This is a genomic window from Marinomonas sp. S3726 (assembly GCF_000967665.1).
GTDB lineage: Bacteria > Pseudomonadota > Gammaproteobacteria > Pseudomonadales > Marinomonadaceae > Marinomonas.
In genome coordinates this window covers 57,672-115,342 of the sequence record NZ_JXYC01000003.1, presented here as the reverse complement: position 1 = coordinate 115,342, position 57,671 = coordinate 57,672, and the positions used below count along the sequence as shown (strand labels likewise).

Annotated in this window: 54 protein-coding genes and 1 riboswitch (2 of these 55 cut by a window edge); of the genes, 5 read left to right on the top strand and 49 right to left on the bottom strand. The window is 40.2% G+C overall.

Translation table 11 applies throughout. The features are described 5' to 3' along the window. The 36 genes from TW85_RS00800 to bioB all read right to left on the bottom strand — a co-directional run. Positions 1-1,609, bottom strand: the 5' portion of a protein-coding gene (locus TW85_RS00800; RefSeq protein WP_046015177.1) for a chemotaxis protein CheA. It extends 716 nt beyond the left edge of the window; 1,609 of the gene's 2,325 nt are visible here — the first part of the coding sequence; it begins with the start codon at positions 1,607-1,609; its stop codon lies beyond the left edge, outside the window. A gap of 11 nt (positions 1,610-1,620) precedes the next feature. Beyond that, positions 1,621-2,403 carry a protein phosphatase CheZ gene (locus tag TW85_RS00795; protein WP_046015176.1) on the bottom strand — a complete coding sequence of 261 codons (783 nt, stop codon included), beginning with the start codon at positions 2,401-2,403 and terminating at the stop codon, positions 1,621-1,623. A 9-nt stretch (positions 2,404-2,412) separates the two neighbouring features. After that, a complete protein-coding gene (cheY, locus tag TW85_RS00790; protein ID WP_046015175.1) occupies positions 2,413-2,805 on the bottom strand; it encodes a chemotaxis response regulator CheY in 393 nt (130 codons plus the stop codon). A 42-nt stretch (positions 2,806-2,847) separates the two neighbouring features. Then, positions 2,848-3,582, bottom strand: coding sequence for an RNA polymerase sigma factor FliA (locus tag TW85_RS00785; protein WP_046015174.1), 735 nt, complete (start codon positions 3,580-3,582; stop codon positions 2,848-2,850). Between the two features lie 100 nt (positions 3,583-3,682). Continuing rightward, complete coding sequence (flhF, locus tag TW85_RS00780) at positions 3,683-4,969, bottom strand: flagellar biosynthesis protein FlhF (protein WP_046015173.1); 1,287 nt, start codon at positions 4,967-4,969, stop codon at positions 3,683-3,685. Positions 4,970-5,068: 99 nt separating this feature from the next. Continuing rightward, positions 5,069-7,192 (bottom strand): flagellar biosynthesis protein FlhA, encoded by a 2,124-nt coding sequence (flhA, locus tag TW85_RS00775; RefSeq protein WP_046015172.1) that lies wholly within the window; start codon positions 7,190-7,192, stop codon positions 5,069-5,071. A gap of 51 nt (positions 7,193-7,243) precedes the next feature. Further along, the gene (gene flhB / locus TW85_RS00770) at positions 7,244-8,386 is read right to left on the bottom strand and encodes a flagellar biosynthesis protein FlhB (protein WP_046015171.1); all 1,143 of its coding nucleotides are present in this window, start codon (positions 8,384-8,386) and stop codon (positions 7,244-7,246) included. Continuing rightward, complete coding sequence (gene fliR / locus TW85_RS00765) at positions 8,379-9,161, bottom strand: flagellar biosynthetic protein FliR (protein ID WP_046015170.1); 783 nt, start codon at positions 9,159-9,161, stop codon at positions 8,379-8,381. Before fliR ends, flhB begins: the two co-directional genes overlap by 8 nt. Further along, the gene (gene fliQ, locus TW85_RS00760) at positions 9,161-9,430 is read right to left on the bottom strand and encodes a flagellar biosynthesis protein FliQ (protein WP_046015169.1); all 270 of its coding nucleotides are present in this window, start codon (positions 9,428-9,430) and stop codon (positions 9,161-9,163) included. Before fliQ ends, fliR begins: the two co-directional genes overlap by 1 nt. A 1-nt stretch (position 9,431) precedes the next feature. Beyond that, positions 9,432-10,181 (bottom strand): flagellar type III secretion system pore protein FliP, encoded by a 750-nt coding sequence (gene fliP / locus TW85_RS00755; protein ID WP_046015168.1) that lies wholly within the window; start codon positions 10,179-10,181, stop codon positions 9,432-9,434. Then, positions 10,178-10,582, bottom strand: coding sequence for a flagellar biosynthetic protein FliO (gene fliO / locus TW85_RS00750; protein ID WP_052701754.1), 405 nt, complete (start codon positions 10,580-10,582; stop codon positions 10,178-10,180). Before fliO ends, fliP begins: the two co-directional genes overlap by 4 nt. Further along, the gene (fliN, locus tag TW85_RS00745; protein WP_046015167.1) at positions 10,579-11,031 is read right to left on the bottom strand and encodes a flagellar motor switch protein FliN; all 453 of its coding nucleotides are present in this window, start codon (positions 11,029-11,031) and stop codon (positions 10,579-10,581) included. The genes fliO and fliN overlap by 4 nt, the downstream gene beginning before the upstream one ends. A gap of 13 nt (positions 11,032-11,044) precedes the next feature. Further along, complete coding sequence (fliM, locus tag TW85_RS00740) at positions 11,045-12,013, bottom strand: flagellar motor switch protein FliM (RefSeq protein ID WP_046015166.1); 969 nt, start codon at positions 12,011-12,013, stop codon at positions 11,045-11,047. Positions 12,014-12,019: 6 nt separating this feature from the next. Next, a complete protein-coding gene (locus tag TW85_RS00735) occupies positions 12,020-12,544 on the bottom strand; it encodes a flagellar basal body-associated FliL family protein (protein ID WP_046015165.1) in 525 nt (174 codons plus the stop codon). Between the two features lie 124 nt (positions 12,545-12,668). After that, positions 12,669-14,735 carry a flagellar hook-length control protein FliK gene (locus TW85_RS00730; RefSeq protein ID WP_046015164.1) on the bottom strand — a complete coding sequence of 689 codons (2,067 nt, stop codon included), beginning with the start codon at positions 14,733-14,735 and terminating at the stop codon, positions 12,669-12,671. Between the two features lie 55 nt (positions 14,736-14,790). Further along, complete coding sequence (locus TW85_RS00725) at positions 14,791-16,491, bottom strand: fused response regulator/phosphatase (protein ID WP_046015163.1); 1,701 nt, start codon at positions 16,489-16,491, stop codon at positions 14,791-14,793. 3 nt (positions 16,492-16,494) lie between these two features. Beyond that, on the bottom strand, positions 16,495-16,797 hold the full coding sequence (locus TW85_RS00720) for an STAS domain-containing protein (RefSeq protein WP_046015162.1): 303 nt from the start codon (positions 16,795-16,797) through the stop codon (positions 16,495-16,497). A 165-nt stretch (positions 16,798-16,962) separates the two neighbouring features. Then, positions 16,963-18,930, bottom strand: coding sequence for a hypothetical protein (locus tag TW85_RS00715; protein WP_046015161.1), 1,968 nt, complete (start codon positions 18,928-18,930; stop codon positions 16,963-16,965). A 67-nt stretch (positions 18,931-18,997) separates the two neighbouring features. Next, complete coding sequence (locus tag TW85_RS00710) at positions 18,998-20,932, bottom strand: hypothetical protein (protein WP_157196868.1); 1,935 nt, start codon at positions 20,930-20,932, stop codon at positions 18,998-19,000. 35 nt (positions 20,933-20,967) lie between these two features. Next, on the bottom strand, positions 20,968-21,402 hold the full coding sequence (gene fliJ, locus TW85_RS00705) for a flagellar export protein FliJ (RefSeq protein ID WP_046015159.1): 435 nt from the start codon (positions 21,400-21,402) through the stop codon (positions 20,968-20,970). A gap of 55 nt (positions 21,403-21,457) precedes the next feature. Beyond that, positions 21,458-22,783: a flagellar protein export ATPase FliI gene (fliI, locus tag TW85_RS00700; RefSeq protein ID WP_046015158.1), complete on the bottom strand. Its 1,326-nt coding sequence runs from the start codon at positions 22,781-22,783 to the stop codon at positions 21,458-21,460. After that, complete coding sequence (locus tag TW85_RS00695; protein WP_046015157.1) at positions 22,773-23,591, bottom strand: FliH/SctL family protein; 819 nt, start codon at positions 23,589-23,591, stop codon at positions 22,773-22,775. Before TW85_RS00695 ends, fliI begins: the two co-directional genes overlap by 11 nt. 3 nt (positions 23,592-23,594) lie before the next feature. Continuing rightward, positions 23,595-24,611, bottom strand: coding sequence for a flagellar motor switch protein FliG (gene fliG / locus TW85_RS00690; RefSeq protein WP_046015156.1), 1,017 nt, complete (start codon positions 24,609-24,611; stop codon positions 23,595-23,597). Beyond that, positions 24,612-26,267 (bottom strand): flagellar basal-body MS-ring/collar protein FliF, encoded by a 1,656-nt coding sequence (gene fliF, locus TW85_RS00685; protein WP_046015155.1) that lies wholly within the window; start codon positions 26,265-26,267, stop codon positions 24,612-24,614. 30 nt (positions 26,268-26,297) lie between these two features. Further along, positions 26,298-26,657 (bottom strand): flagellar hook-basal body complex protein FliE, encoded by a 360-nt coding sequence (gene fliE, locus TW85_RS00680; RefSeq protein WP_046015154.1) that lies wholly within the window; start codon positions 26,655-26,657, stop codon positions 26,298-26,300. A gap of 68 nt (positions 26,658-26,725) precedes the next feature. Next, the gene (locus TW85_RS00675) at positions 26,726-28,072 is read right to left on the bottom strand and encodes a sigma-54 dependent transcriptional regulator (protein ID WP_046015153.1); all 1,347 of its coding nucleotides are present in this window, start codon (positions 28,070-28,072) and stop codon (positions 26,726-26,728) included. Between the two features lies 1 nt (position 28,073). Continuing rightward, positions 28,074-29,225, bottom strand: a complete 1,152-nt coding sequence (locus TW85_RS00670; protein ID WP_046015152.1) for an ATP-binding protein — start codon at positions 29,223-29,225, stop codon at positions 28,074-28,076. Continuing rightward, on the bottom strand, positions 29,225-29,695 hold the full coding sequence (locus tag TW85_RS26420) for a helix-turn-helix domain-containing protein (RefSeq protein ID WP_046015151.1): 471 nt from the start codon (positions 29,693-29,695) through the stop codon (positions 29,225-29,227). The genes TW85_RS00670 and TW85_RS26420 overlap by 1 nt, the downstream gene beginning before the upstream one ends. 19 nt (positions 29,696-29,714) lie before the next feature. Further along, a complete protein-coding gene (locus TW85_RS00660) occupies positions 29,715-31,397 on the bottom strand; it encodes an EAL domain-containing protein (RefSeq protein WP_046015150.1) in 1,683 nt (560 codons plus the stop codon). Positions 31,398-31,405: 8 nt separating this feature from the next. Further along, complete coding sequence (locus tag TW85_RS00655) at positions 31,406-31,765, bottom strand: response regulator (protein ID WP_046015149.1); 360 nt, start codon at positions 31,763-31,765, stop codon at positions 31,406-31,408. A gap of 2 nt (positions 31,766-31,767) precedes the next feature. Beyond that, a complete protein-coding gene (locus tag TW85_RS25265; protein WP_052701752.1) occupies positions 31,768-34,503 on the bottom strand; it encodes a response regulator in 2,736 nt (911 codons plus the stop codon). 193 nt (positions 34,504-34,696) lie between these two features. Then, on the bottom strand, positions 34,697-35,377 hold the full coding sequence (gene bioD, locus TW85_RS00645) for a dethiobiotin synthase (RefSeq protein WP_046015148.1): 681 nt from the start codon (positions 35,375-35,377) through the stop codon (positions 34,697-34,699). Further along, positions 35,378-36,175 (bottom strand): methyltransferase domain-containing protein, encoded by a 798-nt coding sequence (locus TW85_RS00640; RefSeq protein WP_046015147.1) that lies wholly within the window; start codon positions 36,173-36,175, stop codon positions 35,378-35,380. Then, a complete protein-coding gene (locus tag TW85_RS00635) occupies positions 36,165-36,962 on the bottom strand; it encodes an alpha/beta fold hydrolase (protein ID WP_046015146.1) in 798 nt (265 codons plus the stop codon). The genes TW85_RS00640 and TW85_RS00635 overlap by 11 nt, the downstream gene beginning before the upstream one ends. A 6-nt stretch (positions 36,963-36,968) precedes the next feature. Continuing rightward, positions 36,969-38,156 (bottom strand): 8-amino-7-oxononanoate synthase, encoded by a 1,188-nt coding sequence (gene bioF / locus TW85_RS00630; protein ID WP_046015145.1) that lies wholly within the window; start codon positions 38,154-38,156, stop codon positions 36,969-36,971. 9 nt (positions 38,157-38,165) lie between these two features. Continuing rightward, positions 38,166-39,221 (bottom strand): biotin synthase BioB, encoded by a 1,056-nt coding sequence (bioB, locus tag TW85_RS00625; RefSeq protein WP_046015144.1) that lies wholly within the window; start codon positions 39,219-39,221, stop codon positions 38,166-38,168. 474 nt (positions 39,222-39,695) lie between these two features. Between bioB and TW85_RS26115 the strand changes: the two genes are divergently transcribed. Both TW85_RS26115 and bioA read left to right on the top strand, forming a co-directional pair. After that, positions 39,696-40,004, top strand: a complete 309-nt coding sequence (locus TW85_RS26115) for a hypothetical protein (protein ID WP_157196867.1) — start codon at positions 39,696-39,698, stop codon at positions 40,002-40,004. A 79-nt stretch (positions 40,005-40,083) separates the two neighbouring features. Further along, positions 40,084-41,397, top strand: coding sequence for an adenosylmethionine--8-amino-7-oxononanoate transaminase (gene bioA, locus TW85_RS00615; RefSeq protein ID WP_202904816.1), 1,314 nt, complete (start codon positions 40,084-40,086; stop codon positions 41,395-41,397). Between the two features lie 98 nt (positions 41,398-41,495). Here bioA and TW85_RS00610 read toward each other — a convergent pair whose 3' ends face one another. The 6 genes from TW85_RS00610 to rpsF form a co-directional block, all read right to left on the bottom strand. Continuing rightward, positions 41,496-43,058, bottom strand: coding sequence for a PAS domain-containing methyl-accepting chemotaxis protein (locus TW85_RS00610; RefSeq protein WP_046015251.1), 1,563 nt, complete (start codon positions 43,056-43,058; stop codon positions 41,496-41,498). Positions 43,059-43,204: 146 nt separating this feature from the next. Beyond that, positions 43,205-44,581 carry a replicative DNA helicase gene (gene dnaB / locus TW85_RS00605; RefSeq protein ID WP_046015141.1) on the bottom strand — a complete coding sequence of 459 codons (1,377 nt, stop codon included), beginning with the start codon at positions 44,579-44,581 and terminating at the stop codon, positions 43,205-43,207. Between the two features lie 153 nt (positions 44,582-44,734). Then, on the bottom strand, positions 44,735-45,178 hold the full coding sequence (rplI, locus tag TW85_RS00600) for a 50S ribosomal protein L9 (protein WP_046015140.1): 444 nt from the start codon (positions 45,176-45,178) through the stop codon (positions 44,735-44,737). Between the two features lie 28 nt (positions 45,179-45,206). Next, positions 45,207-46,061, bottom strand: a complete 855-nt coding sequence (locus TW85_RS00595; protein WP_046015139.1) for a hypothetical protein — start codon at positions 46,059-46,061, stop codon at positions 45,207-45,209. A gap of 21 nt (positions 46,062-46,082) precedes the next feature. After that, entirely contained in the window at positions 46,083-46,313 is a 231-nt protein-coding gene (rpsR, locus tag TW85_RS00590; protein WP_009835471.1) for a 30S ribosomal protein S18, read from the bottom strand. Positions 46,314-46,335: 22 nt separating this feature from the next. Continuing rightward, positions 46,336-46,743, bottom strand: coding sequence for a 30S ribosomal protein S6 (gene rpsF, locus TW85_RS00585; protein ID WP_046015138.1), 408 nt, complete (start codon positions 46,741-46,743; stop codon positions 46,336-46,338). A gap of 275 nt (positions 46,744-47,018) precedes the next feature. Between rpsF and TW85_RS00580 the strand changes: the two genes are divergently transcribed. Beyond that, positions 47,019-47,759 (top strand): MipA/OmpV family protein, encoded by a 741-nt coding sequence (locus TW85_RS00580; RefSeq protein WP_046015137.1) that lies wholly within the window; start codon positions 47,019-47,021, stop codon positions 47,757-47,759. 42 nt (positions 47,760-47,801) lie between these two features. Next, complete coding sequence (locus TW85_RS00575) at positions 47,802-48,701, top strand: DMT family transporter (protein ID WP_046015136.1); 900 nt, start codon at positions 47,802-47,804, stop codon at positions 48,699-48,701. A gap of 13 nt (positions 48,702-48,714) precedes the next feature. Here the strand turns inward: TW85_RS00575 and TW85_RS00570 are convergent, their stop codons facing one another. The 4 genes from TW85_RS00570 to thiB are packed head-to-tail and all read right to left on the bottom strand — an operon-like array spanning position 48,715 to position 52,951. Then, positions 48,715-49,575, bottom strand: coding sequence for a DMT family transporter (locus tag TW85_RS00570; RefSeq protein WP_046015135.1), 861 nt, complete (start codon positions 49,573-49,575; stop codon positions 48,715-48,717). Positions 49,576-49,615: 40 nt separating this feature from the next. Beyond that, complete coding sequence (locus TW85_RS00565) at positions 49,616-50,344, bottom strand: ATP-binding cassette domain-containing protein (RefSeq protein WP_046015134.1); 729 nt, start codon at positions 50,342-50,344, stop codon at positions 49,616-49,618. Continuing rightward, the gene (gene thiP, locus TW85_RS00560; protein ID WP_238326148.1) at positions 50,337-51,959 is read right to left on the bottom strand and encodes a thiamine/thiamine pyrophosphate ABC transporter permease; all 1,623 of its coding nucleotides are present in this window, start codon (positions 51,957-51,959) and stop codon (positions 50,337-50,339) included. The genes TW85_RS00565 and thiP overlap by 8 nt, the downstream gene beginning before the upstream one ends. After that, entirely contained in the window at positions 51,935-52,951 is a 1,017-nt protein-coding gene (thiB, locus tag TW85_RS00555) for a thiamine ABC transporter substrate binding subunit (RefSeq protein WP_046015133.1), read from the bottom strand. The genes thiP and thiB overlap by 25 nt, the downstream gene beginning before the upstream one ends. A 99-nt stretch (positions 52,952-53,050) precedes the next feature. Next, positions 53,051-53,162: riboswitch (TPP riboswitch) on the bottom strand. A 107-nt stretch (positions 53,163-53,269) separates the two neighbouring features. Between thiB and TW85_RS00550 the strand changes: the two genes are divergently transcribed. After that, positions 53,270-53,935, top strand: coding sequence for an HAD family phosphatase (locus tag TW85_RS00550; protein WP_046015132.1), 666 nt, complete (start codon positions 53,270-53,272; stop codon positions 53,933-53,935). 84 nt (positions 53,936-54,019) lie between these two features. On the opposite strand, the gene TW85_RS00545 is transcribed toward TW85_RS00550, so the two are convergent. The 3 genes in view from TW85_RS00545 to hldE are tightly spaced (at most 56 nt apart) and all read right to left on the bottom strand, a layout consistent with a single transcriptional unit that may run on beyond the window. Beyond that, positions 54,020-55,252 carry a 3-deoxy-D-manno-octulosonic acid transferase gene (locus tag TW85_RS00545; protein ID WP_046015131.1) on the bottom strand — a complete coding sequence of 411 codons (1,233 nt, stop codon included), beginning with the start codon at positions 55,250-55,252 and terminating at the stop codon, positions 54,020-54,022. Continuing rightward, entirely contained in the window at positions 55,252-57,039 is a 1,788-nt protein-coding gene (msbA, locus tag TW85_RS00540) for a lipid A export permease/ATP-binding protein MsbA (RefSeq protein WP_046015130.1), read from the bottom strand. Before msbA ends, TW85_RS00545 begins: the two co-directional genes overlap by 1 nt. 56 nt (positions 57,040-57,095) lie before the next feature. Next, positions 57,096-57,671: the 3' end of a bifunctional D-glycero-beta-D-manno-heptose-7-phosphate kinase/D-glycero-beta-D-manno-heptose 1-phosphate adenylyltransferase HldE gene (hldE, locus tag TW85_RS00535; RefSeq protein ID WP_046015129.1), read on the bottom strand. It continues 852 nt past the right edge of the window; 576 of the gene's 1,428 nt are visible here — the last part of the coding sequence; the start codon falls outside the window, past its right edge — the gene reads right to left on this strand; it ends in the stop codon at positions 57,096-57,098.

Genomic DNA, 57,671 nt, shown 5'->3' with positions numbered 1-57,671 from the left:
GATCACCTTCTTGCTCAGCTGACAGTATTACCTTACCACCACGAGGCTTACCATTTGCCTCACGAACATCTGGTGCTTCAACACCATGGTCTACAGAGTTTCTCACTAAGTGAACAAGAGGATCTGCAAGCGCTTCAACCAAGTTTTTATCTAAATCGGTTTCTTCACCTCTAAGCTCTAAATTAACTTCTTTCTTAAGGTTTCTAGCTAGGTCACGAACAACTCGAGGAAAACGTCCAAATACTTTCTTAATTGGCTGCATTCGAGTTTTCATAACAGCATTCTGAAGATCGCCAGTAACAACATCAAGGTTAGCTACAGCTTTCCCCATTGACTCATCTTCACTTTGTAAACCCAGACGAACTAGACGGTTTCGAACTAAAACTAGCTCTCCCACCATATTCATAATATCGTCTAAACGCTTTGTATCTACCCTTACTGTCGTTTCCTGAACAACTGGCGCATTCGGCTTATCATCTTTAGATTTCGCAGGTTCTTTCGCTACAACCTCAGCTTTTTTCGGTTTGGGCTTAGCCTCTGCTTTTGGCTTGGGTTTAGCTTTCGCCTCTGCTTTAGGTTTAGCTTTCGCCTCTGCCTTTGGTTTATTTTCAGGCGCTGATGCTTGAGGAGCTTGTTGCTTCTCAGCATGCAAGGTATCTAATAAAGATTCAAACTCATCTTCTGTAATTAAATCAGAATCTGGACCAGCAGCATTTGCCACTTTATCGTCTTTCTTATCTGTTACCTTTTCTGCTTCTGGTTGCTCACTTTCTTTAGCTGAATCCTGTCCAGGAGCACCTTCACCGTGAAGTTGATTTAATAATTTCTCAAACTCATCTTCAGTAATTTCATCAGAAGCTGTGTCAGCTGCTTGAGTTTCTGTTGCTGGTTCAGCTTGCTCTGGAGCCGCATCATTTGTTGCACCAGGCACCCCTTCACCGTGCAGTTGATCTAGAAGGGCATCAAACTCACTCTCAGTAATATCATCGCTATTAGCCGGAGCAGCATTGTCAGACTGAGAAGTCTCTGCTTGAACTGCAGCTGGGGTACTTTCATCATCACCCAGAGCATTTAAAAGCGACTCAAACTCATCATCTGAGATATCAACATTCTCTTCTTGAGCAGCAGAGTCAACTTCTTCAACCTGAGTCTCTTCTACTTCTTCTACTGTCTCTTCAACTTCTGCTTCAGACTCATCTTCTCCCTCTTCATCTTCAGAGGCAGGACAAGCGTACTTACTTAAAGCTTCAATTATCTCAGGGTCAGCAGGCTCTGGCTCCCCGCCAGAACGAACCACCTCAAACATCTCATTAACGGCATCAAGAGCTTGTAAAACGACATCCATAAGCTCTGCGGTAACGTTTCTTTGACCGTTACGCAAAATATCAAAGACGTTTTCAGCATAATGGCAACAGTTAACCAATGCATTTAACTGTAAAAATCCGGCGCCGCCTTTAACTGTATGGAAACCTCTAAAGATTGCATTCAATAAGGCAATATCGTTTGGGTTTTGTTCTAAATCAACCAGTTGTTCAGATAGCTGTTCAAGGATTTCACCTGCTTCAACTAAAAAATCCTGTAGGATCTCTTCATCAACTTCGAAACTCATCCTCAGCTCCTCTAGAAACCAAGACTGGATAGCAAGTCATCAACTTCGTCTTGGCTATTCAATACTTCAGGGTTGTTATCACTATTGATGGCTGGACCATGACCTTTTGTGTCATCAACTTCATTTTCTACGTCTTCATGTTCCATACCAGAAATGCTATCAACACGCCCAGCAACAGCAACAAGGTGAACAAGTTTTTCTTCAACATCACGAATTAGTTCTGTTACGCGTGTAATAACTTGTCCAGTTAAATCTTGATAACCTTGTTCCAAAAGAATGGCATTCAGATTTGAATGCAGAGTTGTTGCACTTTCATCTGCTGTTTGCAGAAATACATCAATTCGTTTGTAAAGCTCACGGAATTCAGCTGGAGTTAAATCACGCTGAATAAGTCGGCCCCAATCTTTTCTTAGGTCTCTTGCTTGATCTTGTAGTTGGCTAGCAACTGGAACGCTACTATCGACCATATCCATAGTAGTGTTTGCAGCGCTGTTGGTCATATCAATGACATAGTTCAAGCGGTCAGTCGCATCTGTAATTTTTGATGCACCATCAACTTGATCAACAATTTGATCAACAGAATCAACTTTGAAATCTCGGATAGCATCGTGAAGGCTACGAGTCAGATAGCCAACTTCGTTATAGAAGTTGTTATGACGCGCTTCACTAAGATCTTGAATAATTTTAATCGCACCAGCGAAGTCGCCAGTTTCAATACGATTAATTAAATCTACTGCACCATCTTTCACCTGAGTCTCAAATTCACCAAGCCGCAACTTAGAATTATCAGACATTCTCAGCCCCTATTTTCCGGCATCAATTCGTTCAAAAATCTTCTCGATTTTTTCTTTTAACGCCACTGCAGTAAATGGTTTTACAACATAACCATTAACCCCTGCTTGTGCAGCGGCAATAATTTGGTCTCGCTTAGCCTCAGCAGTAACCATCAAAACTGGAATCGTTTTGAGTTTTTCATCAGCCCTCACAGAGCGAAGCAACTCAATTCCAGTCATACCTGGCATATTCCAGTCAGTTACCAAGAAATCTATGGTTCCTGTCTGCAATATAGGTAATGCAGTTGTCCCATCATCAGCTTCAACTGTATTGGTAAATCCCAAATCCCTTAGTAAATTTTTGATGATACGCCTCATTGTTGAGAAATCATCAACGATTAGGATCTTCATGTTTTTATCCAATGCAACCTCCACAACCCAAAGGTAGTCTATCAAAGCTCATATTTAATCTCGCCAATCACTTAATCTAGCTTTAAGACGCATAGCTGCTTGACTATGTATCTGACTCACTCGCGATTCACTCACACCTAACACAGAACCGATTTCTTTAAGGTTAAGTTCATCATTGTAATACAAGGATAGAACTAACTTTTCTCGTTCTGGTAAAGAATCTATTTCTTGCGCCAATTGTTTTTGAAAACCTAAGTCTTCAACAAAAGAGTATGGCGCACTATCCTCTTCATTATCTGTCTCAATATTTAACCCTTCCGAGTCAAGCAACTCTTCAAAACTAAATAACTGAGTAGACATACTTGATTGCAACATCTCATGATATTCATTTAGCCCAATATCCATTGCTTGAGATATTTCAAAATCACTAGCTTCACGACCAAGCTTAGCTTCTAATTCTTTAATCGCACTAGCTATTGCTCGCCCATTTCGACGTACTGACCTAGGAGCCCAGTCACTTTTACGGACCTCATCCATGATAGAGCCACGAATACGGATTCCGGCATAAGTTTCAAAACTAGCACCTTTTGTTGACTCAAAGCGTTTAAACGCCTCAATCAATCCCATCATCCCCGCTTGAATTAAATCATCCAGCTCAACACTGCTTGGTAACCTCGCAAGCAGATGATAGGCAATTTTTTTAACCAAGAAACCGTATTCATCAATAATTTGATTAACTGATGGTGCCGGTTTTTGATTATAGGCATTTAGACCTGTTCTGGACTGCATAATCAAAGATGAACGTAACCTTATATTTGTTAAACCAATACTCTTGAAATAACTGTACTATATTGTTCTATAACTTACTGGTTGAAATAACATAAAGTTACTAACTACCGTATTTCAATGAGCTGTATATATGACTATATTGCTCCGCAGTATAAACTGCTCGGCTTATTATATTATGTGCTCTTGCAGGTTGAATATCATCTGGAATGCGCTGCCCATCTGCGATGTAGACGACTGGCAACCTCTCTTCAATAACAACACTAACCGCCTCACCTAGTGAAGCAGATTCATCTAGCTTACTTAACACACAACCATCTAATTGCACCTGAGCATACACATCAACAACAGTTTTTAATACTTGTCTTTGACTTGTACAGGGTAATACTAGCAATTTTTTTAAATCTGAATGAGCCCTTTTCATCATAAGCAATTGACGTTCTAGGTTTCTATCCCTTGGATTCATACCTGCAGTATCAACTAAAACGAGTGAAAAGTTAGAATATTTATCAAGTACTTCATTCAAATCTGAATATTCATTAACAACAACAACAGGAACATTCAATATGCGACCAAATGTACGAAGTTGTTCATGCGCTGCAATTCTATATGTATCAGTTGTCACTAAAACAACACTGTCTGAGCCATGCTTTAAAACATGTTGCGCAGCAATCTTGCCAATTGTTGTTGTTTTACCAACGCCTGTTGGCCCCATAAACGCATAACAACCATGCATTTCAGAACCTTGTTTCTTAACTGGTATATGTTCAGCCAAATGAGATAGCACTCGGTTCCAATCGTCTTCACGTCCCAGTAACTCGACATCATCCAGAATACCAGAGACAATACTTGACGATAATCCGAGGGAGGTCAATCTCTCTTTTACTTTTGCTTGTGCAGGGTCAAGGTCATTTTTCTTGGTATCACCCAACTTACGCTGCTGCTCAAGCAACTCCTTTACCTTTTGCAGTTCAGCTTCCATCTCTTTTAATTGAGCACTTTCCTCTGGCTGCTTAATAGATAAAGACTCTTCGATAACAGGATCTTCATCTGCCATGGAAACATATTTATTAGCAGGTACAGACGACATTTTCTGAGCAAGATCAGCTTGATGATTTACTTGTGAAATTTCAGGTTGCTTAGCTTGTTCAATTCGCTCTTGATAGCTTTGTTGAGGCGCTGTTTTAGGAGTAACAGGAGGAGGCTCAGGTTTAGGCTGACTTGAGTAATTTGAAGGCATGCTACCGTCATAATCTAGAGCGGCAACTATTTCGATCTCTCCACTTGCAAGGCGTTGATTAGACAGAATTACGGCATCAGGGCCTACAGCGTCGCGTACTTTGCGAATCGCTTGGCGCATATCTGCTGCTCGAAACCGCCTTATCTGCATTAAAGACCTATCCTTTAAAGTTAATTTCTCTTACAAATCCATAGCTTACCCGAAAGAATTTGATAAATATAGAAAGATATCAGGGCAAGTACAGCAATTTTACTGACCAATAACGCCTACGACTGTAATTCGCTTATGATCTGGCACCTCTTGGTACGACAAAACAGCCATATTTATACCACCATAACGCATAAATCTTGCCAACATAGGCCTAATAGGTGCAGATACAATCAATATAGGTGTATTACCGTTACTTTCTTGCTGTTCAGAAGACTGCCTTAATGAAGTTTGTAGCTGCTCAGCCATTGAAGGCTCTAAGATCAAAGCCTCCTCATTCTTAACACCCGCTTGTTGACTTTGCTGAACCGTTTGCATCAGCATTTTTTCTAGCTCAGGGTCTAAGGTTAATACAGGAATTTCATCAACCCCTTCAGCTAGAGTTTGTACGATTAAACGTGACAAAGAGGTCCTCACTGCAGCAGTAAGCACCATAGGGTCTTGAGACTTAGGAACAACTCCCATAATAGCTTCTGCAATTGTTCTCATATCACGTAAAGGCACACCTTCAACTAAAAGATTTTGCAGTATTTTCAACAACACACTTACAGGTACAGTGTTAGGTACCAATTCTTCTGCCAACTTAGGATTATGCTGCTTTAATAACTCTAGCAGTTGCTGCACTTCATCATGACCAATCAACTCATGAGCATGCTTATGCATAATCTGATTAATATGTGTTGCAACAACGGTACTTACATCAACAACGGTATAGCCATAAGTTTGTGCTTGATCTCTTTTTTTAGGATCAATCCATACAGCATCTAGGCCAAAAGAAGGGTCTTTATCAGGTATTCCATCTAATTTTCCAAATACTTGTCCAGGGTCGATTGCCAGTTCTTTGTCCGAATGAACCTCGGCATCCGCTAAACTAACACCCATGAGCGTCACTCTATAGGCATTAGGCAGAAGGTCTAAGTTATCCCTAATATGAACACTGGGCACCAAAAAGCCTAAATCTTGAGATAATTTACGCCTTACACCCTTAATCCTTGCTAACAATTCACCACCTTGAGACTTATCAACAAGAGGAATAAGTCGGTAGCCCACTTCAAGACCTAAGATATCAACCGGAGCAACATCATCCCAGCTTAAGTCTTTTGACTCTGGCGTCTGAGGAGCATCTGAACCATCAGCTGATGTAGCACGTGTTTTTGTCTTAGCTTGGCTTTTCTGTTTTTCTCTATATTCAAAGAAATAAGCTAAACCAGCCATCAAAGCAGCAAGCGACAAGAAGGATAAGTGTGGCATACCTGGCACTATCCCCATGATCCCCATCACAGCCGCCGCAACATAAAGCGCTTTAGAGCTGGAGAACATCTGTCTGACAACCTGACTCCCCATGTCACCTGACTCATTTACTCGGGTAACCATAATGGCAGCAGATGTAGACAACATTAGAGAAGGTATTTGTGCAACTAAACCATCACCGATTGTAAGCAATGAATATTTAGTAATAGCATCGTTAAAAGTCAGTCCATGCTGCGCCATACCAATAGCAAAGCCACCTATGATGTTGATACCCAAAATCATTAAACCGGCAACAGCATCACCCTTAACAAACTTACTCGCACCATCCATGGAGCCATAAAACTCAGCTTCAGAGGCAATTTCTGCTCGTCGTATTTTTGCTTCATCAGGGTTTATCATGCCCGCATTCAAGTCTGCATCGATTGCCATTTGCTTACCAGGCATAGCGTCAAGCGTAAAGCGAGCACTTACTTCAGATATTCGTCCAGCACCCTTTGTGATTACAGCAAAGTTAATTATCATTAAGATGGCGAAGACAACAAAACCAACAACATAATTACCACCGACTACCACTTCGCCAAAAGCCTCAATAACCTTACCGGCAGCATCTCCTCCTTCGTGGCCATACAAAAGTACAACCCTAGTGGAAGCAACATTTAGCGCTAATCGTAATAAGGTGGCAACTAAGAGAACAGTGGGGAATACAGCAAAATCTAGAGGTCGTAAAGAATAAATAGAAACAAGCAATACAACGATAGCGAGCGCAATATTAAAGGTAAAAAGTACATCCAATAGAAATGCTGGAATTGGCAATATCATCATAGCCAAAAGAGACAAAAGCAGGAATGGCACTCCTAAGTTACCATTTGCTAGCCCCTTGGCTTGGCCAAGTACTTGTTGACGATCAAACTTCAATATTAAATCCTAAAACTACACTATGTCTTTTAACAAAAAATAACAGTCAATTTAATATTCACCGTCCCAATGAAACTCCTGAGGCACATCCACATTTGGAACCCCATCGGGTGCTTTGGCACCAAACATACGAGATTGCTTTAACTGATAAACGTAAGCCAAAATTTGCGCGACCGACTGAAATAAACCTGTCGGTATTTCTTCACCAATGTCAGTATGATGGTAAATAGAACGCGCTAAAACAGGGGATTGTATCACAGGGATATTATGGAAAGCCCCTATCTCTCTAATTTTAAGGGCGACAAAATCGTTACCTTTTGCAAGTAGCTTTGGCGCTCCCTTAGCACCAGCCTCATACTTTAATGCAACAGAGAAGTGTGTTGGGTTGGTAATAATAACATCGGCATTAGGAACATCCTCCATCATACGCCGCATAGATGCTTGACGCTGAGTTTGCCTTATCCTTGCTTTAATTTGAGGATCACCTTCAGCATTTTTATATTCATCTTTTGTCTCTTGCTTGGTCATCTTTAGTTTATCTTTATGCGTCCAGGCTTGATAAGGCACATCTACAGCAGCAATGAGTAACACAGCAAGAGAAACATAAACAAACGCCCAAATTACGACATCGATAGCGTGCTCTAAAGCTAGCTCTATAGATTGGAAAGGAACTAGAAGCATCTCTGGCAAATATATTTTGAGAACAAAAAAAGCCACAATCAAGACAAGCGACACTTTTGCAATCGATTTCAATAACTCAACTAATGAGTTCAATGAAAACATACGCTTAAGACCGGAGATAGGGTTCATTTTACTTAACTTAGGAATAACTGGTTCCCAAGAGAAATTAAAGCCACCAAGTGCAACACTCCCGACTATGCCTGCTATTGCAAGCACTATCATCATAACGATTAGGGAGTCCATCATAGCAATAGAGGAGTCTGACAAATGGATTACCATTTTCGAGACATCAAACATATCCGCACGAGTTAATACGAAATTAAACTCAAAAACATTAGACATATCTTGAGCCAACAAAGTACCTGTTGCGTACAGGCTTGCAGCGGCGATTAGGAGAAGTAACGCTGAACTAAGGTCTTTCGATCTAGGTAAATTACCTTTATTTCGGGCCTCGTCCAGCTTCTTACTACTGGCGTCCTCCGTTTTTTCTGCGCCATCTTCGTTTTCAGCCATCTAGCCTCAACCCCCACTTATCTTTCATCCAAGTCGTTAACTCACTAAAGAAAAGACGATAAATTTCTAAAAAGTCTTCTAACATAATCCAAAAGAAGAACAAGGAGAAAAGCATTATCACCGGAAAGCCTAATGCAAAAATATTTAATTGAGGCGAGGCTTTAGCCACCACACCAAAAGATAAATTCATTACCAACACAGCAATAGATAAAGGCAATACCATAAGTAATGCTTTCTCAAACATCCAACCACCAAGAAGCACTATGTCATAATAAAACTCAGAATTAAATCCTTGCCCTATTGGCCAGTACTCAAAACTCTCCACTAGATACTCAAGCATCACATGGTGGCCATCTGTCATAAGAAAAGCTAAACCAACCATAGTTAAATAGTACTGACCTAAAGTTGCAACAGAAATACCGTTTGCAGGGTCATTCGACATAGCAAAACCAAGGCCTGCCTTCATGGCAGCAAGCTGCCCAGCCAAAGAGAAGACTTGAAAAAGAATACTGACAATAAAACCAAGCACTACGCCAATAATCATTTGCTCAACAATTAAAACAACAAAATAAGGAGAAACGGGATCATAGGCAGGCACAGCAACAACAGGCGTAACAATAATGGCTATAACAAAGGCAAAAGCTATTCGAATACGAGTACTAACAAGCTGAGTACCGAATAGTGGTAAGGCCATCAGAAAAGCCCCTATTCGAAAAAAAGGTAGTAAGAAACTTACCGTAAGCCCCAAGAGCTCATCCGGATAAATCTGTAACATCAGCCAATAATCAGTGGAATATCGATAAAGAGCTGAGAGGTGAAGTCGACTAACTTCTGCAAGAGCCAAGGCCCTAAGTAGATGATTACGAGAATAGTAACAATAAGACGAGGTAAAAATGTTAAGGTCTGTTCGTTAATTTGGGTCGCCGCCTGAAACACACTCACAATTAGACCTACAATTAAGCTTGGCACCATCACAGCTCCTACCATAATAACGATAAGAAGAAATGCCTGCCCATATAAATCTAATACTACCTGTGGATCCACGTCAGACTCCAAAGCTAGCGGCTAAAGTACCCATTATCATCGCCCAGCCATCAACCATTACAAACAACATAATTTTAAAAGGCAAAGAAATAATAATCGGCGATAGCATCATCATACCCATCGCCATTAATACACTTGCCACCACCATATCTAATACTAGAAAAGGAATAAAAATCATAAAGCCAATTTGGAACGCTGTTTTAAGCTCACTTGCAACAAAAGCTGGCATCAAAATAGTAAAAGGTAAGGTTTCTAAAGACTCTATTTGCCCTTCTTTGCCTGCTAATTTAACAAACAAAGCAATATCACTCTCTCGGGTCTGGGCCAACATGAAATCACGAATAGGCACAGAAGCCGCTTCAACAGCTTGAATAGAAGTCATTTCCTCCTTTAAATAAGGCTGTAAAGCAACAGCATTAATTTTATCCAAGGTGGGAGTCATTATGAAAAGCGTTAGAAAAAGTGCCATGCCTACCATAATTTGATTGGAAGGTGTTTGTTGCAACCCTATCGCTTGTCGCAATATAGCCAGCACTACCACAATTCGAGTAAATGCGGTCATCATGGTGAGTGCTGCTGGCAAAAGTGTCAGCGCAGTCATTATGAATAAAATTTGCAAAGACACACTATAGTCTTGCGTGCCATCATCATTCGTCGTCACAGTTAACGCAGGTAAACCGACTTCAGCAATCGCATTAGTAGAAAATAGAAGAGATATCAGAGGAATTAAAATAAAGGAAAAGCGAGTCATTCAGCCTCGTCCTTACTCTCAGATGCGGACTGAACATTATTAGGAATATAATCAGAAAAAGCGACGTTTTTTTCCGATAAGGTTTTAATTAAAGAAATGGATTGCCCAGTTACACCTAGCAATAATTTCTGTTGATCAACCTCAATCACCACAAGCTTTTCTTTTGCCCCCAGAGCCTGAACGTTCAGAATCTGAATTGGCGTATTGCCAAACTTCCCCTGTACCTTCTGAATTTTTTTCATTGCCCAAATAGACAGGGGAATAAGCGCAATTACAAACGCCAAAGACAGCAACATCTTCCAAATAGAAGATGCTGACATCAAATCATTAATACCTGAGGCAAAAAGATAACCCGGAAGCATTAAGACTAAAAAACTAACACTAAGAGTAAAGTACTTCACTTAATACGCTTAATTCGTTCGCTCGGACTCACTACATCAGTCAAGCGAATCCCATATTTATCATTTACAACAACAACTTCACCATGAGCAATCAAGGTACCATTTACCAACACATCCAAAGGCTCGCCTGCATAGCGATCTAACTCTACAACAGAGCCCTGCGTTAATTGCAATAAGTTTCGAATTGCTATGGATGTACTCCCCAACTCCATCGATAAAGTAACAGGAATATCCATGATAAGATCCATACCAGCTGGCGTTTCTTGCCCACCAACCGCTGGCGTTAGCTCTTCAAGTTCAACTGGTTGAGCATCTTGTTCGGACATGGCCGCAGCCCATTCGTCCTCGACACCATCCCCACCAGTTTCACCAGCCTCGGCCATAGCTTCAGCCCATTCATCGGCTAAACCTTCATCCATTCCTGCTTGATCTGGGGATTCTTCAGACATCTATCTAATCTCGTTACTTTGGTAGTTTATAATTTTCAACAACTTGAACCGAATACTTCTCATTACTCACTCCTAACTTACCTTTTATTGTTGGTAAGCCATTTGCTTTGACAGTAATAAATTCGGGAATTTCAACAGGAATAATATCTCCTGCTTTAAACTTCAACACATCTTGCAGAGGAACATCAACATGAGCAACTGCTGCAGACAACTCAACTTTTAAATCTTTGACATCTTGCTGTAAAGATTTCCCCCACCTATCATCTTTCTCGTCCACATCACTCTGCACACCTGCATCTAACAGCTCACGTACAGGTTCTATCATAGAGTATGGCAAGGTGATATGAAGCTCTCCACCACCTCCATCAAGCTCAATATGGAAGGTTGAAACAACTACAACTTCACTAGGACTCACTATGTTTGCCATAGCAGGGTTCACTTCTGAACTAATGTAATCTAGCTCTACTGTTAAAACAGGCGCCCAAGCTTCTGTCAAATCGACAAAAACTTGCTCCAACATTAGCTGAACAATACGTATTTCAGTAGGAGTAAATTCTCGACCCTCAATCTTAGCATGTCGACCATCACCACCAAAAAAGTTGTCAACTAATTTAAAGACTAATTTAGCATCTAAAATAAAAAGAGCGGTACTTCTTAAAGGTCTAAATTTAACCAAGTTCAAACTTGTTGGGACGTACAGAGTATGTACATACTCACCAAACTTCATGATTTGCAAACCGCCCGAAGAAACATCGGCGGTTCTTCGAAGCAAATTAAACAAACTAATACGAGTATAACGGGCAAAACGCTCATTAATCATTTCAAGCGTTGGCATTCTGCCACGAACGATTCTTTCCTGACTTGTTATATCGTAGGAGGCAACACCTCCTTCATCCGAATTATCATCCTCTTCGGGTTTTTCATCTGCACCATGTAAGAGAGCATCAATCTCATCTTGGGATAATAGATCTTGAGCAGACATAAATTCTTACTGCATCACAAAGTTAGTAAATAAAACATCTTCAACACCTGCGGCACCCGTTTCCTGCTGCAAAATTGTATTGATAGACTCTACCGAAGCAGCCTTAAGCGCTAGCTTACCTTCAGTTGATTGCAGCTCACTAAAGACCTGGCTAGAAAACAATAGGACAAGGCTATTTCGAATTAATGGCATGTGTATCTTTATCGCATCAATTTGTGCTTGATCACGAGATTTAACTGTTAGGTTTAGCTGTAAATATCTTTGCTTTCCATCCACAATAAAATCCACGACAAATGCGGGGTCAAGTTTTAAATAAATCGCAGGACCAGTTGCCGCTGCGCCAACATCTTGACTCGTCTCAGCACTGTCAGCCGCTGCAGCATCGTCTTCACTACTATCACTTAATAAAAAGAAAGCTGCACCACCACCTATAGCCAATACAAGAACAGCAGCTACGATAATGATAATTAACTTACCCTTACCACCTTTAGCACCTTCTTCAGCAGTTACATCTAAATCTTCATCAGCCATGTAATACCCTTAATCTCTCATTAAAAAGTGTTGTATTATCATATTGATACAATACAAACATTACTATCTGTCATTCTACTAGGTTTTGATGCTAGTACCATAGCTTTTAGGTAATCTTGCTATATCATGCATAAAAATCGACTTTTGAACGAGACACATTCGCTTCATTCATCATCAAACTTGAATCAACCTCTTCTGAATCTGTATCTAAATCATGCTGAGCAAACTGGTTATCAGCATCCTCTCCTGATTGTTGTGAGCCAGATCCTTGCTGAGAAACATTAACGTCTACTTCGGCTAACTCCAAACCTTGCTGCGCCATCATTTCACGCAGCCTTTGAACCTGACCTTCAAGCAAATCTTTAACTTGAGTTGATGCTGCAACAAAACTTACAGTAGCAACATCAGAATCAACAGACACTTTAACTGTTAAGCTTCCTAACTCTGGAGGATCTAAATGAATTTCAGCTTGCTGTATGCCTTGCCTATTCATCCACATCATCTTTTCTCCCATCTCTGAAGACCAGTTAGGATGATTTGGAGGAACTTGCATTGTCATATTTGCAGGATTACTTGTGTTAGTCACTGCTGTTGCCAGACCAAGCTTTGCCTCAACAGCTGCAGTTGGGGCCGTACTGATTGCATTTGCTCCCAAACTACTATCCCCTAGCCCAGAGCGAGTCGAGCTAGACGTATCTAGTTGTCGACCTAACTCTGGCTCAATTTTATTGGCATTATTATTTTTAAACTCAGTTTCAATTAACATTTCAGATTCAGGACCTGCCTCTAACAAGCCTGACTCACCAGCAGCCAAGCCTAAGGACAAAGGTGCAGCTACTTTTGTCATTTGATCTGTGTTTTGTGCCAAAGCGGGACTTACTGGAGCAGTTGATTTAATCAACTCAGCCCCCATTCCCAACTCCGCTGTTACTTGTTGCTCCCTTGGCATTTGCTGCATTATCCAATCAAGGTCAGTATTTTCGGCTAATTCTGATGACACAAGACCAGAGCTAGGCGTAATCGATTTAGCGCTTTCAGCTACTACTTGCGACTTAGTATCACGCGATAACGCACCTGCACCTAACAAAGCTAAACCAGCAGATACATCAAGCGAATCACTTTCTGGAACAAGACTTTGAGTTGCTTTATTAGCATCACTCTTAGCAAGATTTTCAAGCTGTTCATTGAGTAATCCGGATACCTCACTATCAGAAGTGGTTGCTTTAGAACTTGATGCAAGATTCGTAGTCGCAGCACTAGCTGCCAACCCAGTAGCTAGGCTAGTAGAAGCATTCGCGACTTTTGAATTTACCTCTACATGCCCCTCAACAGAGCTTGTTAAATCATGAGTAGGATTTGTATCACTTTTAGCTAAACCTGCAGTTGCAGCCAAAGATCCTGAAACAAGTGTATTAGCGGTTAATTCTGCATTTTGATTATTTACCAACTTATTTTCTTCAACAGAGTTAAGCTGAATCTCTCCTTGATTGGCAACTTTTACCCCCTGACTTTGCAAAGAGTTGCCACCTAAGTTTGATTTTTCCCCTTGACCAGCTAATACACTTGAGGGGGGCTGAGTATTTTCAATGAGACCGTCTTTACCCAATTCATGTTCAACAGAAACATTGTGCGCTGAATTAATCGAATTAAAAGTCCCTGATGCAGCCCCTTCGTTAGAAACTAGGCTGGCATCAAGACTTTTAGGGTCCAAGCTATCAGGCATATCATTGTCAGATAAACTCCCTCTTCCCTCTAAAGCAAGGTCAGTCTGAGCTGAAACTAGCCCTGTATTTACTATGTCTTCCTGAGAGATATTTGTCGAAGCACCTTGAATAGAAGAACCCTGAACAGAAGAACCCTCAGCAGTTAAATTAGATATATTATCTTGCTCAATTGCGACCAAACCAGCACCAACACTAGCCTCAACGGGAGTTGAGTCAGAGACTAGCTCTTTACTCTCATCCAAATTAGCTTCATCACCAATAAGTACATCAGTCTCAACGCTATCATCTTTTATAGAGTTACCCGAAGGAGGAACTGTTTGAGAGGGTGAATCAGTAGATAATTCACCACTAACTTGCTGAAAGACGCTATCAAATGAATCGGTTGAAGTGGAAGGCTCGCTTCCAGCACTTGAAGAATTGACGTTAGATTTTGGGGTAATTACAGATAAATTTGAATTTGCTAACATAGAGCCCTCCGATTCACAGATAACCTATGCAAATCAAGGGCCAATTAAAATTTACTTATTTATCCCACTGATACTGAACACCTACCTGATTGCCTTTATCAGAGAAGGTGATGGATTGGCAAAGCTGACCAAGCAAAGGTAAACCTCGATTATAAAGCTCATCAGAGTCTTCTAGTTTCAAGCCAACTTTTGAGGTATCAAAACCATCCCCACTATCTTCAAGCTCAATACTCAATAAACCGCCAACTTCATTAGAGGAAATAGAGACTTTAATTCTAATAAAACCAGTTTCAAGTGTACTTAAGCGCGTTTCACGCTCCATATAATAAAGTACGAAACCATCGTTAGTTGCCTTAAGCTCTGAATTTAATTGCAATACTCCATGCTCTAAAGCATTTGAATAAAGCTCAGACAACATCATAAACACCTGTCCCGAATAACGCTTAAGCCCAGACACTGTCATAATAATTTGCAAGATATAAGGCAAAGGGTCTGTGTTTTTTAAAGAGTCTGCATTTAAGGTATATTCGAAAGAAAAGTCAGATGGCATATCAAGCTCAGCGGCTTTATCTTGACTCGATTCTTGCTCAACCCCAATAGCATCATGCAACTCTATTTTTAAGCAAGATATATCATCGTGAGAAGAGTCTAGTACACCTTCGGTTTCAAGCTTACGCCTTAACCATGGCATAATATCACCGACCTCAACTCTCCCCTCAATCAAAGAGTTAAGCTGATACTCAGAAAACATCAACCCCTTAGAATCAATAGCTTCATAAATACCATCAGACCAGGCTAAAAACGAATCACCATTTTCAAAACTTACTATCTCTGTTGAATAAGTAAACTCTGACTCCGCAACTATTCCTAACGGCAAGTTATGGGAAACTAAAGGTTGAGGTTTCTTTTGCCTCTGAGAAAAGAAAAGCGCATCAGGTAAACCGCCATTCCAAACCTCTAGTGTTTTATCAGTAATGTTGATGTCAACAAATAAGGCACTACAAAACATATCAGCAGGTAAAATTGCTTTTAACCTACGATTAATTTCTGGCACTATCTGCCTCATTAAGAAGCCTTTACGGGTCCACTCAAAGAAAATATCAGCTAAAGGTAATGCACCAATTGCCGCTGAAAGGCCATGACCAGTAAAGTCTCCGATAAGAAGGTGCATTCCGCCATTTGGCTTATAGGCAGCGAGTATCACATCACCATTAAACAAATGATGACCATAATAAAAGGTATTTAAACAAGGGTCAGAAAGGCAATTGGAATGGGTAATATTTTCATAGACAACTTTTGCCACTTCTTGCTCATGAATAAGCTGCTCATTATAAGATGAAAGCTTGTCCCTTTGAGACTCTAATGTTTTCTGCAAAGAAAGAATGCGAATAATGGCATCCAATTTAGCAGCGATTAACACTAGATTAAAAGGTTTAGAAATAAAATCACTACCGCCAACCTTGAGACAGTTTACTAAAGAAGATGTATCAGAAAGGCCAGACAAAAAAACAATTGGAATAAAACGTCCACGACTCATCTCTTGTATTTTAATAGCTGCCTCTAGCCCATCACACTCAGGCATAACAACATCAAGACAAACCAATTGCGTTGAATCTGGATCAAACTTTTCTATTGCCTCTAACCCATCCTCTGCAACTTCTACGTTATGCCCAAGACCACTAAGCATAGCTTTTAGTAACAACCTATCAGATGGGTTATCGTCAGCAATTAATATATTAAGAGAAACTAAAGACATGGATTAATGCAGTGAAAACAACCTATCAAAGTTAGCAATACGAAGGATTTTTTCTACTGCGTCATTACAGTGACTCAAGACTATTTCGCCCTGATCTCCACCAGCATAATCCCTAAGAAGCAAAAGCATACCTAAAGCTGAGCTATCAACATAAGTGACTTTCGTCATATCTAACTCAAACTTACAATTACTTTCTACAGAGCTGTAAGCATCTTTAAACGCCTTATGACAACTAAAATCAAACCGTCCTTCAATTTGAATTACTAAGGCATGTTTTTTTTCATCGTATTGTGTCTGCATGATCATACAACTAAATCCTATAAAGTCTTCATGAAGTAATGACAACTTCATCTTTAATAATTTGCCTTCCTTGACACTTAAAGCAAATTGGAAAATAAGAGAATTGAATAACAAATTTTATCTTGTTACCAGATAAAGTTTCTCGCCATTACATTTAAGTACATTAACAAACTAAGGCTTACTCTTTTCTATTAAACGTTCCAATACATCGTCCAAACTGAAAACATCCTTCATCATATTTTCAGAGTGCGAAGTTAATTCATCTTCCTGATTGTTCAAGCTAAACTCCTGTATTGCATTTTTTGCTTTAACCGATCTCTCCTGACAAGACTCTATGTCACTTTCTAATATAGCTAAACTTTCTTTCTCTTGCGCTAATGAATCTTGTAACATTTGTGAAACCGTGTCTATGTCATGACTTAAATCGACAGCAATACTTTGCAAAGCGTCCAATTCAATATCACTTTCATCTTTATTAACTATGGCATTCAACACAGCCACTTTAACCTCAGACATACAATCAGAACTATCTTGCAAGGCATTAACACTCGCCTCAACACCTTTATGAACAATCGTTAGGCTTTGGTTCAAGTTCTCATAACCAAGTAACAAATTAGATTCCAACCCCTGCAATGAGTCTGTATTCTTTTTACCTAATTGGGAGGCAAAGAATATGCTATTTTCAACTTTTTGCCTCAGTTCTAAAACAGCACCTTTTAATGGCTTAAAGTCCAACTCATCCTGTGATTCAAGTTCACTTTCAGACTCGTCTTCAATAAACGCGACTTCTTGCCTTGTTAATTTATCATTTGCGTCAGTTAGAGACTCAGAAAGCATAATAACCAACTCACCAACTTCTTTTAAAGATGTTACTTTCTGCTTTTCTTCTGCAACTGTCATCCCATCAAATAAGTTAATTAGACTTGTTACTGATAGACGTATTTTCTCTAATTGGACGGCTAAAGCAGCAACCTTTGACTCCTCTCTCATCACTCTAACTGGCGCATTCCAAACATCATTAGACATTAATGAAACAAGCTTAGTGACAGCTTCGTACTCTAGCTCATCAGACACTGGAGTAAAGGTTAATAGATAACCAATCAAACGTCCTTCTTCAAAGATTTCTTCTTCATTAAAAGTATAGGCCAAACCGTTAAAACGGAATAATGACGGCAAATTATCATTATTTTTAGTTTCAGCAATTTTAATATCAACCAACTCAAGCGAAGGCTCATCTAAATCACACAAGCTTGATTCAATTTCAACCTGATATTCAGACCATATCAACTCAAACAACTGATTGCAGAACACATAGCGCCTGTCACTATTCAAGGCTAAACAAGGCTCCTGAATATTTTGAAAATAATGCTCTAATAAGCTTTTATCCCGCTCAATCACATGCGCATTAACTAGATTAGATTCCTTAAGTTGTTGCAAGTGAAAGAAGATATCCCTAAATTCATCATTATGATGCCAATCTGGTGAATAAGAATATTGTTTATGGTGGAATTTTTTTACTAAATTCAGCACACTTTCCAAACCAACTGAAAGCCTCTTTCGCATCAACGCATAAGTAAAAAGTAAGCCCAGCAAAGTTACTAGAGCGAAACCAATCACCAAATTTTGAAAAAGCTGAAAGCTGATAAGGTATTCTTGTTTCTTTAATAACTTAAATTCATGTAAAACAGATCTCGCTAAAATAAGGCTTTCCTGGAACCTTTCAATTATCAGCATCTTTTGCTCGACATCTTGAACTTCTAATAGCCTTTCTAAATCTAGCTCTATCACCGGAAAATTATCGATTTCACGATAAATTCGAATCATTTCTTCAAGTTCTGCCGCTACCCTAGCTTGTAAAACTTGCTCTTTATTTGATAACTCTTCAACGCTAGCTGGATCATGTGGAATAATATTCGTCGAATAAATAAATAACTCTAAAGCTTCTAACTGGAGCTCATTCAATTGCTCAAGCATCAAATCAACCCGCTGCTCAGCCACCATGGATTTATTATTTTCTTCAGTGATAAAGAAAAATAGCCCAGACATAACAAGGCAAACCCATAGCATTAAGACGAGCACAGAGCGCGTTAAAAATGTCACTACATTATTACGTCGAGCATTTAAGTTAATTTCTGTCATCTAACGTCCTGAAGCCAAGGTTTAAACATAAAATCTAATCATATAAAAAATACTTATTAAAGAAAAACTATCCAAAGCTATTAGAATCAATTACATATAATAAGTTAGCATCATAATTTGATGAAAGCAGGCTAAACTCTCTTAAATCCAGCCGATCGATACCTTCAATGCTTTGCAACTTATTACTCATATCTGCTTCGTAATAAATTGCCTCCACAGGAAGGCATATATATTTATCCTGAGACATCAATAAAACTAAAGATATAGCCAGTTCCTTTTCAATATCTAAGTAGGGGTAACACACCCCCTCAAGCTTAGCTAAAGGAAGGCTTATCCCAGGTAAATTCACCACATTTTCAAGAGTGACAGGTAAATGTTTTTCAACTATATCTGCACCTATAAAACAAGGAATACCTGCAACCTTAGCGAGCCAACCACTCTTATCTACTCTGATATCATCTTGTTTCACTATTAGGTTTATACTAGTTTCTTCATAGGCACATGGATTTATCTCTGGCACCACATTTTCACCACCTAAGCACCAAAGCATAGTTACTTTAGCATTCACCCCTTTTGAAGCAACTTTATAGGCGCGTCTTTGAAGCCGCATATCTGTCACCAATATGCCATAGGTTCGCCCAACTTCCTCAATCAATACAACTCTAGCATCACCTTCTAGCTGACTCTGCTCATGAGGCGCAACAAAAACATCAATGGTACCTATGGAGTCAAATGTCATCTGAATGATGGAAAAGTTATCACATGATTCAAAATCTCTAACTTCAAATATTTGTATTGAATGTATTTTATGATCTGGAACACAAATAACTTCATTAGCAAAGTTCATCTGCCACACAGAATGTTCGAGCACATCTAAATCAACAGAGACAGATAAACTGAGCTTATTAAGCTCAACATCAATTTGATTAGGCCCTCCTATTAAGCCTACTTCTGATTCACTCTGTAGTCCTAATTCATTCACCTCTTCAAGAGACAGATATGAGCAACCAGCACAATCCTTCAAAGACAAATAATACTGAAAGCTATGGTCACTAGAGTTTAAGTTAATCGCCTTAGCAAGGCTCTGCTTCAACTTATCAAAAGCATCAAGATCTACATACAGCGAACTCTGATATGCCATCACCTCTATATCTAATTTCGAAATTGATGAGAGTTGCTTAGCGGCCTGTTTTAGGGTTAGAGATTGAGAAGCAAGATAAACACTTTCAAGCTCTTTATAGTAATTCGAATACTTAAATCGTTTCTTCTCTCGCCAACCTAACAATTCATTTGCATGCCTGAAACCTTTAAATAAAGATGCTAGATTCAGTGGTGATACCAGCTTAGAGTCTTGCCTTTTATTCCATCTAAATTTATTAAAATTATGCTTCATCCAAGCTAAAGATTGTGAGGTTTTTACACCTAAAACCAAAGAGGATGAAGTGTTATTCAAAATCAGCTTTACGTCCTCATTCATTAGCCCTTCAGGCTTGAAGTTGAGCCCGCCCTCAAAGTAGTAAGCACCAACGCGAGAAAACCTTTCAATGAAGTCTATTAGATCATTCAGCCAATAATCATTATCTTGATCAACGTCTGACTCATAAACATTCACTGCTAAATTAGAGCCAGTTGTTAGCTCATTACCAAGTAAGTCAATTTTGTTTGAAATTAAAGTTATTTGATGTAATTTAGTTGCTAGATTAGGTTCAAAAGATAAATAGAAATCTTGCTCTAAAATAAGCTGTCGCGCCAAGTCAATAAACTCAAGCAACAGGTCTCGAAACTTAAAATTAAAAGGTGAGAGTTCGTGCTGCAAACCTGCAACCAAACGTAAGAATGAATCCAACAATTCATTTAATGACATTAACTCAAACTGTTGAGCCGCATTTGCACTCAGCCAATCTAAGCCTTCTCTAATATCTATTAAACTTTCAACGGGAGAAAAGTCATAGGAAAGACTATAGCTTTCTAATTCATAAAGGCGATAACTGAGTTTACTCAATAGCACTTCCATGATGGCAAATTAACATACCAAACTTAATAACCAGATTTCATAAACCTGAGCATAGCAAATTCATCTGTTTGCCTTTGCTCCAGCTTATCTTCTAATTTTTGCTCTTGCTGAGCATGTTTATCTCTTACAATATCCATGCTCTTAGTTTTAGTCCTGGCAGCCAACCATTGTTGCTGAGCCTGATCAGCTTGGTGTTCTGACTGAGAAATAGCACCTTTTTGCTGCTGCACGGCCTGCTCTAATCGCGTAACAAAGTGCTGATAGTTAGTGACTAAATAAGGGCTCATACCTAATAAATTTCGCTCAGACTCATATTGAGAAGCGTACTCTTGCAATTGCTCTAGCTTCTGTTTTTCTTGCTCTACTTTCGCTTTTTGTCGAGCAAGCAAGCGGGCAACTGTATCTTCTTTTTTCTGAGATAGTTCAACTAGTTTCTGAATACGCTGGGACCGCTTCATCACATCTTCCAATAGACAGGTTAATAAGCATAATGCCCATTATAGCTCAAAAGGTCTAGGTCATTGCTTTAACTAGGGCTTCCAAGCTTGCATCAATATTAAATTGCTCACTCAGACCCTGCTGTAGGAAAGCTTTGATCTCTGGCATAAGAGCTATTGCTTGGTCTGTATCTGGATCTGCACCTTTCGTATAAGCACCAACAGATATCAAATCTTGATTTTGTTGATATTTAGAATATAGCTGCTTAACCCTTAACGCTCCTTTTAGGTGAGCATCACTAACAATATGAGGCATAGCTCGAGAAATGGAGGCTTCAATATCAATTGCAGGATAATGACCTTCCTCAGCCAATCGACGCGATAATACGAAATGACCATCTAATATTGCTCTAGAAGCATCAGCAATTGGGTCTTGCTGATCATCGCCTTCAGTAAGCACTGTATAAAAAGCCGTAATTGATCCTCCACCAGCAGCACCATTTCCAGCTCTTTCAACTAACTGAGGGATTTTAGAAAATACAGAAGGCGGATAACCCTTAGTGGCAGGAGGCTCACCAACCGATAATGCAATCTCCCTTTGAGCTTGGGCATAGCGGGTTAGTGAATCCATTAGAAGTAAAACATTCTTTCCCTGATCACGGTAGTACTCTGCAATACGGGTGGTCAAAGTAGCCGCCCTTAATCTCATCAACGCAGAGTCATCAGCAGGAGAAGCAATAACAACAGAGCGAGCAAGCCCTTCAGGCCCAAGAATCTGCTCAATAAATTCTTTAACCTCTCGCCCCCGCTCACCAATTAAACCGACTATCGTAATGTCAGCCTCAGTAAAGCGAGTCATCATGCCGAGCAACATACTTTTACCCACACCACTACCAGCAAACAAACCTAGTCGTTGCCCTTTTCCTACCGTTAGGAGGCTATTAATAGATTTAATACCAACATCGAGAGGCTCGGTGATAGGTTTACGTTGCAATGGGTTAATAATATCGCCTTGCATTCCTATTCTGTGCTGAGCTTTAATCGGCCCTTTGCCATCTAAAGGATAACCCAAACCATTAACAACTCGGCCAAGTAACTCAGGACCAACCATCATCATTCCTTCACCGGATAATGGCTTCACACGAGCACCTGGAGCAATACCATTGATAGCTTCAGTTGGCATTAAATAAGTTAAGTTGCCAGTAAATCCAACAACTTCAGATTCAACCCATCTATCTTCTCTAACCTGAACAGAGCACCTATCCCCTAAAGCGACTTTACAGCCAACCGCCTCCATAGTTAGACCAACCATACGGGTGACTTTCCCCTCTAGCACTGGATGAAGGTGATCTGAAGAAAATTGCTTTAATTTATTGAGCCGGGAGACTAGATCAGATTCCATCAGAATCTGGCTCTGGATGAGGATGCAGCTTAACGAGGTCAGCTAGGATTAATTCTATTTTATGCTCAATCGAAGCATCAACAAAAGCACCTTTTGAGTCTAGTACAAAGCCACCAGGCAATAAGCTTTCATCTTGCTCGACTTTGATATCAACCCGATCAAACACAGAAAAAGTTTGTATTAAATCAGCACTTTCAGGATGCAAACGAATTCTCAAAGGTTGCTCCAACTCCTCAAGTTCACGCGTTAAAAATGCGACCTGAGATGATAAAAGGTTTTCAGATACTTCTGTTAATTGTGATTGAGTAATACTCTGGACCATATTCGCTACAGATAGATAAAGAATCGATTCAACCTGATCTTTACAAGCTTTAATAGGGCGACTCAAATCATCACTGAGTTGCCTTAATAGTGCCTCAACTTCAGCTAGCTTAGCAGTGGCATCTTCAACAGATTGAGCAAAGCCCTTTTCATAACCTTCCTCATAACCTTTTTCTAGGCCTGCAGCGTGCCCTTCTTCATGACCTTGAGTTTCACCTTTTTCAAACCCAGTTTGATGACCTTCCTCAAGCCCTTCAACATAACCTTCATCATAAGCAGCAAGGCGAATTTCTTCTAATTGAGAGGCGGTTAACGGCTCATAGACTAAAGAGTCCTCATCGATTTCTTCGACAACGACAGCTTCGTTTTTGCGGATCAATAAAGAGGTACCCGTGTCTTCTTTCGGAGCGACATCCTCCAAATGAGGCAGCTCCCAACGCTCATAAGCGGTTAACTTACGCTCATTTCCTTTTGCACTTTCAGACATAGGTTAAACCATTTGTTCACCACCACCGCCCAACATAATCTCACCGGCGTCGGCAAGTCGTCTAGCAATGGCAAGTATTTCTTTTTGTGCAACTTCAACTTCACTAACTCGAACAGGCCCTTTGGCCTCCAAGTCATCTTTAAGCATATCTGCAGCACGAGAAGACATATTTTTATATATCTTCTCTTGCATATCTGGGTCAGCTCCTTTCAAAGCCAAGATAAGGGTTTCAGACTCAACCTCACGTAAGATTGCTTGAATACCTCTATCATCTACATCAATCAAGTTATCAAAGACAAACATCATATCTTGAATAGTGTTTGCTAGATCCTCATCAACATCACGGATAGATTCCATGAGATCAGCTTCTACAGAACTATCAATAAAGTTCATGATATTTGCAGCGGTTCTCACACCACCAATAGAAGTAGATTGCGAACCTTGACTACCAGAGAACTGTCGCTCAAGAATCGAGTTAAGTTCTTGTAGGGCAGCAGGTTGAACGGTTTCAAGAGATGCTACACGCAAAACGATATCTAACCTTACGCGTTCATCAAAGTTGGAGAGAATATCCGCCGCCTGATCTGAGTCTAAGTAAGAAATAACAATGGCTTGAATCTGAGGGTGTTCATAACGAATCACATCGGCAACAGCCCTTGGTTCCATCCATTTTAAGGTATCCAAACCTGTGGTATTGCCACCTAAAAGAATTCGGTCGATGAGACTACCCGCTTTTTCTTCACCTAAAGCTTCTTTAAGCATGTTTCGGATATAACCATCAGCACCTAGTCCTAGACCTGTCTGATCACCAACCAAAACTAAGAAATCATCTAACACCTTTTCAACTTGGTGTCTTTGCACATTGGCAAGTTGCGCCATGGACTGACCGATTCGCTGAACTTCTTTCGGGCCCATATGCTTTAGAATCTGGGCCGCATCCGACTCACCTAAAGACATCAATAACACAGCCGCTTTTTGTAAAGATGATAAGTCGTCACCACCTTGTTCCGTATCACTCATTTAACCGTCCATCACCCATTGTTTAACCACTTGTGCAACCCGTTCAGGCTCTTCTGCTATTAGGCCACGAATTGCATTAAGTTGCCTTTCAATTTTCTCAGGTGAACCTGGCACCATAATATCTTCTGCACTAACAAGTGATACTTGATCATCTGAAATTTCATCTGTTTCATCAGCAAATATTGACGCCTCTGCATCTTCTGCGACAGCAATCTTATTTTGCTCACCCAAGGCTTTAAGTATGGGCCTGACGACAACCATAAGAAGAATAAGTACAAAGAACCCAACTAAAGTAGGTTGAATTAAACTAATAAACCAAGGCTGTTGATAAAAAGGTACTTCTTCTGGCTCAGGTAATGGTTCAGGCACAGCAAAAGGTGAATTGATAACACTCACACTGTCCCCACGTCCTGAGTCATAACCCACAGCATCACGGACTAAAAGCGTTAAACGACTTAATTCATCATCACTCCATGGGGTTCTAACTAATTCAGACGTTTCTGGATCAATACTAACAAGGTCATCAACAACAACAGCCACAGACAAACGCCTAATTGTCCCTTGTTGTCTACGGGTATAACTAATACTTCTATCTAACTCAAAGTTACGAGTCGTTTCTTGACGTGACTCACCATTACTTCCTGTTGCTGCTCCTGCACTATTAGCAACTTCTGGTGCGGTAATCGCGCCAGGAGGCTGGTTCGTTAAAGAACCAGGAATACCAGAGTTAGTCGTTCCATTTCGGCTTTCATTAAGTGTTTGCTCACTCCGCAAAGCTAACAAATCAGGGTTATACTGTTCGTCGGTTTGCTCGACCGAAGTAAAATCTACATCTGTAGAAACTTCAGCCTTGAACCTATCAGCACCCACAACAGGCTCTAGAATGTTGTTGACCCTACTAAGCAGTACATCTTCTACTTTTCGAGTATATTCAAATTGTTTCCCTGCGACAGAAAGTTCAGAGCTGGTCTCTTTTTCACTAAGCAAGGTACCTCTTTGATCAACAACGGTGACACTTTTTGCATTTAGTTGAGAAATACTAGATGAAACAAGATTTACAATCGCCTCTACTTGGCTTCTATCAAGACGACGACCAGGATACATTTCTAAGAAGACTGACGCGGAAGGTTTACGTGTATCTCTGACAAATACAGACTCTTTAGGAATAGCAAGGTGTACTCGCGCGGATTTAATACTTTGCAGGCTAGAAATGGTTCGACTTAATTCGCCTTCAAGACCTCGACGATAACGAGTTCCCTCAACAAATTGAGATGTTCCAAGACCTTGCTCTTGGTCCATTATCTCCATGCCTACCACGGTATCATTAACAATACCTGAACCGGCAAGTTTTAGCCTAGCCTGATGATAATAGTCAGATTCAACTAATAAAGCCCCAGTATTCTCATCGAGTTTAAAGGGAATATTGTTAATGCTTAACACTTCAACTATTTGATCAGCGTTGTAATCAGTAATGCTACTAAGTACAGGCTTATACTCAGGCCCATCTGTCCACAGAATAGCAGCCAAGCCAATAGCTATAGACGCAGCTAAACCGACCATCAAAGCTAACTGTCTAATAACAGTAAGTTTATTGAAGCCGGTTAATAACTCTACATAGAGTTTTTGATCTGACTGTTGTACTGGAACATTATCCATTTAGGATCGCCAAAATTTTATACATCACACCTAAATTGGCATATTCATAATTTTTTCATATGCATCTACAAGTTTATTTCTTACTTGAGTCATAGCCTCAAAAGATACGCTCGACTTTTGTAAACCTATCATAACTTGAGGTAGGTCTACGTTTTCATCGCCTCTCTCGTAAGCCTGTGCCATCGACTTGGCATCCTGCTGCAAATCATTAACGTTATCAACGGCATCTTTCAACATTTGCGCAAAATCAGCCCGTTCAATTGTTCCATCTCCTTCAACTTTCTGGGTTTCAGAAAGGGGAGTTGGTCCAACACCAGGCTGCTGCACTTGTGTTTTCATTTCTCTCATTTGAGACAAAACTTGATTTATATCTGGTCTATTGCTGACCATTTTAATCACCTACGAATTCGTTATCCAATCTAGCTTAGCATAATGCAACCAAAAACAAGATAGATAAATCAATCAACTTCTAAGCCACACTCACGCATTTTAGCTATTTTATAGCGTAAAGTTCGCGGACTAATGCCTAATTTCTCAGCCACATCTTTGCGCTTTCCATTTGCATCAATCAAAGCTTGAGCAATAATTCTAAACTCATGCTGCTGAACACCCTGACCTAAAATAGAAGCAGCGTTATCATTTTCTTCCTCATCTTCTTCTGGCTCAGCCATAGCTGACATCATATCAAACGCAATATGAGAGTCCTGAATAACACCATTAGGGCTAAGTATTAACGCTCTTTGAATGACATTTTCTAGTTCACGTATATTTCCAGGCCAAGGATGAGATTCCAATTGGCTTTGAGCAGAAGGTGTTAAAGAACTGCTACTAAGCCTCATTTTTTCTGTGTACTTAGCCAATAAACTTTGCGCAATAGGAATTATATCGCCTTTACGTTCACGTATAGGTAGCCACCTCAATGGGAAAACATTAAGTCGATAGTATAAGTCTTCTCTGAAACCACCATTACGAACATAATCAGCCAAATCTCTGTTGGTTGTCGCTATAATTCGAACATTAAGAGGGATCGGCTTTTTACCACCTAATCTTTCAACTTCCTGCTCTTGCAGTACTCGTAAAAGTTTGGCCTGTAAGCCAACATCCATTTCAGAAATTTCGTCTAGTAAAAGCGTGCCGCCATTTGCTTGCTCAAATTTACCTGCCTGAGATGAAATAGCGCCTGTATATGCACCTTTTTCATAACCAAACAAAATGGCTTCCAACATATTTTCGGGAATGGCAGCACAGTTAATGGCAACAAATGGCCCTTGATGACGATCTGAGTGCTGATGAATATAGTTTGCAAGCACCTCTTTACCTGTACCGCTTTCACCACTAATTAGAACGGTTGAATCAGTTGCTGCAACACGCTTCGCTAATTCAAGTAACTCAAGACTTGCTTTATCTTTAACGACAGGACCAGCATCTTCTACCTGTGAATGGTGTCTAGCATGCTTAGCAATAGTGCTTAAAAGCTCATCAGCTTGAAACGGCTTCAATAAGTAATCTACCGCACCTTCTCGCATTGCATCAACAGCATGTGCAATATCACCAAATGCTGTCATCAACATAATAGGAAGATCAGGGTACTTTTCAATCACATGAGAAAGTAAACCATAGCCATCCATGCCTGGTAAGTTGACATCCGAAACCACCATATCAAATGCTTGATTACGCAATGCCAACACAGCATCTTCTGCGCTATAAGCTAAAACACAATGATAGTTTGCCAACATCAGGGTATCTTCAAGCGCTTCTGCAAGCTCTTTATCATCTTCAACTATCAATAAATTCACTTCAGACATACTAACCCTTAATTATTGGTATGAGCACTTGTGCTCGAGTACCATGATTCTTCACACTGCGTAATTCTAATAATCCATGATGAGCTCTAGCAACGGCTTTCACCACCATTAAACCTAAGCCTGTACCATGTTGTTTTGTTGTAATAAAGCCTTCATGCACCTTGTCTAATTCATCATTAGTCATTCCTGGCCCAAAATCAATATAGGTGATGCTCAAATGGTCATTTTGTAAGTCCATTTCTAGCTTTATTTTAGGATTCGTTTCCTGCGCATCAATTCCGTTATTCAATAAATTCAATAAAGCACCCGTTAAAGTATCTTTATTACATTGGATAATGGCAGTGCCCGTAATTAAATTTTCAAACTCTAACCTTGCTTTTTTCTGCTCACATATATCCTGAGATAACCCAACCAATTCTTCGAAGAAATCATCGGAACTTAGCTTTTGATCAAGCCTGATATCACTTTTTGAAAATATCAGCATATCTCGGATTTGACGTTCAATATTCTCTAAACGTCCCATCAGTTTAGAGGAGAACTTATCTCGCATTGGCAAAGAGAGTTCCGGATTTTGTAAGTGACCAGCATATAAGGTAGCGCTTGCTAAAGGCGTTCTGATTTGATGCGCAAGTGCAGCTACCATTTTCCCCATATTTGAAAGTCTTTCATGATGAGAAAGCTGTTGCTGCAATTTAAATGTCTCAGTCAGGTCAATCAAAATAATCAGTTGCCCTGGCACATTCCCTAAAGAGGAGGTTTCCACCCTAACTCGACGCCCTGACACCATAGTCACTTCATGACCATCATCTTTTTGCGGAGCAAAACTTTTAGGTACAATCGCTCCCCAAGGGTTACCAACCAACTCAACGTCAAAGAGATTAATCGCAACTTTATTTGCCATTATCACTAGACCATTTGAATTAAGCATTAACACGCCAACAGGCATAGATTGAAACAACTGTTGAAACTGAGCTAACAGCATTTCATTCTTGCGCACTTCATCTTGCTTTTCTTGTTCAGATTGAGCAAGTTTTTGCGCAAGCTCAGCAACTTGATTTTGTAGCTCGTTATAGGAGTTAGCTAAAATTTGGGAGGTTTGCGTAAATTCTTCGAATGCAGCCTTTAGCGCCCTAATTTCCTCATCCTTCGTCACTAGAACTCCGATTTATCAATTTTATAACGACGCATTTTTTCAATCAGCGTGGTTCTCTGAATTTGTAAGCTCGCAGCAGCCTTAGAGACAACACCCCTCGAAGAAACAAGCGCTTGTCGAATTAATAAAGACTCTAGGTGCCTAACATGTAAATTAAGATCGAGCGCATGGCGCCTTGGTAATTTTCGTGACGCATCAATCTCTTTTAAAACCTTCTGCATCGTCTCTTGCCGCCAAGGCAGGGGACTATACCAATAAAGACCAGAGGTATATAGCTTAAACTCTTGATTTAACGAAATAATTGGCACCTCAACAGGATGGTTAACCGAACCAGCCTGAGACCCAACAACGATAAAAACAGGCGCTCTTGTAGCTAAATCGGGATCATCAACATCTATCCCTAAATAGTTAAGAATCGCTTCAACCTGCCATCTTTCTTCAAGACTTAAACCGTACAACCAGCAATTCAAATTAACTCCTTCGCGCTAATTATTGATTTTGTATCACATCGAAAAAATCATCCGCTGGCAAAGGCTTATAAAAGTAATAGCCCTGAATAAAGTCAACGTTTGATTGATTAACCAACTTCACCTGTTCTTCATCCTCAACACCTTCGACCACAACTTCTAAGTTTAGATCGTGAGCAAGGCTAACTACATGTTTAAATACACTACGAGACCTTTCGTCCTGCACAAGATTATCAACAAACATCTTATCTATCTTGAGTTGATCCAAGGGTAATTCAAGTAAATACGATAAAGAAGAAAAGCCAGTCCCAAAATCATCTAAAGAAATCTTTAAACCTGTACTCTGCATTGCATTTAATACAGTGCGTGTACCTGATTCATCTTCGACCAATGCAGACTCAGTTAATTCAACTTTTAACATAGAGGTAGCTAAATTATGTTGCTCTAACAGACCAGCAATATAATCTACCAGCTCTGGTTGAGCCACGTGTTGAGCTGATACATTTACACTGATAGGAAACGACCAAGTACCGTCATAGCTTGTACGCCAATCTTCAATTTGCTTCGTCGCCTTACGTATCACACTCTTACCTAATTCGACTATCATGCCACTTTCTTCTGCGATTGGGATAAAGTGGAATGGCGATATCATACCCTTTTCAGGGTGCTGCCAGCGAACCAAAGCCTCTGCGGCACAAACCTTACCTGATTTCGCATGCACTTGAGGTTGGTAGTGTAAGGTAAGCTCATCATTCAATATAGCTTTACGTAAATCCGCTTCTAACTTCAGCTTATCCACAACGGATGAACTCATCGCATCATCGTAAAATGATAAAGGCATGAACTGATTCGTTTGTAAGCGGGCTACATTCGCTTTATGCAAAACTTTTTCTAGCCCTTGCTCTAAATTTGATTCTACACTTACCCCAATCTTTGCCTCTTCAGCAACACTAACACCCTTCATATCTATGTTTGATTGCAGTAAATGAAGCAGTTCTTGTAGTCGCGAGATCAAGCCATCGACAGACTCTAACTGAAAGACTACAAACACAAAGCGCCCAGGCGAAATCGCATAGAAAGCACCAAAGTCTTCAAACTCTGACTGCATGCGAGCAATTTGGATTTTGAGATACTCATCTGCACTTACCTTACCCAAACTTGATGCTAACACTTCGTATTTTTCAAAAAATATTTCAACAAAAGCCATATCACCCAGCTCACTTTTTTGCTCAAAGTCAGTCAAGGTGGATGATTTAAGTAAATAGGCTTCGTTTAGCAAGCCGGTTTGAGTATCTGTGAATGTAAGTTCATTTATCTGAGCAAGAGAACGAGAACGTTTTTCTAATGCAGATTTGACCCTAGCTTTCAAAATAATGGGATTAAAAGGTTTGGGTAGATAATCTTCAGCACCTAAAGATATACCCTTAGCAATTTTTTCCAAATCATCTGCCGCCGACATCATAATCACGGGCAAATGACTATATTCAGCTTTAAGACGCATTTTTTCTAACACTTCAAAGCCATCCATGATAGGCATCATAAGATCCAACAGCACTAAGTCATACTGTTTTTGAGCAAGCATCTCTAATGCAATTTGACCATTTTCAGCTTCATCGCATTCTTTATAGCCATCTCGCTTTAAACGTCGTTTCAAGGTATATCGATTATCTTCATAATCATCAACAATAAGAATTTTTACAGACATAATCGCACCTATATAAAACTTTCTATTTTTTGTATTAGACGCTTAAGGTCCACAGGCTTTGTATCAAAATCATTCGCCCCAGCGGCTGTTGACTCGTTCATATAAGAATCCATCGCATGGGCTGACAACACAATAATAGGAAGACTCGTATTTGTCAGTCGTATCTGTTCAATTGCCTCAAAACCACTGATACCAGGTAAGGTTAAATCCATTAAAATAAGATCCAGCTCTAACTCTTTAACCTTTTGCACACCTTCCTCGCCTGTGTAGGCGATATGCATTTGATAACCTTTACGCTCTAATCTTCTCTTGAGCATATAAATATTATCTTCATTATCTTCTACATAAAGTATCTGTTTTGCCGCCATGATTAACTACCTAACAATCTCTTAATTTGATTAATCACTACATCCTTGGATATTTCATCTTCCAACATCACTTTATCCACCCTTTGATCAAGTAGGTGCTTTTCTTCTTCATCAAGATCATTCGATGTTATGGCTAAAATAAAAGTATCAGACCAATTTGGGTCTTGCTCTATTTGCCCCAATAAAGAAAAAGCATCTGTTTTGGGTATCATCAAATCAACAACAACTAAATCTGGCGGTGTTGACGACATGCTCTCAAGCGCTTCATTTCCATTTTCCACCTGATTAATATGCCAGCCTTCGCCTTCAAATACCTTAACTAAACCAGACACATCATTCTCATGGGTATTAATCAACAAAATATTGGCAGGTTCACCATTAAATTTAGATTTAAACCTATCAGCCACCTGTATAATTGCACTTTCATTAATCGGTTTAACTAAATAATCATTGGCACCAAGCGCGATACCTTTTTTCCTTTCATCATCCACTGAAACCATCACTACAGGAATATGAGACAAATCCACATGCGCCTTAAGCTCTGCTAATGTTTCCCAACCATCCATTCCTGGCATTTGAATATCTAAAGTAATTAAATCTGGCTTAAGCTCTAGGGCCATTTCCAATGCCTCTTTGCCGTCTTTGGTAAAGAAAAGCTCAAATCTATCATCCGATAGATACCTTGCCATTAAGGTATGCATATCTGGATCATCATCAACCACTAATACAGAGGTAACACCTTCATCTTGATCAGGATTTAATTCGCCATTTCGCATCTGCTCATCTTCACTTAATTCTAGTGCAACCTCATCTTGCGCAAGTGGAATAGTTAACGTAAACACTGAGCCTTTACCAACTTCACTGGTCACTAAAATATCGCCCCCCATCATACGAGCGAATTTACGACTGATTGCCAAGCCTAAACCCGTTCCCTGATGCTTTCTTACACTGGAGGAGTCAACCTGAACAAAGTCTTGGAATAAATTGTCACATTGCTCTTGATTCATCCCTATCCCAGAATCACAAACAGCAATATGAAGATTAGTTTCATCTGCAAAGGCAGATAATTTCACAGAACCTTCATCAGTAAACTTCACTGCATTGCTCATGAGGTTTAGCAAGATTTGCTTCAAACGCGTCTGATCATTAAAGTGATCACCTAGCCCCTCATATTCACCAACCAAAGGAATCGATTTCTTATCTGACAAAGGTTTAATTGAAGCTAAAACATCTTCTAACGCCATTTCTAAGTCAAATGCTTCTCGGTGAAGCTCCATTTTCCCAGCTTCAATTTTTGAAATATCCAAAATATCATTAATAAGGTTCAATAGATGCTTAGCAGCCCTTAGAACTCTGTCCAATGGCTCAACATAATCTTCATCATCAAATTCCAATGCATCCTCATACATCATCTCTGACAAACCAATAATGGCATTTAGAGGCGTTCTTAATTCATGACTCATTTTCGCTAAAAATTCAGATTTAACCTCATTTGCCTTAACGGCTTCGGCTCGTGCATTTTCGGCTTCTTTTCTTTCTTGCTCAGCATCATCCCGACTTACTTCCGCTTCTTGGCGATGAAGCTCTGCTTCATCACGACTTTGTTCTGCCTGTAACTTAAGCTCCTCAGCTTCAAGTTTCTTCTGTTCAGCTTCCTGCCTATGCTTCTCAGTCTTATCATTTGCCAACAAAAGCTTACTTTCACTCTGATTAATTTGGCTTTCAATACGCCCTAACAACACATAAAAAAAGCCACATAATAGAAGCACTATGACACTAACCAGCGCCCCCGTTAAGACTAAAGTAAACTTCAGATCTTGTTTTACCTTTGTCGTATCCTGAGCAATTAATAAATGGGCGAAAAGATCACCAGAAACATTCGAAATAGGGATGATACCAACATCAAAAATACGTTTATCAACAGCAACATCTGTTGCGTAGTAGATCTCATTACCTCTATTGTCGTCATAATAATCACTTAGAAGGCTAGAGAAAGCACTTTGATTAAGGAGACTATTATTGTTGTTAACAGATAAAAATTGACCAAATTGATTAAATGATAAATCCCTACTGTAAATACGATAACGTCTCTTTACAGACTCAATATCCAACCCTTCTTTATTAACCAACATAGATAAGTAAATGTTTTGGCCTATTGCTAAATTTTTTACCAACCTATCAAGCGGTTTATCCATTACTAAATAGCCATTAAGTCGATCTTCCATAATCACTGGCATTACAGCCCGCAACAGAAGCTCGCCATTATCCAAAAGGACGAGATCAACTACTGGCTGCCGCTCTTCTACGGCCATGGTTACAGCCGAACTCTCAACTTGAGAAATCGCTTGCTCATCCCACACCTCTCCTAATATTTTTAATTTCGGAGAAACATACATAATGCGACTAATATCAATTGAATCCCTAGAAGCTCGAAAGAGTTCCTGCAAGTGTTCATCAATTAAACGGCTATCTGTCTCTCTCATGCTTGTGAAGCGATCAGTTATCCAACGCAAGTTATGTAGCATCAACTTACCTTGCTGCTGTGACACTTGATAAGTTTGCTCATCAAAACGTGTTACAGCACTGATTAAGTTATCTTCTTGATGATCATCAGATAAATTCGATACAACTAAATAAAAAGCAGTACATAAAACACTTAGAGCAATTGCGAGGGGAACTAAGACAGGAACTTTAACACGCGATAAATTCTTACTTTCTGGAGCAACCTTTACCGTCATAACTTAACCTTTTCATTGGACAATTAAATGACTACTGGCACCTAACATCTATCTATACAAGTTTCATAATTTTTTTCATCGCTAAAAATATGACAGGTAATTGCACCTTGGCGAGATAGCAAAATGTCATAGGAGAAAAATAGGCGCTGTCTCTACATAAGTTAAGACCAAATAGTCATTAAAGTCACTTAATTTAGAGTTGGGACAAGATGTTATCAAACTCTAAAAATGAGTCTTCAACATTTTCGTATTGAGTTAACTTAGCAAGTAAAGGTGCAGTAATTATGGAGTTTATAGCAGCAACATTCTCTTCATAATAAGGCATAGAATCCCCCATATTAGCAATCCAACCGACAATATTAAGTCCATCCCTTTGAATCGCTTCTGCCGACAAAGTGGCATGATTTATACAGCCTAGCTTCATATTAACGACAAGAATAACAGGGAAATTTAACGACTTTGCAAGATCCGATAACATCTCACGAGAATTAAGCGGCACCCGCCACCCACCAGCACCTTCTACAAGAGCAAAGTCATGCGGAGTTAATAGCGCCCCTTTAATCACACCTTCAAGCCTTGCAACAGACATACTAACACCTGCATTCTCAGCAGCAATGTGAGGCGCTATCGCCTCTTTCAGTAACACTGGATTAATTTGTTCATAAGTTAGCTTAACACTGGTTTGCGCCATTAATGCTAAAGCATCATCATTACGCAAGACACCCTCAACTAATTCAGCACCAGCAGCAACAGGTTTCAGCCCCATAGTAGCAAGACCTGCACGCTTTGCCGCCGCCAAAATACCTGCAGCCACAAAAGTTTTACCTGCATCAGTGTCTGTTGCCGTTATAAAAAAACGTTTTTTAGCTGCCATTTAATTCTCTCTTTGTTCTTTTTTAAGATGTAGATAAACAAGTTGATAAGTTAAAGGAATACCTTTTTCAGTACGAAGCTTCTCATACTCACTAAGAAAGGCTCGCCAAGATGCTGGCGTTACAACTTGCCTTTCATCTTCTTCCACCAACACGCTCGCCCCTACTTTTTTGAGGGAATCAATTGCTTCTTTGGGAGAGTCGAACCACATAGTCATTGGCTCGCATACAAGCTGCTTAACCACAAGCCCAGTGGAGCTTATCTGGGCAACCAAGTCATCATAACTTGGGTAGTGATTTATATGTGTATGGCCGTCAACCTGACGCCAACAATGAGCAATCTCTGGCATTGAGCCTTGCGCTAAAGTAGAAACCAGAAAATCACCATTAGGCAGCAAAACCCTTGAGACCTCACTTCCAATCAATTTTAAATTTTCACACCACTGTATTGATAAGCTTGAGAAAATAAAATCAAAGCAATTATCTTGAAAAGGCAATGCCTCTGCATCACCACACACAGCAAAGCTACCAGGTGATTTTTGCTGGTTTTTTTGCAACATATTGACAGATAAGTCAAAGCTAACGAGATAGTCTGAGTTGGAATCTAAAAAACTAGCAGCATTCCCTGTACCACAACCTAAATCCAAACTTAGTTTAAATCTATCCTGTGGACACATACCTTTTAAATGCGTCAACACATTAGCTTGAAATTGAGAGAAATCATCGTAAGTCGAAGCCGCTTTATTAAAAGATTTTGCGACTTCTTGCTTATAGCAGGGAATAATGTTTTTAGTGGGCATTCAAAAAGTTTTCTATATGTGGGTATAACAAGTTCAAGTCTTCTAAAAATGGTTGATGAGCGCATCCTTCAAGTATTTTATATTCGATAGGTACGCACTCATTTTTGATCATTCTTGGCCAACTAGTGTCCACTAAAGCATCATTTTCACCCAAAATATGCAAACTTGGCATATCCAGAATTTCTAGCTCTCGCCTCACGTCCAAATCCTTTAAAAGGCGTAACCCTCCTTCTAAAGCTAAAGACATATAAACACCAGGTTCAACCCAACTAGCCAATTGTTTACGTACACGAGACGCCTCTAAGCCACCTTTGGTTTGTAATGCAATAAAGCGCTTTAAACCCATTGCAGCATCCTTGGCAATGAGCTGCTCAAAAGCTTCAAAATCTTGTAAAGGCATAGCGAGCTGCCAATCATGGGTTTGAACGAAAGCAGGGCTCGTTGCAATAGTGATCAAGCCCTTTACACAGCTAGCTCTATGAGCCGCAACGTAACTTGAAATCATGCCTCCTAAAGACCAGCCAATCCACCACGCGTCTTTAGGTGCAGCAGCCACTAACTGCTCAGTTAAGGCATCAATGTCATAATTAGGCCCAATAACGGCATCTTGAATCAAGTCAGCATCTCTTGAAATGCCAGGCAAATTCACTAAAACAACATAATGATTAGCACTTAACTTTTGAGCCAACTCATGTAAACACTCTTTTGGCATAGCCCAACCAGGCAAAATAAAAATCGCTTGATTCTCAGGGTTACCAAAATATTCTTGTTCTAATCGATAACGCATATGCCTTTAATTCCTTGTCGCCAATGCTAACGTCAAGCTATTAACCAAGTGTGAGATTTGATCAAAACTATGTTGTGAAGAGAGAGTAATACGTAATCTTGCACTCCCCTGCGGTACAGTTGGAGGGCGAATGGCAGTACACCAAATACCACTTTTCTTCAAAGATTCACTCAAACTTAATGCCAGCTCACTATCACCAACCAAAATAGGCTGAATCGCAGTTTCCGATTCACATAAGGTTATAGGTAGTTGCCCAACAGCTTGTCTAAAAAAAACTATATTAGCAGCCAATTTTTGCCTAAGCATTAGACCTTCATCACTTTTTATTATGCTTAAACTTGCCCTTGTCGCTCCAACAATAGCAGGAGACATAGCTGTCGTATAAATATATGGACGAGAAAACTGAGTAAGATAGTCTGCAAAGTCATGAGAACAAGCCACAAAAGCCCCAGCAGTACCAAACGCTTTACCAAATGTTCCCACTAATAGCGGAACGTCATCTGGCGTAACACCTTCAAGCTCCATGGAGCCACGCCCAGTTTCCCCACAACAAGCTAAGCCATGTGCATCATCCACCATTAAAAGCGCATTTTCTTGTTCACACAAAGAAGCGAGCCCAGCTAATGGAGCCCTGTCACCATCCATGCTAAAAATACCATCTGTTGCTAAAATGGTGGATTTTGTTTGATCTTGGGTAAAGCGAGATAGCGTTTTTTGAGCAGACACTAGGTCTGAATGAAGATAGCGCCTCATTTTTGCCCCAGCTAACTGAGCACCATCAATAAGGGATGCATGATTGAGTTTATCTTGTACTACGCCATTATCTTTACCAGCGAACGCCGCAATCACGCCCAAGTTAGCCATATAACCTGTGCTAAAAAGCATTACCCTGTCATAACCTAACCAATCAGCTAACTCTTCTTCAAGGCCTTGATGTTCGCGATTATGACCATTAACTAAGTGCGATGCCCCACTTCCAACACCATAACGCTGTGCGGATTCATGCATGGCTTTCACCATGTTAGGGTGATTAGATAAACCTAGGTAATCATTTGAACAAAATGCCAGATAGGCATTTTTATTAATTTCTATGGAAGGCACTTGAGCACCTTCCATAATAACCGTATGACGAAATAAGGCCTGTTTTCTTCGCTCTTCTAATGCTGCAAGCACCCAATCAGGACTAGTCGACATAAGCTCACTCTACTTTGCAGCATCATAGAATACTTTTGATTCTTGATGTGCTTGCACATCAGCTAGAATCGCTTCTGTCTGCTCTTCATCAGAGTGCTCTTCGCGAGTCTCCGCGTTGATACCCAGCTTATTAAATAGCTGCATATCTTTATGGGCCTCTGGGTTAGGTGTTGTTAATAACTTCTCACCATAAAAAATAGAGTTTGCGCCAGCCATGAAACACAAAGCTTGCATCTGTTCATTCATACCTTCACGACCCGCAGATAAACGCACATGTGATTTTGGCATCATGATGCGTGCAATCGCTATCGTTCGAATAAACTCAAAGTTATCTAAATCTTCTACATTTTCCATTGGCGTACCTTCTACTTTAACAAGCATATTAATCGGTACACTCTCTGGGTGTGGCTTCATTTCAGATAGTTGGCGCAATAGGCTAATACGATCATTTTGTTCTTCACCCATTCCCATAATACCGCCACAACATAGTTTGATTCCCGAATCGCGAACACGATCCAAAGTGTCTAAACGGTCTTGATACGAGCGTGTTGTAATAATGCTGTTGTAATACTCAGCTGAGGTGTCTAAGTTATGGTTATAATAATCAAGGCCGACTTCAGATAACATAGCCGCTTGTTTATCGTTCAACGTTCCTAACGTTACGCAAGATTCAAGGCCTAACTTTTTAACACCTTTAATCATTTCCAATACATATGGAAAATCTTTTTCAGAAGGGTGCTTCCACGCAGCCCCCATACAAAAACGTGTTGCCCCTTTTTCTTTAGCCAGGTTTGCTTCTTGCAATACCTTTTCCACTTCCATTAGCTTTTCTTTTTCAAGCTCAGTATTGTAGTGACCACTTTGAGGGCAATATTTACAATCTTCAGGGCACGCACCTGTTTTAATAGATAGCAAGGTACTAACTTGTACCTCATTATGTTTGAAGTTCTGCCTATGAACAGTTTGCGCTTGAAATAATAGATCCATAAAAGGAAGATCAAATAAGGCTTGCACCTCAGCATGAGTCCAATTATGTTTCGCTTCGAAAAGGTTTGTGGCAGACATGGTTTCCCCAAATAAATGATTGCAAGGATAGCAATACTAATGGACTGGTCTTTTCTGTCAACCCAAAAAATATCACAAGTTTACTACCGACATTTTTTAGATCGCTGTTTCTTCTGCCAAATTAAATCACCTCAACTCATTTGCAAAAATTGTTTGAATGGTTTTTTCTTCAACGAGCAACACTGTCAAGCTTGTAAACTGCCAACATCTAAGCCCATAAACTTATGTGGAGAATGCCAAAAAAAGCCACCTCAATATAACCAGCTGCTTAGCCCGCTCGTTTATCAAGGACACACAAAAACCCTGATAACTGGACTCAAGTTTTCAAGTAAATATCAAAACACTCAGGTTTTATGTCACCTCTTAGTTCAAGCACTACAAGATCATTATCAAGCAAACAGCAAACCATGGCCTCAAGCACTTATCCCAGTTCCTAGCCATATAAACAGAGTGCGCCAAAGAGGCTTCTGTCATATGACACTACTAAGTCGCAACCTATTAGCTCAGCTCGCCATAGACCTTCCTTTATCAAGCAAGCTGCTAGTAAAAAAGCTGGACACAGCTCCTCAACACGACCTAAACAAGTCGCAAAGGCACAAACTCAAACCTAAAAATTTTCACTGCCCAAGTGGAGTTCCTTCCCATGTAGCTTTATTTGATGATGTCATCACCACAGGCTCAACCATAGATGCGTGCATCACAAAACTAAAAGAGGCAGGCGCAACAAAAGTCGATGTATGGAGCCTAGCAAGAACACCTGCAAAGGGAGACGAAAGCAACTAATAGATTTTTGTGACTAGCTCAGTCAAAAGAGTTTCGCTAAGATTGCCCAGATAAAATCAGCATGAGAAGGCGCACACTAATGACAGCTCCCATCCAAACAACAAACAAAGATCAGCACTCAGAGCTAGTCGAACTTGATAAACAGCTGCTATGGCACCCCTACACCTCTATGAGCACACCCATTGCCCATTACCTAGTTGAAAAAGCCCAAGGCATGCAAATTCAACTAGCAGATGGTCGACACTTAATTGACGGCACGGCATCATGGTGGAGTGTTATTCACGGTTATAACCACCCTAGAATAAGCCAAGCAATGAAAACTCAAATCGACAACTTCTCTCATGTCATGTTTGGCGGCTTAACTCATCAACCCGCCATCGAGCTTGGTCAAAAATTAATACATCTAAGCCCAGAAGGACTGGAGCGGGTATTCTTTAGCGACTCAGGTTCAGTCTCTGTCGAAGTTGCTTTGAAAATGGCAATTCAGTATTGGCACACTCAAGGCAAACCGAATAAACAAAAATTCGCTACCCCAAGAAGCGGCTACCATGGAGACACTTTTGCCGCCATGTCTGTGTGTGATCCCGTCAATGGTATGCATGGCCTATTTAATCAAGCCCTCACACCACAATACTTCGTGAGCCCACCACCTGCAGGTTTAGAGAAAGAAGTTGACCCTACTTACCTAAATGAGATACGCACTCTCTTTAAAGAATCAGGTGAAAAAATTGCAGGTTTCATTCTTGAACCCGTTGTACAAAACGCAGGAGGAATGCGTTTTTACAACCCTGCATACCTCACCGAAATACAAGCCCTTTGTGAAGAGTTTGAGATTCTTTTTATTCTGGATGAAATAGCAACTGGCTTTGGTCGCACAGGTAAGATGTTCGCTTGCGACCACGCCAATGTTAGCCCAGATATCATGTGTGTCGGCAAAGCACTAACGGGTGGTAACTGCTCGCTGGCAGCCACTCTAACCAACGACAAGGTTGCTCTTGGCATAAGTGATAATGATGGTGTTTTCATGCACGGCCCAACCTTTATGGGTAACGCCCTTGCATGCAGTGCAGCCAATGCAAGCCTTGAGCTTCTGATGGAGTACGACCTTGAAGTCTTAATTGGCAATGTAGAAAGCAACTTACATTCTGCCCTAGAAGCTTGCAGAGAGCTTGATAATGTCGCTGACGTTCGTTGCCTTGGCGCCATTGGCGTGGTTGAACTAAAAGAAGCCGTCAATCAAAAAATCATCCAACCTATGTTGGTTGACGAAGGGGTTTGGGTAAGACCTTTTGGAAAACTCGTTTACCTAATGCCTCCTTTTGTTGCCCAAAAAACAGATCTAGACAAACTAGGATCAGCAATCTTCAATGTACTAGCAAAACTCAATAAATAATTCCCTCTCAATAATTTTTGAGTAATTCATTTAATCAAAAAAGCCCTGAGCCAAAAATTAGCTCAGGGCTTTTTTATCAATCTTATGACAGGTTGAAATTAGCCTTTAAAACGCTCTGCTAGATTCACTTGCTCATAAACTTCTTCTTCGATAGCTGTAATAGCAGCAACCGAATTTTCAGCTCGTCCGATACTCTTACTGTTTAATTCAGTTACTTCACCCATTTGTAGATTCAGGCTTTCTGCCACTTGCTCCTGCTGATGAGCAGCTACATTAATTTGAGAAGTCATATCAACTATTTTCATAATAGCTTCTTCAATTGATGTCATATTCAAGGCCACTCGCTCAATACGATCAACACCTTGCTTAGCAACCTCTGTCCCTTGATCAATTGTCTTTAACACAGCTTCTGTATTTCGCTTAAGCTCTTCAGTCATTTGATTGATATTCTGAGTCGCTTGCTGAGTTCGAGTTGCCAAAGCTCGCACCTCATCAGCGACGACAGCAAAACCACGACCCGCTTCACCTGCACGTGCCGCTTCAATTGCAGCATTCAAAGCAAGTAAGTTGGTTTGTTCTGCAATATCACTGATAGAGTTCACCACCTCATTAATGGTATCACTCTCTTTCGCCAAAACATCGACTACTTTTTTAGCGTCATTAATTTCACTATAAACCTGACGTATTGTACTACCAGTCTCTTCTGCCAATGTCTGACTACTTCGTGTTTCTGCACATACTGACTCTGTTGCTTCAGCAGCTGCATTAACATTTTGTGCTACCTCTTGAATACTGGATAGCATTTGTGCGCCACCAGCAGCAACCGCATCGAATTTACTATTTTGCAGAGCAAACCCTTTAAGGTTCACTGACACACCATTTTTAACTGTACTAGCACGCACAGTAAGGTTTTTCGAACTTTCCAACAATCTATGACGGAAGGTATTTCTCGCAGCTTCCTGGTGTAGCTGAGCAAAACTTAAAGCCGCTTTCGCACCAATCCTTTTACAATATAAATACTGCCCAACCACATTATGGGACTCTACCGGAATTGCCTTTAAACTTTCATCCAAACCTGTGCGCTGTTGAAGTACTGCAAATAAACCAATTGCACCAGCAATCACACCAGCTACCTGCGCCCAAACAACACCAGTCCCAAGACTGATCAAAATGAGGACAAGCAAAGATAAAATTGAAGGAATAAAACTTGATTGGAAAAAAGAGGCTAATTTAACAGAGTTAGGAACAATAGATTTCCCTTTATTTACTCTGTCGTAAAGACCTTGAGCATGCAGGGCTTCTGCTGCTGTCGCTTTACGACGCACAGATTCATAACCAATAACACTACCATTATCAATCAAAGGGCTTACATGAGCACTCACCCAATAATGGTCACCGTTTTTTGAACGGTTCTTAACAATACCAAGCCAGCAGTTTCCTTTCTTTAGATTAGCCCACATATCGGCAAAAACAGCCGGAGGCACATCAGGATGACGAATCAAGTTATGTGGCTGATCCATCAACTCTTCTCTAGAGTAACCTGCTATTTCACAGAATTCGTCATTTACGAAGGTGATTTTTCCCTTAATATCTGTACTAGAAACAAGCACATAATCAGCAGGGAAAGCCGTTTCTTTGTTTGTTGCTGACATCTTACGCATAAGTTTTCTCGATATTATTTTATTATGATCACCCATATTTAAAAGGGCGTTATTCTCTTCACATTAAAATAATTCTAAACCATTAACTAAGCTAGATAAATCAATATCGCTTTACTAAAAAAAACGTATATTGCCAATCTTTTTCCTTATTCATCATCAAAATCTTGATATGCATCGGGAGATAGATCTTCGAAACGGGTGAATTTACCAACAAATGACAAACGACATGTACCAATCGGACCGTTACGTTGTTTACCAATAATGATTTCAGCAACCCCTTTATAAGGCGTGTCTTCGTTATAAACCTCATCACGATATACAAATGAAATAATGTCCGCATCCTGCTCGATCGCCCCAGATTCACGCAAGTCCGAGTTAACTGGGCGCTTATTTGGTCTATTCTCCAAGCTTCGGTTAAGCTGAGAAAGCGCTATCACAGGGCACTCCATTTCTTTCGCAATGGCTTTTAAGGAACGAGAAATTTCAGAGATTTCATTGGTACGCCCTTCGCTATAGCCAGGAATCTGCATCAATTGAAGGTAATCGATCATGATCAGGGCCACCTTGCCATCACCATGTTCACGTGCGATTCGCCTAACCCGAGAACGCATCTCCGTCGGACTAATGCCGGCGGTATCATCAATAAATAACTTTCTGTCTTTTAACATTTTGACGGCAGACATCAGCTTATCCCAGTCTTCTTGTAGAAGCTGACCAGAACGCATGCGCGTTTGGTCTATTCGTCCAAGCGAAGAAAGCATACGCATCATAAGTTGCTCAGAAGGCATCTCAAGACTAAACACCACCACAGGCATATCTGTAATCATGGCGGCATTTTCAACCAAGTTCATGGCAAAAGTTGTTTTACCCATAGAAGGACGACCCGCTACGATAACCAAGTCAGACTTTTGTAACCCAGATGTCATTGCATCCAAGTCAGTGAAACCTGTACTTAGCCCCGTAATTTCACCCTCTTGATGATAAAGCTCATCAATTTTATCAACAGTTGCACTTAAGATATCTGACGCAATTCGCGGCCCACCTTTCTTATCACCACCCTCAGCAATTTGGAAGATTTTACGCTCAGCTTCATCTAACACTTCTGCAGCAGTTAAACCTTCAGGATGAAAGGCTCGAGTAGAAATTTCATTTGTTGTGGTTATCAAACGACGTAAGACAGATCGCTCACGTACAATATCCGCGTAGCTTGCAATGTTAGCCGAACTAGGTGTCGCCTCAGCCATCTCGATGAGATAAGTCATCCCACCGACATCTTCAAGCTCACCACGCTTATCTAGCTTTTCGCCTATGGTAACAACATCAATAGGCTCAGATTCATCAGCAAGCTTTGCGATAACGGCAAAAATTTGTTTGTGCTCTGGACGATAAAAGTCATCAGATACAACCAATTCAGATACTTTATCCCATGCATTTGGATCAAGCATTAAGCCACCCACAACAGAACGCTCAGCCTCAACCGAATAAGGCGGCAACTTTATTGCACTCACATCTGAATTTTCCAAATCTACACCATTAAGTAATAATCAGCTTAATCACAAAACAACTCACCTTATATTAAAAGTAAATTGCTCTTCACATAAAAACGCCATAAAAAAGGGCAACTGACGAAACGCCAGCTGCCCTATTTTGCAGTCTGTTATTCAGAATCTCAACGATTACTGAGCAACAACTTCCAAAGTAACAGTTGCAACTACTTCAGAGTGTAGTTGAACGTCAACTTCAAAAGAACCAGTGTGGCGAATAGCGCCTTCTGGTAGACGTACTTCTGACTTAGATACTTCTGCAGTAGCAGAGATCACGTCAGCGATATCGCGAGTACCGATAGAACCGAATAGTTTACCTTCATCACCAGCATTTGCTTCGATTGTGAAAGTTTTACCATTCAATTGTTCAGCACGTGCTTGTGCAGCAGCAGTACGTTCTGCAGCTTGAGCTTCTAGCTCAGCACGACGCTCTTCAAAAGTTGCAATGTTAGCTTTCGTTGCCATTACAGCTTTTTTGTTCGGAATCAAAAAGTTACGAGCATAGCCTGGTTTTACGACAACTTGGTCACCGATACCACCTAGCTTAGTTACTTTGTCGAGTAGAATCACATTCATCTCGATCACCTCTAAATAATCATTAGCTTTAGTCAGAAGTGGGCGCTGCACCAGAAATACGACTGCGAATATCAACAAAACTATCAACAATAACCAATACAATCAGTATATTGACGATATAAGCGTTTAATATAAACAATCCTACTAGGTAAAAAGCAATCAGCCCAACTTTCCCAATATTCTTTTTCGCAAACACACCATGTACTAACGCTAGCCCTACAAGGACAAAAATAGGAATAACTATGTGAGCAAGAAACTGAAATGATTCACCCAAGCTTTCGCCTAAAAGAACCATCACTGCAAATGTTAATGTTATTGGCAAAGCCAACCTTAACTGCAAAAATTCTTTTGCCAAACCACCTGGGTTATATAACTTTGACTGCCAACTCCTAGCAAGGAAAACAGCCGCAATTGATATACACATTTGTGCCACAGACATAGAAACGACAAGTTCTTGATACAAGCTCTCATCACTTACACCTGTCACCTTCATCTGGGAAAACAACTCTTTCATCATCTCAAGAAGAAGATCGAGCACACCAGACATGAGCAAAGGGAGCGCAAAAACGTTAACAACAGCAATTACCACTGCTATTACAAACAAAGCTCCCCAGGACACGGTAGTTCTTAACACATAACTAAATAAGGCAGCTTGAACCAATATTAAAATGGTCGTCGCATCACCTTGAAAGACCCACAGCAATAAGGCTGTTAGACCTCCCCACGCAAATACAGATATGCCTTCTGCAACACCTTTCCTAAGTACCACCAAGCCTTGAATTGCACCGGCTATAAAAACAAGTAAAGGAATGGCACTAAACGCCGCGACGCCAATAATGGCATTCATTCGGCGATTCATTACCCATTGCGCTAATTTACTCATTAGGTACTTAAAACCACATTCTTAGTTGAAGTGGCTATCAGTGTATGGCAATAGTGCGATGTAGCGAGCGCGTTTGATAGCGGTCGCTAGCTGACGCTGGTAACGTGCCTTAGTGCCAGTAATACGGCTAGGTACAATTTTACCAGTTTCAGTAACATAACCTTTAAGTGTGTCTAGATCTTTGTAATCGATCTCAACGGTACCTTCTGCTGTAAAACGGCAGAACTTACGACGACGGAAAAAACGAGCCATGAGGATCTCCTAAATTAATAAATTACTCTGCAGATTTTTCTTCAGCAGGTGTTTCAACAGCTTCTGTACGTTCTTGACGCTCTTCGCGTGGTGCACGACGGTCTTCACGGCTTTCAGCAGCTTTAATTGGAGAAACTTCAGTTACCGCACCTTTACGACGGATCACCAAGTTACGGATGATTGCATCGTTGTAGCGGAAAGTGTCGTTTAATTCAGACATAACAGCTTCAGAAGCTTCGATGTTCATAAGAACATAGTGAGCTTTGTGAATTTTGTTAATTGGGTAAGCTAATTGGCGGCGACCCCAATCTTCTAGACGGTGTACTTGACCACCATCTTCAGTGATTAGGTTAGTGTAACGCTCAACCATCGCTGGAACTTGTTCGCTTTGATCTGGATGAACCAGAAAGACGATTTCATAATGACGCATTGAAGCTCCTTATGGGTTCTTAGTCTCCGAAGCTCCCCCGTTAAAAGCTGTGAGACAAGGAGTGTATGATTTACGGGGTGGCGCATTATATAACACAGATCTTAAAAAACCTAGCCAGAATCTTGGGTAATGTCTGCTTATTATGAAATCTGTGAGATTTGATTGAAAGATTGCTTATTTTTTGACAATTTAAGCCTATATTAATGAGCGATTTTCTGGGACTATGCTCAAAATTTTTAAAACAGCCTAAACATACTGAAGAAAAGGATCTTTTCATGAGATATCTACCCAAGCTTGCCTTAATCAGTCTAGTTGCGTCATCTTCAGCTATGGCACAGACAATTCCCCCTTGGACTCTTGGCGCAATTGCAACGACTAGTTCATCAGTTCACCTTGATACTGATGAAGAAACACAAGTTTGGCCATTAGTTGTGTATCAAGGAGAGCATGTTTATTTTCAAGGGATAGAACTGGGGTATCGACTTCTCCCTTTACAATCATTCCAAAACATTAGTTTTGGCTTAAGCCTTGAGAATGAAAATTATGACCCTGATGACTCAGACAATGCCGATGTACAAAAACTAGATGATAGAGACTTAACTCTTATGACAGTTGCCGCATACAGAATTGGCCCAGTCACATTTAAAGCAGGGCAAGATGTATTAGGTGAACATGATGGTTTTTTTGGGGAAGTCACAGCAAAACTAAGATTAAAAGTAAATGAAATTGGTGTTTCTCCCGCTATTTCATACCGTTACTTAGACAAAAAGCTCAGCAACCATATCTATGGCGTAAGCCAAGCAGAATCTGATAGAACAGGCGGAAATATCGCTGCATATAATTCAGGCAGCACTCAAAAAGTTAGCTTTTCTCTAGCGATGAACTTTCCAATGACAAAAACAGCCTTCTTAAACCTTAAACTAGCGCACAACCGCTACAATGACATTGCCGACAGCCCTATCGTCGAAGATGACACTAGTAACGCAATCAGTTTAGGTGCTTTTGCTCGTTTTTAACTGATTTTTACAACCATTTAGCCAACTCAACGTTTTGAACTTATGTCTGTACAAAATAACAACCAAAAGGCCGTAATATACGGCCTTATTTCTGTCTTCTTTTGGTCAACCGTTGCAACGGCCTTTAGCATTTCTTTAAAACATTTAGAACCAGCTCAACTTCTTTTAATTGCGAGCATCACCTCGTTCATTTTTTTACTGACATTGGTTCTAATCAAAAAACAAGCTCATCTTTTAATTCATGAAGCTAAAAAAAGCTACAAAAGCTCACTTTTTTTTGGCGCGATTAATCCATTTATTTACTATCTAATCTTACTGGCCGCTTATGATTTACTGCCAGCACAAGAAGCTCAAGCAATTAATTACACTTGGGCAATCATGCTTAGCCTTCTGGCCGTCCCCTTAATGAAACAAAGGCTAACGTCAAACGACATAGTTGCTGCTCTTTGCTGCTATTTTGGCGTTCTTGTTATTGCGACTCAAGGACACCCTTTAAGCTTAAACTTTGGTAACTTAACTGGCGTTTTACTAGCCTTACTGAGCACCATTATCTGGGCTCTGTACTGGCTATTTAACACCAAGGATACTCGACCTAGTTTAATCGGGCTTACGCTAAACTTTGCCTTCGCCATTCCTATGATTTTCATTTATTGCTGGGCAAACGGAAACCTCACAAACTGGCCAATAGAAGGGGTTTTAGGCGCTTTTTATATAGGCTTGTTTGAAATGGGGATTACTTTTGTCCTTTGGAACCAAGCGCTTAAACTGACAGATAAAGCCAGTCGTATTGCCAACTTTATTTTCCTGTCTCCCATCCTTTCTATTTTCTGGTTGTCACAATTTGCGGGCGAAACCATTCAAAGCTCAACAATAATAGGGTTAGTTTGTATTCTTCTCGGACTTAGTGTTCAAAACCTTCGCAGAGCAAAATCTCAAACATAGTAATGAACAAACACTAAACTTGACGACTTGATAAATAAGTCGTCAAAAGGACGCTCGAAAAAATCAACAACATGCCTGAAATAGCAAACAGATCAGGCACATGCCCCCAAATTAACATTCCCCATAAACCGCTAAACACCACTCCAATATAGCTTACTGGCGACACTATACTGGCAGGTGCAAACCCATAAGCCAGAGTGTAAAGATACATAGCAAAATACAAGGTTAGGCCAACTATCATGACATGCGGAATGAGATGAAGCGGCAAAGTTAAACTTACACCATCATACAGAGACAAAAGCAAAGATAGACAAGCCGAAATCAAGAAGTATATTGTCATGGTTTCTTTTGGCCTAACATTTTTAGACAACATACGAGTTGTTACCATGGAAAGCGCTAAACCAACAGCAGAGAGAAAACCAACAAGTTGCCAAGGGTCAAACTGATTAGGTGTCGGCTTTATAATCAAAGCTACCCCAATAAAGCCCAACAACAAAGGTAGCCAGCGAGAACTAGGCACTCTTATTTTATGAATTAATAAGACAACAATAGGAACACATAAGGGAGCACATGCCCTCAGCATAGAAGCTTCGACTAGAGGAATGTGATTTATCGCAAGATAAAAAAAGTAAAAACCTAAAAAGCCTGAAATACTCCGAAAGAAGTGTGTCTTCCATATATTGATCGGATGTCGCTTCCAATATCCTTTTTGTTGAGGCAACAATAGCAGAACACAAATTACACTTTGCCAGAAAACCAATACAGAAACTGCCACCTCTTCCTGTACCAACTTAGCCACCAAGCTGGTAACAGACATAATAAAGGCATAAGCCAAGGTAGCCAGTACCCCTTTAGCTAAAAGGCTCTGTTTCAAAAGTTAACTCCAAACTAGGATCAAAGGCTCATATAAAATATCAGTAATTTAAATAACGCATTAACACAGGTTGCTCATCAAGTTGCTCCAACACCTCTACTCCTTGATGCAGTACCACCTCACCCTTTTCTATCAGTAAAAGTCGCCCTCCCACTAATTTAGCCTCTTCAGGTAAGTGAGAAACAATTATGCTCGTTAAGCCTAATTGCTCAGTAAGTTCTGCAACTAAAGCTAACATTTGGCTACGCAAGCTTGGGTCAAGTGCACTAAAAGGCTCGTCCAGTAACAGGATAGATTTTTTTCTTTCCTCTTGAGCCACAACAGCGCGAGCAACCGCCCTTGCAATAGCCACTCTCTGAGCTTGGCCACCTGATAGCGCCTCAGGTAGTTTTGATTGCATTTGCGTTAGCTGAGTACGCTCAAGAGCCCAGATTACAGCTTCTTTTTGAATCAAATTAAGCTTTAAATTAGTCGCTAACCCAATCGCAACATTTTGCCAAACACTTAACTGCGGAAATAGATTATCACTCTGAAAAAGCGTAGTTATTGGCCTTTTCTCAGGCGATAAATCAACTAAGCTCTGACCTTGATAGTCAATATTTCCGCCCCCTTCAAGAAAGCCACCAATCAGATGTAATAAGGTACTTTTACCTTCTCCGCTTCTACCAAGTAGAGTTGTAACACCAGTATTCAGGCAAGCTTTATAATCTGCGTTAAAGCCCTCTCCATTTTGATTAAGCCACTGATATTGAACATCGAACTCAAGCATGAGATTTTCCGCCTATTAATCTGGTAGATATTGAAAAAAGAGCAAAACATAACAAAACCAGAATCACAGCAATACATGCGCCCTGCTCAATACGGTAGGAACCTATTAACTGAAAAAGATAAAGCGGTAAAGAAAGCAACCCTTGGGAGCCAAACAGAGCAATAACACTCATATCCCCTAAACTTAACAACAAAGCATAAGCTGTCGCTTGAGCAACAGATTGTCGAACCATTGGCCACTCTATCTTAAGCCTCGCCCAGCCTCTTATACCTAGGCTCTGATACAGCTTGCGGTAACGCTTTTCTTGCTGATAAAAAGTAGGTAATACAACTCTTAAGACAAAAGGCAAAGCCATTACGGCATTAACCCAAACGACCACCCAGTACGCTTGATCAAATGCAGCTATACCAAGGTTACGCAATAATAAAAACAAACCTGTAGCCATCACCAGACTGGGCAATATTAAAATCATACCACCTAGATACTCAAGCTTATTTGGAAGCCATGACCAACCTGGTCTATCCATAGATACCCTAGCCAAAGAAACGAAACCTACCGCTAATAACAAGCTAAGAGCAGCACTTGGAAAAGCTATCTTGATTGAAACCCACACAGCCTGCCAAGTAGCTTCCTGCCAGAGCGTATCTATAAACAACGGTGTAAAGATAGGTGACAAGATAGCAATAAAAGGAGGTAATAGAATCAACAAGGCCAAGGCTAAAATCCCCCAATCAAAACATTTAGCTTGAAGGCTATCCTTCACCGGAAAACTATCTAATTGCTTTAAACTAAAATCCTGTTGGTAAGCACTAGCAAACCGATAAACTAGAACAGCAATTAAGGTACAAACAAATACTTGAAGCAAAGATAAAACACTCGCCTTAGCTATATCAAATTCGAATTTAAGCGCTTGATAAATTGCCACCTCTAGAGTGCTAGATTTAGGCCCTCCCCCCAAACTTAAAACAACAGCAAAGCTTGTAAAACAAAGCATAAATATAAGTAGAAAAGCACCGGGTAAAGCTTTACGTAAATAGGGCCATTCCACCCATCTAAATAAGTTCCATCGAGAGAAACCAAGCTGATAAGATAAACGCCACTGACCTGAAGGGATCAAACTATGGGATTGAATAAGAATACGTACAGCCAAAGGCATATTAAAAAAGACATGGGCTAGCAAGATACCAAACAAACCATACAAGGGTAATTCAATGTCAGTTACAGATGTTATCCAGCCACTACGGCCATAAACCACAACTATCCCTAAGATAGCAACTATGGTTGGAACCACTAAAGAAATAGAGAAAAGTTGTAGCAAAAAATCTCGCCCCATAAAACGCCTATGCATAAGAGCACTTGTTACAGGGATAGCAATAACAAGACTCAATAGACTACTTAATAAAGCCTGCCAAATAGAGAATTCAAGTAATCGCCAGATATAGCGACTTGAAAGAGTTTGATGCCAATTTGAAAGATCTTGAAAAGCAAGTAAAGCAATAAAGCTTGCAACACCAATAACGCAGAAAAAACCAATGATTAAGATAGCAGGAAGCAAACTTATAGTAAGCTTGCTTCCAAATGAACCCAATCTCATTGAGTAACTGAATCTAGCCACTCATTAATCCATTGCTTACGCTTAGCGGCAACTTGCTCGGCTGGCAAAGTCAGCACTTTAGCTGGCTGCTCAAGACCAGTAAAAGCTTTCGGTAAAGCATCACCTAGCTCAATCACAGGAAACATCCAGTTACCTGTTGAAACTTCACCTTGGAAACCTTGAGTCAAAATAAACTGCATAAACTTATCCGCTAAGGCTTTATTCGGTGCATTTTTTAACTGAGCTGCGACCTCAACCTGAGGATAGAAACCTTCAGATGCAGGTACTGCTTTATATTTAGACTCACTCTCTACCACCATATGATAGGCTGGTGATGTGGTATAGCTTAAAACCAGATCCGCTTCACCTTTTAGGAACATGCTGTAGCCATCGTACCAGCCCTTGGTAACTGTCTTGGTATGACTTGCTAGGGTTTGCCAAGCTTTTCCAGCATCGTCACCGTAAACAGACTTCATCCATAACATTAAACCTAAGCCTGGCGTACTGGTTCTTGGGTCTTGATAAATAACAGATAGATCTTGATTTTCGACCACTTCTTTTAATGATTTAGGCACCTCTTTCAAGGTCTCGGTATTGTAGATAAAAGCGAAATACCCTTGATCAAAAGGCACAAAGTAAGAATCACTCCATCCGCCTGGTGTTGTTACCTTACTAGTATCCACATTATGCTCCGACACTAACCCGCTAGCTTTTGCCGCTTGCATTAGGTTTAAATCTAAACCTAAAAGCACATCTGCTTTTGAAGAACTCCCTTCAAGCTGCACTCGAGATAAGATTCCAACAGAAGAGTCCAAGGTGACATAATTTAAGGTACAAGCGCATTCTTTTTCAAAATTGGCCTTAATTTTAGGGCCTGGCCCCCAGTCTGATGCAAATGAATCATAGGTATAAACATTCAACGTCTTAGCTTCGTCAGCCTGTACAACTGTAGCCGATAAAGACAAACTGGCTAGGGTAGCTAGCGCTATAGAAGTAATATAAAGTGTTCGCATTGTGTCGCTCCTAAAAACAAGCCGTATCTGGCATTGTGAGCGGCGAGGCTTGAAGGCTCTCTATTTTTTGGCTTATAAAATTAAGCGCTAAAAAATATTATAAATAGAGGATCTCAATCCCTACGCCAGCATAATCTGGATCAGGTTCATTGGGTTAGCCTTTGCTTCTCAGCCCTGCATCAAAAATAGCAGTGCACCCCATGAGATAAAAAATCGAAGCGGATTGTAACGATATTTTGAACTTAAGGCCAGTTTAGACCTCTTAATTAAGACAAGGTCATTGCCATGTAAGGCAGAATAAAAATTAAAGGAAACGATTTGATACACTCAGCCCCCTCACCCAAAATCCCCAAAACATACCTAGCTTATTTATTTGACCTAGACGGCACTTTGGTAAATTCAGAACCACTTAAAGGAAAAGCACTCGCGCTAGCTTGCCAAGACTATGACAGCACTACGGATTACACGATTTATCAGGATGTAATGGGTCAAGATTGGCCAACTGTCACGCAACATTTCTTTGCTGCTGCGAATATAAAACCAGATTTAAATGAGTTTAATCAGCATTTCAGATTACATTACCAAACCCTTTTAAAAGAGCAACTTAGACTTAGTAAAAACCTTTTGCCTTACCTCGAGCATTTAGCAAAATTGAATTGTAAAATTGCAGTAGTAAGTAGTGCCGCAAATTGGATGATTGAGCAAGTTTTAACTCAACTGAAACTTGAACACTTTTTTGATCTCATCATAAGCCAAGAAGACGTTAGCCAGCATAAACCTCATCCAGAAGCGTATCTGACCGCTCTAAAAAAGCTCAATATAAAAGCAAAAGACGCCTTGGTATTTGAAGATTCATTTGCTGGAATTAGCGCAGCTCAAAAAGCAGGCTGTGATGTTATTGCCATTAGGCATGAATTTAATATTAAGAATGATATGAGCGCAGCAAAAACCTGCTTATCAGACTTTAAAGAGTTACTAGATTAGAAAATAAGAAAAAAACCAGTAAGAGAGGCAAATTAAAGCCTCTCTTCATAAGCGATAAAAGCACACTAGGGAAATACGATTAGACTAAGCGTCAGTTGCATCCAACACTCTTTCAACCGCGCCTTGATTATTCAATGCATACTCATAAGCTGCTGTACCCGTTTCTGCAACTAAAGCTTTATCTTTCGCAAAAGCGAGTAATAGGCTTCCTACTAACTCACTATTTTTGCAACGCAAACCACCACCAGACAAGACTAAGCTTTCAGTAATGTCTTTAAAGTTAAAAGTGTGATCTCCCACCAAAACAGGCTTAGACAAAAGAGCGGGCTCTATAGGGTTATGCCCCCCTCTCTCAATCAGGCTACCTCCAACAAAAGCAAGGTCGGACGCCTGGAAGTAATGCATCATCTCCCCCATGCTATCTCCCACAAGTACATCAAGGTTATGCCATTCTTCAACTGGGGTTTCAGAGCGTAACCCGACATTTTCAAATTTAGCACAAGCTTGCTGGAAAACCTGCTCAAACCTTTGAGGGTGTCTTGGTACAATAATAAGCACCGCACTTGGGTGATGAGCCTTTAAAATTTGATGCTCTTCAAGCAAGGGCACATCTTCACCTTCATGAGTACTAGCAGCAATCCATACAAATTCGTTATTAGCAAAGTACTGCTGCCAATTATCCTTTATAACTTGAGGATTAACCTTTAAATCAAACTTGATATTGCCTGTTACTAGCACTTGCGATGCACCTAGTGCCTTAAAGCGTTTTGCATCAGCGTCTGCATGCGCACAAAAACTATCAGGCAAAGCCATCAACTTTCGTGAAAAATCTGAAAACTTAGCATACTTTTTAAAGGACCTTTCACTTAGTCTCGCATTAACAATGTGGAGCGACATTCCCTTTTTTTTCACCTGAGAAAGCAAATTAGGCCACAACTCAGTTTCTATAATAAGCAGTTTAGGACAATCGACCATTTTTAAAAATCGCTTTACCGAGCTGCACCAGTCAACGGGAATGTATCTATGAACAACAGATTCACCAAAGCTTTTAGTAACTTGTTCGGCACCGGTTGGCGTCATAGTTGTAATAAGTATTTTTTTATCAAGGTTTCTGTTTTGCCATGATTGAATTAAAGGCCTTGCCGCTAACACCTCACCCACAGAGGCACAGTGAATCCAAACATCAGCCTTTACAGCCTCTCTGTTAAAGCCTAATACCTTTCTAATAGAATAATCAGGGTAACCCTTCCCTAATTTAAAAAGTTTCATCAGAATAAAAGGGCTAATCAACCCCATTAAAATTCGATACACCAACATTAGTGGCTTTCTTCCTCATTAAACTGCTGACCATGAAGCTTGGCATAAGCACCACCTTTTGCTAACAGTTCATCATGACTTCCCTGCTCTATAATTTGCCCTTGATCAATTACAGCAATAATATCCGCCTTCTCTATCGTTGATAATCGATGAGCAATCGCTATTGTCGTTCTATTTTTCATCAATGAGTTTAATGCTTGCTGAATTGCTCGTTCAGATTCTGAATCTAACGCTGAGGTTGCTTCATCCAAAATTAAGATGGAGGCATCTTTTAAAATAGCTCGTGCAATTGCAATTCGCTGCCGTTGACCACCAGAGAAAAGTGTACCGTCTTCCCCGACCTGGGTATCTAAACCATGCTCTAATTTTTCAATAAAGTCCCAAGCATTAGCCGCTTTGGCAGCGGCGATAATATCTTCATCAGAAGCATCAGCCAGGTGACCATAAGCAATATTTTCACGAACACTTGCATTGAAAAGTACTATTTTTTGATTAACTAAAGCCACATTTCGGCGCAAGTCGTTTAGGGCGTACTCTTTAACATTAATACCGTCAACTAACAGCTCACCATCATTAATGTCATAAAATCTAGGAACCAAGTTAGCCACAGTAGACTTACCACCGCCAGAGCGACCAACTAAGGCTAAGGTTTTACCGGCAGGCAAAGTTAAATCAATTTTATTTAATATCTTTTTATCTGTATTAGGGTAAACAAAGCTAACTTGCTTAAGCTCAAGCTTACCTTTTAGCGTGTCGACTTTGGTTTTCCCCGTATCTTTTTCACTTTCTTCATCTAAGAATTCAAAAATACTTTGCGCTGCTGCTAAACCTTTTTGCAAAATAGAATTAATTTCGGTCAGCTGGCGAAGGGGTTTACTCAACATTCCAGCTGCACCAATAAAGGCAACAAAGTGGCCTGCGGTCATGTTTTCACTGATTTCAGGAGCAAGTGCCAACCAGATAATCATAGCCAGAGCTGTAGCCACAATGAACTGAACAATAGGCACGTTTAAAGACTTGGTTAACTCCATTTTGAGCTGAGAGCGCTTGTTATGATAGGCCGCATGATAAAAACGTTCTTTTTCATACTCTTTACCACCAAATATCTTAACAACCTCCTGACCTTTAATCGCTTCCGAGGCTACATCTGTAATTCCCCCCATCGCATTTTGAATACGCTTACTCAGCTTACGAAAACGCTTAGAGGCATAACTCACAATAACCGCAATAAAGGGGATAATCAGAATAAAAAAGAGAGACAAACGCCAGTTGGTATATAGCATAAAACCAAACAAACCAATAACAGTTAAACCCTCTCTTAACATCACCCTCACAGCCTGAGTCACAGAACCAATTACCTGCTCTGTATTAAAGGTGAGTTTTGATAAAATTCGACCACTTGATTCACCATGAAAATAGCTTGATGGCAACTCACTTAGCTTATTAAACATATCAACTCTAAGGTCAAAGACGAGCTTGGTTCCGATAACAGCCATAAAGTAGCTACCAAAGAAGGTTCCTGTTCCTCGAATAATGAAGATCCCCAGAATAAATAAAGGAAGAAATAGCCTATCGTCAGCTAAATTCGTTCTAGCGCCTTCTGCTTCTGGATTACCTAAGGTATCAACAATTAACTGTAGTAAATAAGCTAACGTAGGCTCCATCGCACCATATAACAGATACCCAAAAAAACTTAATACAAAATAAGGCCACGAGCTTTTCGTATAATTAAGCAAACGTAAGTAAATACTCACATCCGATACAGGTTTACTAACTTTGGTTTCCAATTAAATTCTTCCGTTATATGTTGCGAGAGAGCTTCAGCTGACTTTTATTAAAGTCTCTATAAATTCGCTTTTTCAATGATTGATGTAGTTGAATATCCGTCAACAAAGGTTAATACCTTTACTTCGCCACCTTGGCTAAGGACATGCTCAGCACCTACTATGGTTTCAATACTATAGTCACCGCCTTTTACCAAAACATCAGGCGATAAAGCCTCAATAATTTCCTTTGGCGTATCTTCATCAAAGCTGGTCACCCAATCAATCGCACCTATTCCTTCTAATACAGCCATTCTATGCTCTAAAGGATTAATAGGACGTTTATCACCTTTTAGGCGTTTAACAGAAGCATCCGTATTCACTGCAACAATAAGCCTATCGCCCAAAGCTTTAGCTTGTTTCATATAGGTCACATGACCTGGATGTAGAATATCGAAACAGCCATTAGTGAAAACAATTTTTTCTCCGTTCATTTGAGCAAGCTGAATTTGTTCTAATAACTCTGAAGGAGCGAGTACACCAAAATTTGTGGTTCTTGTTCTGGCAAACATAATGGCATCAAGTTGTTTTGATGTAATAGAAGCTGTACCTAACTTACTGATAACATAAGCCGCCGCTTGGTTTGCATACTCAAC

Bases quoted from the DNA above. Each gene is read 5' to 3' on its own strand.
- TW85_RS00795 (WP_046015176.1), bottom strand. From the start codon at position 2,403: ATGTCTGATAATTCTAAGTTGCGGCTTGGTGAATTTGAGACTCAGGTG.
- TW85_RS00785 (WP_046015174.1), bottom strand. From the start codon at position 3,582: ATGCAGTCCAGAACAGGTCTAAATGCCTATAATCAAAAACCGGCACCA.
- flhF (WP_046015173.1), bottom strand. From the start codon at position 4,969: ATGCAGATAAGGCGGTTTCGAGCAGCAGATATGCGCCAAGCGATTCGC.
- flhB (WP_046015171.1), bottom strand. From the start codon at position 8,386: ATGGCTGAAAACGAAGATGGCGCAGAAAAAACGGAGGACGCCAGTAGT.
- fliR (WP_046015170.1), bottom strand. From the start codon at position 9,161: ATGTTACAGATTTATCCGGATGAGCTCTTGGGGCTTACGGTAAGTTTC.
- fliP (WP_046015168.1), bottom strand. From the start codon at position 10,181: ATGACTCGCTTTTCCTTTATTTTAATTCCTCTGATATCTCTTCTATTT.
- fliN (WP_046015167.1), bottom strand. From the start codon at position 11,031: ATGTCTGAAGAATCCCCAGATCAAGCAGGAATGGATGAAGGTTTAGCC.
- fliM (WP_046015166.1), bottom strand. From the start codon at position 12,013: ATGTCTGCTCAAGATCTATTATCCCAAGATGAGATTGATGCTCTCTTA.
- TW85_RS00735 (WP_046015165.1), bottom strand. From the start codon at position 12,544: ATGGCTGATGAAGATTTAGATGTAACTGCTGAAGAAGGTGCTAAAGGT.
- TW85_RS00730 (WP_046015164.1), bottom strand. From the start codon at position 14,735: ATGTTAGCAAATTCAAATTTATCTGTAATTACCCCAAAATCTAACGTC.
- TW85_RS00725 (WP_046015163.1), bottom strand. From the start codon at position 16,491: ATGTCTTTAGTTTCTCTTAATATATTAATTGCTGACGATAACCCATCT.
- TW85_RS00720 (WP_046015162.1), bottom strand. From the start codon at position 16,797: ATGATCATGCAGACACAATACGATGAAAAAAAACATGCCTTAGTAATT.
- TW85_RS00715 (WP_046015161.1), bottom strand. From the start codon at position 18,930: ATGACAGAAATTAACTTAAATGCTCGACGTAATAATGTAGTGACATTT.
- fliJ (WP_046015159.1), bottom strand. From the start codon at position 21,402: ATGAAGCGGTCCCAGCGTATTCAGAAACTAGTTGAACTATCTCAGAAA.
- fliI (WP_046015158.1), bottom strand. From the start codon at position 22,783: ATGGAATCTGATCTAGTCTCCCGGCTCAATAAATTAAAGCAATTTTCT.
- TW85_RS00695 (WP_046015157.1), bottom strand. From the start codon at position 23,591: ATGTCTGAAAGTGCAAAAGGAAATGAGCGTAAGTTAACCGCTTATGAG.
- fliG (WP_046015156.1), bottom strand. From the start codon at position 24,611: ATGAGTGATACGGAACAAGGTGGTGACGACTTATCATCTTTACAAAAA.
- fliF (WP_046015155.1), bottom strand. From the start codon at position 26,267: ATGGATAATGTTCCAGTACAACAGTCAGATCAAAAACTCTATGTAGAG.
- fliE (WP_046015154.1), bottom strand. From the start codon at position 26,657: ATGGTCAGCAATAGACCAGATATAAATCAAGTTTTGTCTCAAATGAGA.
- TW85_RS00675 (WP_046015153.1), bottom strand. From the start codon at position 28,072: ATGTCTGAAGTGAATTTATTGATAGTTGAAGATGATAAAGAGCTTGCA.
- TW85_RS00660 (WP_046015150.1), bottom strand. From the start codon at position 31,397: ATGTCTGTAAAAATTCTTATTGTTGATGATTATGAAGATAATCGATAT.
- TW85_RS00655 (WP_046015149.1), bottom strand. From the start codon at position 31,765: ATGGCGGCAAAACAGATACTTTATGTAGAAGATAATGAAGATAATATT.
- TW85_RS25265 (WP_052701752.1), bottom strand. From the start codon at position 34,503: ATGACGGTAAAGGTTGCTCCAGAAAGTAAGAATTTATCGCGTGTTAAA.
- bioD (WP_046015148.1), bottom strand. From the start codon at position 35,377: ATGGCAGCTAAAAAACGTTTTTTTATAACGGCAACAGACACTGATGCA.
- TW85_RS00640 (WP_046015147.1), bottom strand. From the start codon at position 36,175: ATGCCCACTAAAAACATTATTCCCTGCTATAAGCAAGAAGTCGCAAAA.
- TW85_RS00635 (WP_046015146.1), bottom strand. From the start codon at position 36,962: ATGCGTTATCGATTAGAACAAGAATATTTTGGTAACCCTGAGAATCAA.
- bioF (WP_046015145.1), bottom strand. From the start codon at position 38,156: ATGTCGACTAGTCCTGATTGGGTGCTTGCAGCATTAGAAGAGCGAAGA.
- bioB (WP_046015144.1), bottom strand. From the start codon at position 39,221: ATGTCTGCCACAAACCTTTTCGAAGCGAAACATAATTGGACTCATGCT.
- TW85_RS26115 (WP_157196867.1), top strand. From the start codon at position 39,696: ATGACACTACTAAGTCGCAACCTATTAGCTCAGCTCGCCATAGACCTT.
- bioA (WP_202904816.1), top strand. From the start codon at position 40,084: ATGACAGCTCCCATCCAAACAACAAACAAAGATCAGCACTCAGAGCTA.
- TW85_RS00610 (WP_046015251.1), bottom strand. From the start codon at position 43,058: ATGCGTAAGATGTCAGCAACAAACAAAGAAACGGCTTTCCCTGCTGAT.
- rplI (WP_046015140.1), bottom strand. From the start codon at position 45,178: ATGAATGTGATTCTACTCGACAAAGTAACTAAGCTAGGTGGTATCGGT.
- TW85_RS00595 (WP_046015139.1), bottom strand. From the start codon at position 46,061: ATGAGTAAATTAGCGCAATGGGTAATGAATCGCCGAATGAATGCCATT.
- rpsR (WP_009835471.1), bottom strand. From the start codon at position 46,313: ATGGCTCGTTTTTTCCGTCGTCGTAAGTTCTGCCGTTTTACAGCAGAA.
- rpsF (WP_046015138.1), bottom strand. From the start codon at position 46,743: ATGCGTCATTATGAAATCGTCTTTCTGGTTCATCCAGATCAAAGCGAA.
- TW85_RS00580 (WP_046015137.1), top strand. From the start codon at position 47,019: ATGAGATATCTACCCAAGCTTGCCTTAATCAGTCTAGTTGCGTCATCT.
- TW85_RS00575 (WP_046015136.1), top strand. From the start codon at position 47,802: ATGTCTGTACAAAATAACAACCAAAAGGCCGTAATATACGGCCTTATT.
- TW85_RS00565 (WP_046015134.1), bottom strand. From the start codon at position 50,344: ATGCTTGAGTTCGATGTTCAATATCAGTGGCTTAATCAAAATGGAGAG.
- thiB (WP_046015133.1), bottom strand. From the start codon at position 52,951: ATGCGAACACTTTATATTACTTCTATAGCGCTAGCTACCCTAGCCAGT.
- TW85_RS00545 (WP_046015131.1), bottom strand. From the start codon at position 55,252: ATGTTGGTGTATCGAATTTTAATGGGGTTGATTAGCCCTTTTATTCTG.